The sequence below is a fragment of the Streptomyces sp. 3214.6 genome (assembly GCF_900129855.1).
Lineage (GTDB): Bacteria > Actinomycetota > Actinomycetes > Streptomycetales > Streptomycetaceae > Streptomyces > Streptomyces soliscabiei.
Map to the genome: position 1 here is coordinate 9,258,674 of NZ_LT670819.1, position 56,698 is coordinate 9,315,371.

Here is a 56,698-nt window from a genome sequence, read left to right on the forward strand (position 1 = left end):
CGACGGACCGGAATTGGGCGGACTGTCAGGTGGAGGTGGGGAAGTTGAAGCCGGTGGGGGTGTGGTGCTGGGCGGGGTGGGGCCAGCGGGTGGTGATGACCTTGGGACGGGTGTAGAAGCGGATGCCTTCGGGGCCGTGGATGGGGGAGTCGCCGAGGAGGGAGTCCTTCCAGCCGCCGAAGGAGTAGTCCGTCGCTCTGCTTCGGGCCGGAGGCCGGCGGTGTGGTCACCGTCGGCTCGGCATGCTGGGGTCATGCTCATCACCGGGTGCCCTTCGCGGCGAATTCGGCGACGGCGTCCGCGTTGTCCTTGGTGATGAAGGCGGGGCCGGTGAGGACGGGTGCGGTGCCGCCTCCGCTGACGTTGCCGTTGGTCTTGTAGAGCCAGAGGGAGTCGACGGCGAGGTAGCCCTGGAGGTAGGGCTGCTGGTCGACGGCGAATTCGACGGTGCCGTTCTGGACGGCCTTGACGAGGTCCTTGTTGAGGTCGAAGGTGGCGACCTTGGCCTTGGTGTCGGCGTCGGCGAGGGACTGTACGGCGGTCAGGGCGATGGGGGCGCCGAGGGTGACGACCTGGTCGATGGAGGAGTCGGCCTTGAGTTTGGCGGTGATGGTGGATTTGACGGAGGGCATGTCGGTGCCGTTGACGTAGAGGATGTCGGTCTTGCCGGTGAAGCCCTTCTTCAGGCCGGCACAGCGGGCTTCGAGGGCGACCTGGCCCTGTTCCTGGATGACGCAGAGGGCGTGTTCGGCGCCGAGGGAGTTGAGGCGTTCGCCGAAGGCCTGGCCGGCGATGTTCTCGTCCTGGCCGAAGTACTCGAGCATGCCGAGTTTCTTCCAGTCGTCGACGCCGGAGTTGAAGCCGACGACGGGGATGCCGGCGGTGGTGGCTTTGGCGATGACGTCTTTCATGGCTTCGGGCTTGGCAGCGGTGAGGGCGATGCCGTCGACTTTCTGGTCGATGGCGTTCTGGACGAGATTGGCCTGGTTGCCGGCGCTGGGGTCGCTGGAGTAGATGAGTTTGATGTTGTCCTTGGCGGCGGCGGCCTGGGCGCCCTTGCGGATGAGGTCCCAGAAGGTGTCGCCGGGGGAGGCGTGGGTGACCATGGCGACGGTCATGCGGGGGGTGGTGGCCTTGCCCGCGGAGGCGTCGGCGGTACCCTCTTCGGACTTCTTGCCGCCCGAGCTGCTGGAACAGCCCGCGGCGAACAGGACGCCCACCAGAGCGGTGGCGGTCAAAGTGGCGGCTCGGTGGTGTCTGTGCATGTCCCTTGCACCTCGCTGTGCGGTTGGGGTGGGAGAAGGGCAGAGAGCGCATCCGTGGTGGAGAGTGACACGCCGAGGGCGAGCTGTGTGGGAGCCCTGGACTTGTCGGAGCAAGCTGCCCCGGCCCGGGAAACGGGCGGGCGTCAGATGGATGCCCCTGCTGTCGATGAGGTGATGGCTGTAGCGGTCATGGAGGGAGCGGTCATGGATGTGGACCACGCGTTCCGGTCGCTGGAGCGCGTTAGTAGCGCGCTCTAGTGGCATGACTATGGAGCCGCCCACGAGGGATGTCAACAGGCATGTCAGGACGTTCCAACAAAAGCTCGCCCCGCGCGGATCCCCCGGGGTCAGGCCCCGGCTTCGACAGGCGGGTGGGTCACGCGTGCGGCCGGCGAAGGGCGCGGGCTGCCAGCGCCTCCAGCAGGAGATCGACCGCCTCCTCGAAGGAACTGCTCCCCATGGTGTGCAGTTCCTGGCGCACGGTGGTCAGTGCGGGATACGAAGCGGGGTCCAGCCCCTGGTAGACCTCGCGCCAGGCCCGGTGGTCGGCCTCGCGCTGCTGTCGCGGGAGCGCATGGAACGCGGCGTCCATGGCGGCATGGCTGAGCACGGTGTCTATGAACGTCAGGTACAGGCGCGTGGCCTCGGCCGGTTCGAAGCCCGCGGACAACAGCAGGCCGACCCCGGTCTCCACGGCGCGGATCTCGTTCTCACGCCGGGTCACCCGGTACGAGGCGAAGGCCGCCGCGCGCGGGTGTGCGAGGTATCCGGCGCGGACCCGCAGGGCCATCTCGCGCAGGTCGGCCACCCAGTCGCCCCTGGAGGCGAACCCTGCCATGGCGTCGCCGATGATGCGGTCGGCGATGGCGAGCACCAGATCGTCGGTGCCGTGGAAGTAGCGGTAGAGGGCGCTGGGGTCGCAGCCCAGGGCGGTGCCGAGCCGGCGCACGCTGAGCGCCTCCGGACCGTGCTCGCCGATCAGCCTGAGGGCGGTCTCCACGATCAGGTCCTCCGACAGCAGGACCCCCGAGCGGGTGGGCCGTCGGCGACTGCGCTCCTGCGGGACTCGGGTGGTCATGCCGGGGCTCCTGTCGCTTCGGACCGCTTCGGACTGCTTGGGGCTGCTTGGGGCTGCTTGGGATCGCCGGGACCGGGGGCACCGCAGGGGTCGTGGGGACCGCGGGGACCGTGGGGGCCGCGTACCCGCAGTGAAGAGGCCCCGGACGCCTTATGTCAACAGGATTGACGCAACGCGAAGGCCAGGTGTTCCATCACAGTCCCGCGCGGCTCTTCCCGCCTCCCCTCCCTGCGAGGAGCCTTCCATGTCATCCACACCACTGCGCCGCTCCCTCGGCGTCGTCGACGGTGTCGCCATCGCCGCCTCCAGCACCGCCGCCACCACCAGCATCGCCATCGGCATGGGCACGATCGCCACCATCGTGGGTCTGCAGGCCCCGGCGCTGCTGCTCCTCGCCTTCCTGCCCGTGCTGGGCATCGCCACCGCCTACGCCCGGCTCAACCGCTCGGAACCCAACTGCGGCAACGGCTACACCTGGGTCGGCAAGACGCTCGGTCCCTGGCCCGGCTTTCTGACCGGGTGGGTCACCATCGTCGGCTCGGTCATCTTCTGCGCCTACACCAGCGCGGTCATGGGCTCCGTCGTCCTGATCTTCGCCAACAAGGCCGGCCTGCACTCCCTGGCGGGCATCGCCCTCGATCCGTCGTCCACCGGCGTCAGCACGGCCGTCGGGCTGGTGCTTCTGCTCGGCCTCACCGCTCTCGCCGTCACCGGCACCCGCGCCACCACCCGCTTCCAGTTCGTGCTGCTGGTCTTCGAGTACGCCGTGCTGCTGGGCTTCTGCGGCTGGGCCCTGATCACCGGCAAGCAGTCCTTCTCCCTCTCCTGGTTCAACCCCTTCGAGATCACGGACGGCACCACCTTCGCCCAGGGCATGGTCCTCGCCGTGTTCTTCTTCTGGGGCTGGGACGCGGCGTTCAGCGTCAACGAGGAGACGAAGAGTCCGGGCGACGCGGCGCGCGGCGGCCTGATCGCCCTGTCCGCGATGCTGGGACTGTTCCTCTTCGCCTCGGTCGCCTTCCAGCGGGAGATGAGCCTGCCCGAACTCATCAAGAACGGCCCGCAGGCCCTGCCGTACCTCGGTGAGAAGCTGGCCGCCGAGCCCTGGGCCACCCTGCCCGTGGTCGCCCTGATGTGTTCGGCCGCCGCCTCGGTCCAGTCCACGCTGATCCCCACGGCGCGCGGGCTGCTCGCGATGGGCCGGGACCGCACCATGGGTCCGGTGTGGACCCGGGTGCATCGCCGGTACGGCACCCCCGCCGCCGGAACCGTCGTCGTGCTGTCGATCGCCTTCGTGATCGCCCTGCTGGCCGTCGCCATCCCGCGGCTGAGCGACATGCTGCTGGCCGCCGTCAACTCCATCGGCCTGCTCGTCGCCCTCTACTACGGCCTCACCGCTCTCGCGTGCGCCGTCCGCTTCTGGCCCGACCGCCGCGAAGGGTTCCGTACGGCGTTGCTCGCCGTGGGCGTGCCGGCCGTGTCCGGTCTGGTGCTGCTCGGTCTCGGCTGCTATCTCGGATACTCCTACCTGACCAAGAGCGACCACTTCGAACTGAGCCCCGACAACGGGTGGTTCATGTTCTCCCTGCCCGCCGTCATCGTCCTCGCCGGGCTCGGGATGGCCGCGGTGGCCAAGTACGTCCGCCGGTCGCCGTACTTCAGCACCGGACACGGCACCGACGCCGAGACGATCGCCCTCCCCATGGACCGTACGGCCGTCTGAGCGCCCGTCCGCCCCGACCCGTTCCCTGCCCCCCCCCGCACCCCCACCACGGAGTCAGCTCCCATGTCGCAGTCGCAGGCCACCGGCCCCGCCGATCTCGTCCTCACCGGAGGGCCCGTCCACACCGTCGATCCCGCCCGCAGCCGGGCCACCGCCGTGGCCGTGCACGGCGGGCGGATCACGGCCGTCGGTCACGACGAGGTGCACGCACTGATCGGGCCGGGCACGGAGGTCGTCGACCTCGCCGGGAAACTGCTGCTCCCCGGCTTCCAGGACGCCCACGTCCACCCGCAGGGCGCGGGTCTGGAACTCGGCCTGTGCCATCTCGCCGACACCGTCGACCCCGCCGAGTACCTGCGGCGGATCCGGGCGTACGCCGACGACCACCCGGATGCCGAATGGATCACCGGCGGCGGCTGGTCCCTGGAGGCGTTCCCCGGCGGCGCCCCCACCGCCGCGGCCCTGGACGCTATCGTCCCCGACCGGCCCGTCTTCCTGCCCAACCGCGACCACCACGGCGCCTGGGTCAACACCCGGGCGCTGGAACGAGCAGGCATCGACGCCCGCACCCCCGACCCCGCCGACGGCCGCATCGAACGCGACGCCGACGGCAACCCGACCGGCATGCTCCAGGAGGGCGCCGTCCATCTGGTGGGGCGGCTCGTCCCCACCCCCACGCCCGAGGACCAACTGGCCGCCCTGCTGCGCGCCCAGGCCGTGCTGCACTCCCACGGTGTCACCGCCTGGCAGGACGCCATCGTCGGCGCCTACGCCAACATGACCGACCCCGCGCCCTCCTACCGCGCGGCACTGGACCGGGGACTGCTCACCGCCCGCGTCGTCGGCGCGCTGTGGTGGGACCGCGAACGCGGCGCCGAGCAGATCCCCGAACTCGCCGCGCGACGCGAGGAGTTGAGCGGTGACCGGTTCCGCGCCGGCACGGTGAAGATCATGCAGGACGGCATCGCCGAGAACCACACCGCGGCGATGCTCGACCCGTATCTCACCGGCTGCGGCTGCTCCTCGGGAGGCAGCGGCATCAGCTTCGTCGAACCCGGCGAGCTGAGGAAGTACGTCACCGAACTCGACGCGCTCGGCTTCCAGGTCCACTTCCACGCCCTCGGCGACCGCGCGGTGCGCGAGGCGCTCGACGCCGTCGAGGCCGCCCGCACCGCCAACGGCCACCGCGACACCCGCCACCACCTGGCGCACCTCCAAGTCGTCCACCCTCACGACATACGACGCTTCCGGGCGCTCGGCGCCACCGCCAACCTGCAGATGCTGTGGGCCGCCCACGAACCCCAGATGGACGAACTCACCCTGCCGTTCCTGGGCCCCGAACGCGGCGCCCGGCAGTACCCCTTCGGCGACCTGCTGCGCGCGGGAGCGACCCTCGCCGCGGGCAGCGACTGGCCGGTCAGCAGCCCGGACCCGCTCCAGGCCATCCACGTCGCCGTCAACCGGGTCTCCCCGGACGCACCCGAGGGCACCCCCGAGTTCCTGCCCGGACAGCGCCTCGACCTCGGCGCCGCCCTCGCCGCGTACACGGCGGGCAGCGCCTACGTGAACCACCTCGACGCCGTCACCGGCAGCATCACCGTCGGCAAGGCCGCCGACCTGGTCGTCCTCGACCGGGACCCGTTCACGGGCCCGCCCGAGGAGATCGCCGCCACCCGGGTCCTGCAGACCTTCGTCGCGGGGGAACGCGTCCACGCGGCCCCCGACGCCTGATGGACCGTCCTCGGCGGGTGGACGCCACCGCGCGCACCCGCCGTCGTACGGACTACTCGCCCTTCGGTGCCGCCTGCTGGACGACCTCGAAGGACCACAGCGTGGCGGCGGAAGCCGCGGGCTTGGGGCGGTCCCCCTCCGCGCCGCCCCGGTGCGCCCCCTGCATCGGGCCGTCCCGCCACGCCTGGAACGACTCCTCGTCACGCCACCGCGTGTAGACGAGGTAGGTGTCCGTGCCCTCGACCGGACGGAGAAGCTCGAACCACTCGAAGCCGTCGGAGTTCTCCACGGCACCGGCGCGTGCGGCGAACCGCTTCTCGAGGGTCTCCCGCTGCTCCGCCGGGACGGACAGTACGTTGATCTTGACTACGCTCATGATCCCATCCTGCCTGCCACCACCTCCGCTCCCGCGCACCACCCCGCGCGGGAGAGAAGAACGAGAAGGAGCGGGAGCGAGAGGGAGAGGGGGGCCGGGGGCGCCTTATGGGTCATCAGGAACTGCGAGGTGGGCCACCACAGCAGATGCTTGTGGCGAGGGCGAGCCCCGGATCAGGAGGTGAGGGTGGGACGTCTCGACGGACGCGTGGCGATCGTCACCGGCGGAGCCCGTGGCATCGGCGCCGCCGTGGCACGGCTGCTCGCGGCGGAGGGCGCCCACGTGGTCGTCGCCGACATCCTCGAAGCCGAAGCCGCGCCCTGGTCGCGCAGCTCGGCAAGTGGGGGCTGCGCGGGCTGGCGAAGACCGCCGCGCTGGAACTGGCCCACGACGGGATCCGCGTCTGCTCCGCTCACCTCGGCGCCATCCGGACCGGCATGACCGTCGGCTTCGACGACTCCTACACCGCCGGACAGCCCCTGCCCCGGTTCGGCGAGCCCGCGGAAGTCGCCCGCATGGTGCTCTTCATCGTCGCCGACGCCACCTTCTCGACGGGGGTCGAGTTCGTCCTGGACGGCGGCATCCTCGCCGGTCCGCCCGCCGTCCTGACTTCCGCCGAACAGGTCCCGGCGTGAGGGGCCGGGTGCGGGAACCGCGGAAGCGGGCGCCGCTCGTGGGAGGTCGGACGCTCCGACGGGTGCGCGGTCCGCTGGCCGTCGCCGTCCTCGCCGCCGCCGTCGGCGCGTGCGGCACGCTGTCGGAGCGGCGCGACGCGGTACGGGACGTCACGGCGGCCTTCGAGAAGGCACTCGACGAGGGCGCCTACGGCCGCGTCTGCGCCGCCCTGGCGCCCGGCACCGTCGAGGAGCTCGCACAGTCGGCCGACGGCTCCTGCACGAAGGCCCTGAGCGCGCAGGCACCGCCTCGGGGCGGCGCCCTGCGGCTCGCCGACGTCTACGGAAACCAGGCGCGGGCGGTGCTCGCCAAGGACACCCTGTTCCTCTCCCGCTTCGACGACGGGTGGAAGGTCGTGGCCGCCGGATGCGTACGGCTACGGAAACAGCCGTACCAGTGCCGGATCAAGGGCGGGTGACACCATGCGCGTGATGTTCACCGCCATCCTGCTGATCATCGCCGTCGGCCTCGCCTACCTCGCCGCCCTGGGACTGATGCAACGATGACGCGGAACTCCTCCCGGCCCGAGGCCTCGGGGCGCGGACGCGTGCTGGGATTCGTGCGGGACAACGGGCTCGGGCTGTTCTTCACCGTCACGTTCCTGTTCGCCGTCGCCGGGCAGGCGATCGCAGGCCACGCCGACTTCAACAACCAGCTGGCCGTGGAACAGCTCCAGCAGATCAGCTTCGCCGAGTACCTGACGACGTCCGACTTCGCCGTCGACGTGGCGGAGAACTGGCAGTCGGAGTACCTGCAGTTCTTCCTCTACGTCGGCGCGACGGTCTGGCTGCTGCAGCGCGGCTCGCCCGAGTCGAAGAAGCTGGACAAGGCCGGCACCGAGTCCGACAAGGAACAACGGGTCGGCGAGCACGCCGAGGAGAACTCGCCGAAGTGGGCCGCGGCCCCGGGGTGGCGTCGCGCGGTGTACTCGCACTCGCTGCTGCTGGTCATGGGGACGATCTTCGTGCTGTGCTGGCTGGTTCACTCGATCACCGGTGCGGCCGCCTTCAACGAGCAGCGGCTGCGGCAGCTCCAGGCCCCCATGAGCTGGTCGCGGTACCTGGGCTCGGCCGACTTCTGGAACCGTACGCTGCAGAATTGGCAGTCCGAACTGCTGGCCGTGGCCTCGATGGCGGTGCTGTCGATCTACCTGCGGCAGCGGGGCTCACCGGAGTCGAAGCCGGTCGGAGCCGCCCACGACGCCACCGGCGTGGAGGGCTGACCCCCGCGGACGGTGTCGTGTCGACCCCTCGATGCGGGGCACTCGGGGCCTGGCGGGCCCGCTCCCGGGGCCGTCGCGCTGAGGCTGGAGGCGAAGGACATGGGTCATGGTGGAAACGTCATCGACGAGCTGGTGACCGATCACCGAGAGGTGGAGGAGCTCTTCGGACGGATCGAGGCGCTGCCGTCCGGCGCCAAGAACCGCAAACTGTACGCGGACCAGGCCACGATGGAGCTGGTCCGGCACTCGGTGGCCGAGGAGGAGTACCTCTACCCGGCCGTACGCGAGCACCTGCCCGGCGGCGCGGCCCTGGCCGACAAGGAACTCGCGGACCATGCGCGGGCCGAGCAGATCATGAAGGACCTGGAAGCCCGCGAGCCGGACGATCCCGAGTTCGACCGGCTCATCGGCATGCTGATGCGGGAGATCCGCGAGCACCTGGTCGACGAGGAGCAGAACCTGTTCCCCAGGCTGCTCGCGACATGCCCGGCGGACGCGCTCGACGACCTCGGCGACAAGGTCCGCAGGGCGAAGAAGACCGCCCCGACGCGTCCCCACCCGGTCGCCCCGGACAAGCCCCCGGCCAACAAGCTGCTGTCCCCGGGCGCGGGCCTGGTCGACCGGCTCCGCGACACCCTGACAGGCCGCGGCAAACACGCCTGACCCCGCCCCGCCCCGCCCCGCCCCGGCCAGGTCGGCGGTGTTGTCGGCCGGGTACCTGGCTGGATCGTCGGGGCGTCAGGCCATGAGGGCCTGGCCTCGGCCGAGGCGGGCGAGGAGCTGGGGGTGGTGGAGGGCGGCCACGGGGGCGACGAGGTCGGGATGACGCAGAAGTGCGGCGGCCTGGCGGTCCCGGTCGTCGGGGGAGACCAGGCGACGGAAGTCCGGCGACGCACCGTGCGTGTGGTCGCCTCCGGTGAGACCGGCCACCGCTCCCGCGGCGAGTCCGGCGTCGGTGAGCAGGCAGGCCGCCCAGCTCGCCACGACCTCGTCCACCCAGCTGCGCCAGGCCGAGTCGTCCCCGTCAGCGTCCGGGTCCGCCGGGCCGCTGGTCCAGTCCAGCCGGGCCGAGCCGCCGGGGCCCACCAAGCCGACCAGCGCGGCGTCCGTGGCGGTCGGATAGCGCAGCCAGGCCGCTACGGTCACCGCCTGGCGGGCCTGCGCCTCGCACAGGGCGTGGGCGAGCGCGCCGCCGCTGGCCGGATAGGCCCGGGTCAGCCATTCGGTGGTGGCGGCGATGAGCGGGGAGAGGTCTGCGAGCACGGGGCCGTCCGGGATCTTCGGCGAAGCGACGAGTGACGAGGCAACAAGGTGACGAAGCGACGAGGTGCGAGCCATCGTGCTTCGGGGTCTCCTGAACCGTAGCCTGCGGCTCCCCGGGAGGACACGGTCCCGGTCTCACCGTCGACGTGGTCTCAGCCACAGTTCCCGGCGACGGGCGACGGCGAGGGGTCGCGCCGGGGCGCCGGTGGTGATACTGGCGCGGTGCCGTCGACACCACAGCCACAAGAGGTGGCCACCCCGCACCCCATAACGCCTGACGCGCCGGACGCGATAGCGCGCCCGCTGCTCACCCAGTCCTGGCTCGACCTCGCCTTCCTCCACTGGGCCGCGGACCCGGCCGAGGTGGCGGGGCTGCTCCCGCCCGGCACGGTCCCGGACACCCTGGACGGCGTCACCTACGTCGGTCTGGTCGCGTTCCGGATGCACCGCGTGGGCTGGTTCCGTCTCCCGGGCGTCCCCTACCTGGGGTCCTTCCCCGAGACGAACGTGCGTCTCTACTCGGTGGACGCACACGGGCGGCGCGGCGTGGTCTTCCGGTCGCTGGACGCCTCCCGCCTGCTGCCGGTGGCCGTGGCGCGGATCGGTTTCCGGTTGCCGTATGTGTGGTCCCGTATGACGATCGACGCCGACGGCGACACCGTCACGTACGCCAGCCGCCGCCGCTGGCCCGGTCCTCGCGGCGCCCGCAGCCGGCTCACCGTGCGGGTGGGCGAGCGGATCTCTCAACCCACCGCGTTGGAGCACTTCCTGACCGCGCGCTGGGGTATGCACAGCGCCTTCTTCGGCCGTCCGATGTACCTGCCCAACGCCCATCCGCGCTGGCCGCTGCACCGGGCGGAACTCGTGGAGTGCCAGGAGGATCTGGTGGTGGCGGCCGGTCTGCCGAAGCCGGTGGGGGAGCCGGTGAGCGTCCTCTGCTCGCCTGGCGTCCCGGCCCGCTTCGACCGCCCCGCCCGGCCGAACCGCCCGGCCGGCATTCCGACCCCCTGACCGGCATTCCGCCTCCCTGACCGGTCCGCTCGCGGGCGGACGGATCGGGCGAACATCACCAACACACTGCCGATGCCGCCGAGCCGACGGGCACCGGCGGCCGTCCCCAAGAGGTCGGCTACTGGTCGGGGGCGGCCAGGCCCGGGCCCGGGTCCGGCTCGGGGTTGAACACCGGGTGGTAGCTCTCGGGCGGCGCGAGATAGGCGGCGGCCGGCAGCCCGCCGGTGTCGATCACGATCTGGTCCACGGCGATCGCCGGGTCGACCATGAGCACCCGCAGGACATGCTCGCCGGGTTCGCCGACGGTCACCGTAGTGGTGAGCTTCTCGATGCCCTCCTCCACGTTGCGCGCCCAGGCGTCACCGCGGTTGCCGGTGGCGACGGCCTGCCCCGACAGGACGACGGGCGGCTGGTCGTCGAGGCACGCGCGCTGGCCACCCCGGGGGCCGGACGCTCCACCACCTGGGTCACGGAGGCCTCCCAGCGCCCCCACGTCGGCCTGGAGGTCGCCGGCCGCGCGGACCACGGCCGGATCGTCGGCCGCGTCCACGAACACGTCGACCGCGACGCCGTCGCGCAGCAGGTCGAAGCCCCGACGGGCGCCGGACACGGCGTGGGCGTCCGCCGGAAGCACCGCGGGCAGCAGCGGGGCCAGTCCGACGGCCGTCATGCCCCGGAGAAACGCCTTGCGGGTCCATGAGGGCGAGGGATCCTGGGGTGCGGTGTGCGGCATCGACGCTCCCGACTAGGCAGTGGCATGACCATGCTAGAAAGCGCTTTCCCGCGCAACCTTAGGCCAGCGCCGACCGTGGCGTCCGTAACCGTGCACCGTGCACCGGCCTGCTCCGGCCCTACCGGCACAGCGCGTCGATGTCCTCCGCGAACGACGGGAACTCTCTCTGCGCCTCGGCGATGACGGTCCGGGCGGGCCGGCGCGGGGTGGTGGCGTGACGCGCGGCCAGCTCGGCGAGTCGGGGCTGGGGGCGTGCGTCGCGGTCCGGGATTTCCACCACCTCCATCGGGCCGAAGCCGTCGGCCAGCAGCCACAGGAAGTCGGACAGGTTGCCCGCCACCACGCCGACCTCGCCCTCGGAGCCCATGAACACCACCGGCTGCTCGGTCAGGGGTCTGCCCAGCCGCACACACCACAGGGCGGCGAGCCCACCGGTGCCGTCCTGCCCGAAGACGCGGAAGGCGTCCCCGTCGAGGTCGTGGTTGCCGGTCCAGTGGCGGATCCAGTCGGTGGTCTCCTCGGCGGAGTCGAAGTCGTCGTACGGCTCGAAGTCGAAGCCCTCGCCGTCCTCGTAGGGGAACTCCGCCGCGGCCACCTCGGCGAGGGCGGGCGGGAAACGGCGGTCGTCGGTGATCGTCTCGGTCATGAGCGCAGGCTAGTCGGGCCCACCGACATCGCCGGGGCGGGGTTGTTATGACCGCCGTCATGACGGAAGCTGCCTCTCGGAACGTCACACCACCACTAGTGGCACTGCCACCGACCGGCCGGAGGACTTCGGAGTGAGTGACATCGACGCACGGGCGATGTGGGAGCGGTTCGAGCCGGTCCACCAGCTGATCTACTTCGCCCCCGAAGTGCGCGCGGCCGCCGACGGCCTCGGGATGCGCGGCTACTGGATGGGCTACTTCGCCCTGCGCGCGGCCCCTCTCGGACCCGTTCCCGGCTCCGTCGTCACCAGCTGCTTCTACGTCTTCCACCCCGACCGGGTGGCACGTGCGCTGCCGGACGCCTGGGCCTTCGCGGCGCCCGACGACGTGCTGGCGGCCCGCGAACGGGCCGTGGACGCCGCCATGACCAGCCTGTACGGCCCGGATGTCCTCGGCTCAGCCGAGCTGGCCGAAGCCGCGGACCTCGCCTGGGAGGCGGCGCGGGCCGCGGACACGGCCGGGCGCGTGCTCGGCGCCGCCAACCAGGCCCTCCCGCGCCCCGCGCAGGCCCACGTCAGGCTCTGGCAGGCGGTGACCACCTTGCGGGAACACCGCGGCGACGGCCATGTCGCCGTGCTCGTCGGCCGCCGTCTGGGCCCGATCGGGGCCATGGTGCTGAAGTGTGCGGCGGGGGAGTCGGACGAGGAGTTCCAACGGCAGACCCGCAAGTGGGACATCGAGTCCTGGCGGTCGGCCCGGACGGAGCTGACCGAGCGCGGCTGGCTCGACGAGGACGGGCGCCTCACCAAGGCGGGAGCGGCCGCCCACGAGGAGGTGGAGGCGGACACGGACGCCGCGGCGGCCGCGCCGTGGACGGCCCTGGGCGCCGACGCCACCGCCCGCCTCGCCCACCTGCTCGAACCGCTCGCCCGGACCGTCCTGGGCTCCGGGATCCTCCCGGGCGCCAACCCGGTCGGGCTCACGGGCGGGGCGTGGGGGACCCCGGGGTGACCGCGTAGCCGTCGTCCTGAGCGCCAAGTAGGCTCCCCGACATGCGGATCTCCGTTTCCTCGGACATGGACGAACCAGTGGCGCGCGCCCTCGTCGCGGAGCTGCGCGGCCGCGGGCACGACGTGGTGCCGCACGGCGCGCTGCGCCCCGGCGACGACCCCCGCTGGGCGGTGTGCTCGGAGGCGGCGGCGCGGGACGTGGCCGACGGGACCTCGCAGCAGGCCGTGGTGTGCTGCTGGACCGGCACCGGCGCGTCGATCGCCGCGAACAAGGTGTCCGGGGTCCGGGCCGCCCTGTGCACCGACGCCTACACCGCCGACGGCGCCCGCCGCTGGAACGACGCGAACGTCCTGGCCCTCGGTCTGCGCCTGACCTCCGAGCCGCTCCTGAAGGAGATCCTGGACGCCTGGTTCGCCGCCGAGCCGAGCGAGAACGCCGAGGACCGCCAGAACGTGGCCCACATCGACGGGCTCGATTAGCTCGGCGGGCTCGGCGCCATCGGCGCCATCGGCGGCCTTGACGGCCTTGACGGCCTTGACGGCCTTGACGGCCTTGACGGCCTTGACGGCCTTGACGGCCTTGACGGCCTTGACGGCCTCGGCGGGCTTAGCGGGCTCGGCGGCCTTGACGGCCTCGATGGTCTTGGTGGGCTTGATTAGCGCGGCGGGCTCGATTGGCTCGGGGTTGGGAAGCCGGGGCGGGCGGGTGGTGCGCCCCCTTACGGACGGCTCTGTTGCTCCGTACGGGTCGCTCGGCCCTGTCGGGTACCCGGCGGGGGCGGAGGGCGGGGAGGTAGGGCACAGCAGCACGGACGGCACGCACCTCCGAGCGCCCCCGATCCGGAAGGGAACCCGAGATGTCCGTCGACCCGCAAGCGACGTCCGACCGGCTCACCGACGACGAGCTCAGGACGCTGCACGCCCACTGGCGCGCCGCGAACTACCTGGCCGTCGGCCAGATCTACCTCATGGCCAACCCGCTGCTCACCGAGCCGCTGCGGCCGGAGCACGTGAAGCCGAGGCTGCTGGGCCACTGGGGCACCTCGCCGGGGCTGAACCTGGTGTACACGCACCTCAACCGCGTCATCCGCGCCCGCGACCTGAACGCCCTGTGCGTCTGGGGGCCCGGGCACGGCGGTCCCGCGGTGGTCGCGAACTCCTGGCTGGAGGGCTCGTACACCGAGACGTACCCGGACGTCACGCGGGACGCGGCCGGCATGGCCAGGCTGTTCAAGCAGTTCTCCTTCCCCGGCGGCGTGCCCAGCCATGTCGCGCCGGAGACCCCCGGCTCGATCCACGAGGGCGGCGAGCTCGGCTACTCGCTCTCGCACGCCTACGGCGCCGCCTTCGACAACCCGGACCTCGTCGTGGCCTGCGTGATCGGCGACGGCGAGGCCGAGACCGGGCCGCTGGCCGCCTCCTGGCACTCCAACAAGTTCCTCGACCCCGTCCACGACGGCGCCGTCCTGCCGATCCTGCACCTCAACGGCTACAAGATCGCCAACCCGACGCTGCTGGCCCGGATCCCCGAACCCGAGCTCGACGAGCTGCTGCGCGGCTACGGCCACGACCCGATCCATGTCACCGGCGACGAGCCTCACGCCGTCCACCGCGCGATGGCGCAGGCCATGGACACCGCCCTGGACCGCATCGCCGCCCTCCAGCGCGCGGCCCGCGAGGACGGCTCCGGCGAACGCCCGCGCTGGCCGGTGATCGTGCTGCGCACCCCGAAGGGCTGGACCGGCCCCGCCCACGTCGACAGCCTGCCCGTCGAGGGCACCTGGCGCTCCCACCAGGTGCCGTTGTCCGCCGTCCGCGACAACCCCGAACACCTGCGCCAACTGGAGGCGTGGCTGCGCTCCTACCAGCCCGAGGAACTCTTCGACGAGCACGGCGGCCCCCGCCTCGACGTGCTCGCCTGGATCCCCGACGGCACACGCCGCCTCGGCGCCACCCCGCACGCCAACGGCGGGCTGCGCCTGCGTGAACTGCCCCTGCCCGACCTGGACGCGTACGCCGTCCCGCTCAACAAGCCGGGCAGCACCCTGCACGAACCCACCCGTGTGCTGGGCGGGTTGCTCGAGGACGTCATGCGCTCCACCGCCGACCGGCGCGACTTCCGCCTCGTCGGCCCCGACGAGACCGCCTCCAACCGGCTGCAGGCCGTCTACGACGCCACCGGCAAGGCCTGGCAGGCGCAGACCCTCCAGGTCGACGAACACCTCGACCGGCACGGCAGGGTGATGGAGATCCTCTCCGAACACACCTGTCAGGGCTGGCTGGAGGGCTATCTGCTGACGGGCCGACATGGACTGTTCTCCTGCTACGAGGCGTTCGTGCACATCGTCGACTCGATGGTCAACCAGCACGTCAAGTGGCTGCGGGTGACCCGGAAACTGCCCTGGCGCGCACCCGTCGCCTCCCTCAACTACCTGCTCACCTCACACGCCTGGCGGCAGGACCACAACGGCTTCTCCCACCAGGACCCCGGCTTCGTCGACCACATCCTCAACAAGAGCCCCGAAGCCGTACGCGTCTATCTCCCGCCGGACACCAACACCCTGCTGTCCGTGGCCGACCACGCCCTGCGCAGCCGCGACTACGTCAACGTGATCGTGGCGGGAAAGCAGCCCTGCTTCGACTGGCTGACCATGGACCAGGCCCGCGTCCACTGCGCGCGCGGCGTCGGCATCTGGGACTGGGCCGGCACCGAGAACGGCGCCCGCGAACCCGACGTGGTCCTCGCCTGCGCGGGCGACGTACCCACCCAGGAGGTGCTGGCCGCCGCCCAGTTGCTGCGCCGCACCCTGCCGGAGGTCGCCGTGCGCGTCGTCAACGTCGTCGACATCGCCCGCCTCATGCCGAGCGACGAACACCCGCACGGCATGGGCGACTTCGAGTACGACGGCCTGTTCACCGCCGACAAGCCCGTGATCTTCGCCTACCACGGCTACCCCTGGCTGATCCACCGGCTCGCCTACCGCCGCACCGGCCACGACCACCTGCATGTGCGCGGCTACCAGGAGATCGGCACCACGACCACACCGTTCGACATGGTCGTCCGCAACGACCTCGACCGCTACCGCCTCGTCATGGACGTCATCGACCGCGTCCCCGGTCTCGCCGTGCGCGCCGCCGTCGTGCGCCAGCGGATGGAGGACGCGCGACTGCGCCACCATGACTGGATCCGGGTCCACGGCACCGACCTCCCGGAGGTTGCGGAGTGGGCCTGGGACGCCTGAGACGGCAGCTCACCCGTGGCCGGGCAGGGCGCACGGAACGGGGCGGACGGCGCAGAAGGCGGGGCAGGAGACGGGGCGTCGTGCGCCCTGGTACGGCCTGCCGCCCGGTGCCTACAGTGGTCGGCCAGCCCTGCACGCGGATCCGGCGAGGCTGGGCCCCGTCCCACCCCCTGTGGTCACCAGTCGTCCTCGTCCCCGCCCGGCGCCCGTCCGGACCCGGGACGGCCCCGCGCACCGCGCGGCTCCCAGGGCGACGCATGCGAGGACCACCCGCGCGACAGGCACCATCCATGACACCGCTCGGGCCGCGCGAGGGCCGCCCGCGGTACGAGCGCGCGTCGAGAGCCACTGGAGGCCGCTGTGTCCCGACCGTGCATCGCCCTGATCGCCGACCCCACCTCGCCCGAAGGATGCCGTGAGTACCTCGCCGAGGCCGTCGAACTGCTCACCGGCGCACCGCCCGTCCGGATCGACTCCCGGCACTTCGCGAGCGGCGGCACCGGCCGCGGCATCCGCGACGGAGGCCGGTTACGGCTGCAAGTCCCCGAAGAGCGGCTGGACTTCGTGCCCGACGTCGTCCTGCTCTACGAGATCCCGCCGCATCACCGGCGGGCCCTCGCCGGCTTCCAGGAGCTCCTGGAGGGCCACGACGTGGTGACGCTCGCCGCCGGCCCCGACGCCTGGCGGACCGCGACCGAGAAGAACCTCACCGTCGAACGCTTCCACCGGGACGGCGTCGCCCAGATGGAGACCGTGGTGCTGTCCCGGCCCTCCCTGCCGGAGGCGGCCGGCACGTTCGACCGGCTCGGCCGCGACACCTGGGCCCGGCCCGTCGTCGGCACCGGCGGCAACGACACCTTCCATGTCACCACCCCAGCCCAGCTGGAGCACGCCGCCGCCTACTACGCCGAACGCGGCACCGACTGGCTCCTGTCCCGCGACGCGGGCAACATCACCGCCGACGGCCTGCGCCACCAGTTCCGCGTTTTCGTCCTCGGCGACCGCGTCGTACACGCCCGCGAGCACCTCCAGCCCGCGACCGATACCCCCTGCAACACCTGCCAGGGCGCCACCGCCGTCCACATCGCCCCGCCGGACCTCGATCCCCGGCTCGCCGAACTCGCCGTCGCCGCCACCGCGTCGGTCGGACTGCCCTTCGCCGGCGTCGACCTGGCGGTGGAGAACGGCGGGGTCGTCTTCGAGGTGAACGTCCAGCCCGCGTTCGTCGACGGCGAACTCGAACTGCACGCCGTGGCCGTGCCCTACGTCCAGGCACACCTGGACGCCCTCGCCCTGGCCTGCGGCCGTCCGCCCCGGGGGCTCACAGCTTCAGCGTGAACCACGTCGTCTTGCCCTCGTCCGTCGGCCGCACCCCCCAACTGGCGGCGAGGGCACGCACCAGCACCAGGCCGCGGCCCGACTCCTCGCCCTCGACCGCCAGGCGCGGCTGGGGGAGCTGCGGGCTGCGGTCGCTCACCTCGACCGTGAGATCGGTGGCCGTGCGGTGCAGATGCAGGCCGACCGGGCCCTGCGCGTGCTGGACGGCGTTCGTCAGCGTCTCCGACAGCAGCACCAGCGCGTCCTCGGCGCTGTCGGCGCAGTTCCACGAGGTCAGCGCCGTGCGCAGAAAGGCGCGCCCCTCCGGCACGGACGCCGGGACGGCCGGGAGATGGGTGGTGACGGCGGCCAGTGGCGCGGCCGGTAACTGCGCGAGCAGCAGGGTGACGTCGTCGTTGTGACCGTCGGCGTCCGGCAGCAGACCCGCGAGGACCTGGTCCGCCGCGGCCTCCAGACACGGCGTGCCGACGAACAACTCCTCCAGCAGCACGGTCAGTTCATCGATCCGTACCTCGATGTCGCTGCCCGGCGTCTCGATCAGGCCGTCCGTGTACAGCACCAGCGTGGCCCCCGGCGGTATCTCCGAACTGGACTGCTCGTACACGACGTCGCCGACGCCGAGCGGGGCGTTGACCGGACAGGGCAGGGCGCTCACGCCGTCGCCCGCCCCGGACACCAGCACCGGCAGATGCCCCGCCGAACAGACCGTCACCGTGCCCGCGTCCGGGGCGATCACCAGATAGCAGCAGGTGACGAGCTGGTCGGGCACGTCGAGGTCGGCGACACAGGTGTCCAGCGCCCGCATCAACTGCCGCGGCTGCATCCCGGTCTTCGCCAGCGCATGCGCGGCCGACCTCAACTGGCCCATCACCGCGGCGGCTTCGAGCCCGCGGCCCATCACATCGCCTATCAGCACGCCCACCCGGTCGGCGCCCAGCGGAATCAGGTCGAACCAGTCGCCGCCCACCCCCGCGCCCTGCGTGGCGGGCCGGTAGCGGCTGGCGGTGGCCAGACCTGGCAGGGCCGGCGGGGTGCCCATCAGACTGCGCTGCAGCGTCAGGGCGATATGCCGCTGCTGCTCGTACAGGGCCGTGAGCTCGGCCTCCGCGCGCTTGCGGTCGCTGATGTCCCGCACGATCGCGCACGCCCCGGCCACGGTGCCGTGCGTGTCCCGGGTCGGCCACAGCGTGACGTCCACGTCCAGCAGCGCCCCGGCCTTCGTCAGCCGCAGTGTCTCGTAGTGCTCGACCTTCTCGGCGTGCCGCAGCCGCTCGAGCAGCTCACGGACCTCGCCCCGCAGCTCCGGCGGGGCCAGCATCGAGACATGCCGGCCGATGGCCTCCTCGGCGGTGTAGCCGTACAGGCGCTGGGCGGCCGTGTTCCAGTACGTGATGTACCCGTCGAGGGTCTTGGCGAGGATCGCGTCCTGGGACGACTCCACGAGCGCGGCGAGCTCGTTGATGCGCGCCTCGGCCGCCTTGCGGTCGCTGACGTCGCGCACGGCGGCGGACACCAGCAGCCCGTCCCTGGTCTCCAGGGGGCTCAGGCTGATCTCGACGGGGAACTCCGTGCCGTCCTTGCGCAGGCCGTGCAGTTCGAGTCCGGCGCCCATCGGACGGACCTGGCGGTTGGCGGTGTACCCGCGCCGGTGCACGGTGTGCTGGCCGTGGAACCGGTGCGGGATCAGCAACTCGACCGGACGGCCGAGCAGTTCCTCGCGACCGTGCCCGAACAGGGCCTCGGTCTGGGCGTTGACGAGCTTGATGATGCCCGTGTCGTCGACGATGACCATGGCGTCCGGCGCCGCTTCCAGCAGCCCCCGGAACCGCTCCTCGGCCCCGCCCACGACACCCCCCGGCGCGGGCGCCCCACAGGCGCACCGTTTCTGCTCGGGCTTGTCCTTCACGCTCTGTCGAACGCCCTGCCGCGCGCCTTGCCTGCCGGCCTGCCTGACGCCCGGCTTCACGTTCTGCTTCACCTTCTGCTTGACGTCCTGCTTCAGGTTCTGCTGCGCGGCGCCCGCCCCCGACCCCGCGCGCCGCGCCGGTTCCGCCCGTATCACGTCGGCCATCTTCCACCTCATCCCGCACGACGAATCAGGCCATCTCAGCGCCTTCGGCCCGCCCCCGCCCCCCGTTGTCGTTTACTGTCCGCCCCCTGTCCGAACCTGAGCGGCACGGAACCGATCAGAATTCGAGAAGCGCCCGCCCGGGGGCCGCGGATAGCGTGGGTCGTCAGTTCGAGCAGGCGACGCCGACGGAGACCGCGCAGCCGGTCCCGCGGGACGGATGGGGAGACGATTGAGCATGGCCAACAGCACGGACACGCCGCCGCCTGCGCAGCACGTCGCCGACAGCCACGGTCTGATCCGGGTGCACGGCGCGCGCGAGAACAACCTCAAGGACGTCAGCATCGAGATCCCGAAGCGCCGCCTGACGGTGTTCACCGGGGTCTCCGGCTCGGGCAAGAGCTCGCTGGTCTTCGACACGATCGCCGCCGAGTCGCAGCGGCTGATCAACGAGACCTACAGCGCCTTCGTACAGGGCTTCATGCCGACGCTGGCACGGCCCGAGGTCGACGTGCTCGACGGGCTGACGACGGCGATCATCGTCGACCAGTCGCGGATCGGCGCCGACCCCCGCTCCACCGTCGGCACCGCCACCGACGCCAACGCGATGCTGCGCATCCTCTTCAGCCGGCTCGGACAGCCCCACATCGGCCCGCCCAGCGCCTACTCCTTCAACACCGCCTCGGTCCGGGCCAGCGGCGCGATCACCGTCGAGCGCGGCGCCAAGAAGGCGGTGAAGGCGACCTACTCCCGCACCGGCGGCATGTGCACCCGCTGCGAGGGCCGCGGCACCGTCTCCGACATCGACCTCACCCAGCTCTACGACGACTCCAAGTCGCTCAACGAGGGTGCGCTCACGATCCCCGGCTACAGCATGGACGGCTGGTACGGCCGCATCTTCACCGGCTGCGGTTTCTTCGACCCGGACAAGCCGATCCGCGGGTTCACCGAGAGGGAGCTGCACGACCTCCTGCACAAGGAGCCGACCAAGATCAAGGTCGAAGGCGTCAACCTGACGTACGAAGGCCTGATCCCGAAGATCCAGAAGTCGATGCTGTCCAAGGACCTCGACGCGCTGCAGCCGCACGTCCGCGCGTTCGTGGAACGGGCGATGACGTTCACCGTCTGTCCCGAGTGCGACGGCACCCGGCTCAGCGAGGGCGCCCGGTCCTCGAAGATCAAGGACGTCAGCATCGCCGACGCCTGCGCGATGCAGATCACCGACCTGGCCGAGTGGGTCCGCGGCCTCACGGATCCCTCGGTGGCGCCGCTGCTCACCGCGCTCCAGCACACACTGGACTCGTTCGCCGAGATCGGCCTCGGCTATCTCTCACTGGACCGGCCCTCGGGCACGCTCTCGGGCGGCGAGGCGCAGCGCGTCAAGATGATCCGTCATCTCGGCTCCTCCCTCACCGACGTCACCTACGTCTTCGACGAGCCCACCATCGGCCTGCACCCCCATGACATCCAGCGGATGAACGACCTGCTGCTGCGGCTGCGGGACAAGGGCAACACGGTCCTCGTCGTGGAGCACAAGCCGCAGACGATCGCGATCGCCGACCACGTCGTCGACCTCGGCCCCGGTGCCGGTACGGCGGGCGGCAGCGTCTGCTTCGAGGGCACTGTCGAGGGCCTGCGGTCCGCAGGCACCATCACCGGTCGCCACCTCGACGACCGGGCCTCCGTCAAGGAGACGGTGCGCAGGTCCACCGGCACGCTGGAGATCCGCGGCGCGACCGCGCACAACCTGCGGGACGTCGACGTGGACATCCCGCTGGGCGTGCTCTGCGTGGTCACCGGCGTGGCCGGATCCGGCAAGAGCTCGCTCGTGCACGGCTCGATCCCGGCCGGCGAGAACGTGGTGTCGGTCGACCAGGGGGCGATCCGTGGCTCCCGACGCAGCAACCCGGCGACGTACACCGGACTGCTCGACCCGATCCGCAAGGCGTTCGCGAAGGTCAACGGCGTGAAGCCGGCGCTGTTCAGCGCCAACTCCGAGGGCGCCTGCCCCACCTGCAATGGCAACGGCGTGATCTACACCGACCTGGCGATGATGGCGGGCGTCGCGACCATCTGCGAGGAGTGCGAGGGCAAACGATTCCAGGCGTCGGTCCTCAAGTACCACCTCGGCGGCCGCGACATCAGCGAGGTGCTCGCGATGTCGGTGACCGAGGCCGAGGAGTTCTTCGGCGCGGGCGAGGCGAGCACGCCGGCCGCGCACCGCATCCTGGGCCGACTCGCCGACGTCGGGCTCGGCTACCTCAGCCTCGGTCAGCCGCTCACCACGCTGTCCGGCGGCGAGCGGCAGCGACTCAAGCTGGCGACCCACATGGCGGACAAGGGCGGCGTCTACGTCCTCGACGAGCCGACCACCGGCCTTCACCTCGCCGACGTCGAGCAGCTGCTCGGTCTGCTCGACCGACTCGTCGACTCCGGCAAGTCGGTCGTCGTCGTCGAGCACCACCCGGCGGTGATGGCGCACGCCGACTGGATCATCGACCTCGGCCCGGGCGCCGGCCACGACGGCGGCCGGATCGTCTTCGAGGGCACTCCCGCCGACCTCGTCGCCGCCCGCTCCACCCTCACCGGCGACCACCTCGCGGCCTACGTCGGCGCCTGACGACCCCGCCGAGGCCGGGCACCTGACGCCGAAAGACCCCGCAGGCCGGCGGGGCCTGCGGGGCCGGCGGAGTGGGGGAGGGAGTGGACGAGGCAGGGAGAGGGAATCGCCGGCGCCGGTTCAGTGGGCGCCCAGACCGCCCCCGCCGAACGAGCCACTGCTGCCGCGGCTCCAACGCGGCCGTTTCTTGTCGGTGCTCGGCCGGGTCTGCATGTTGGTCAGCTCGTACGGCGTGAGGGGACGGCCGCCCTCCGGCATCCGAGGCACCTCGTCGGGTTCCCGGTTCTCGCGGACCTCGCCCACCGGCCCGCCCGGAGGCAGGTGCGGCTGTTCCTCGGGGCGCGGCCGGGCCGGCTCGCGCGACTTGATGCGCGCGCCCAGCCAGAAGCTGCCGGCCAGCACGGCCACGAGGGCCAGGCCGACCACGAACAGCCCAAGGCTGAGCAAACCGCTCGCGGCGGCCAGCTGCAGGCTTGCGTTGGTAGTCATATCAGGCGAATACCCCCGCAACGGGTCATGAACCCGCCACTCAACGCCAGTGACTCTCCGTCCGCGGAGCCTCGCGCTCGGCGTTCGGTGCAGTCGGCGGGACGGGACGGCGGGTTTGGCGCCGCCCCTACCGGCTACCCGCCAGACGTGACTTCGACGACATCCCAACAGGAACTCTTCCGGTTCCTGGAGGACCGCTTCGCCTGCGCCCAGGCGTGCACCGAGTGTGCGCGAGCCTGTGCGCTGCGCGCGAGCCTCGTGGATCCGGACGGGACCGAACAACAAGAACTTGTCCGACGCAAGGGCATCATGTGCGCGGAGGTGTGCGACGCGACCTGCCGCGTGCTGTCCGAGGACAGCAGCATGGACGAGGCCGGCATCCGCGCCCAGCTGGAGTGGTGCCGGACCGTCTGCCTGGAGTGCGCACACGTCTTCGACAAGCACCCGGGAACCGAGGAGAGCGCGGCCGCCTGCCGTGCCTGCGCCGAAACCTGCACGGACTTCATCGCGACGCTGGTCTGAGCCACCGTTGCGACCGGCCCGTCATACGACGCCCAGCTCGCGCATCTCGTGCGACATCCGGCGGACGAGAGGCACGGGCAGGCCCGGATGCCGGGCCGCCTGCTGCGCGGTCTCGGTGTCCCGCAGCAGTCCCATCAGCACCCGTGCGGGCAGTCCCGGGTGCCGGCCGGCCGCGCCCCGGACGGCGCTGTACGGCCGGCAGGCCCTCGCGCGCCCGGTCGGTGCACAGGTGCGCCGACGGCCGTTCGAACAGCGACTCCCAGGCCTGGGCCCGCTCGCTCGGAGTCTCCTGGACGGCCGCCCGCGCCTCGGCCTCGATCCGCTCGGCGATCCGGTCCACGACCGTGATCCGGACCTCGCCCCCACTGCAACGGGCCGTCGGCCCACCAGGGTTCCGCGATCTCGAGGCCCGCCCGCTGAAGCGGCGCCTTGAGTCCGTCAACCGTCATGGGAGGACACCCTGGTGGGAGGAGATCCGTCCCGCACCTCTTCCCGCCCCGCCATTCCCAATTTCTGAAACACGTTCTACGGTGTGCGCCGTCAGGACACCGGCCTTGGGAAGCCAGGAGGCGCCGTGCACCTCGACCACACGCCCGAGCAGCTACGGCTGCGCACCGAACTGCGCGCCTACTTCGCCGAGTTGGTGCCCGACAACGCCTACGCCCGGCACACCGACCCCGTCGCCGCCAAACGCTTCTACCGCAAGACGATCCGCCGCCTCGGCGACGACGGCTGGCTCGGCGTCGGCTGGCCCATGGAGTACGGCGGACGCGGCCTCACCCCGATCGAGCAGTTCATCTTCTTCGACGAAGCCGCCCAGGCCGGTGTCCCGCTGCCCCTGATGGCGCTGAACACGGTCGGACCGACGATCATGCGCTACGGCACCGACGACCAGAAGGCGTACTTCCTGCCGAAGATCCTCGCCGGTGAGATCGACTTCGCCATCGGCTACAGCGAGCCGGACGCGGGCACCGACCTGGCCGCCCTCAAGACCCGCGCGGTCCGGGAGGGCGACGCATACGTCGTCAACGGGCAGAAGATCTGGACGACCAACGGCGACACCGCGGACTGGGTGTGGCTCGCCGTGCGCACCGACCCCGAGGCCCCGCCGCACAAGGGCATCACCATGCTCCTCGTGCCGACCACCGACCCGGGCTACTCCTGCACGGTCATCCGCACCCTCGCCTCCCACGACACCACCGCCAGCTACTACGAGAACGTCCGCGTACCCGTCAGCCGGCGCGTCGGAGCCGAGAACCAGGGCTGGCGGCTGATCACCAACCAGCTCAACCACGAGCGCGTGACCCTCGCCGCGCACGGCACCATGGCCATCCGCGCCCTGCACGACGTACAGCGCTGGGCGACGGAGACCAAACTCGCCGACGGCCGCCGGGTCGTCGACCTGCCGTGGGTGCGCCGCCGGCTCGCCCAGACCCATGTGAAGCTCGACGCGCTCAAGCTCCTCAACTGGCAGATGGTGGGCGCCCTGCAGAACGGCACCCTCACCCCGCAGGACGCCTCCGCCGTCAAGGTCTACGGCTCCGAGGCCCGCCGGGACGCCTACGCCTGGCTGATGGAGATCGTCGCCGCCCCCGCCGCACTCCAGGAGGGCTCGGCCGGCGCCGTGCTCCACGGCGAACTCGAACGCGGCTACCGCTCCGCCGTGATCTTCACCTTCGGCGGCGGCAACAACGAGATCCAGCGGGAGATCATCTCGTGGATCGGACTGGGGATGCCGCGGGTACGGCGATAACCTCGTGTGACCACAGACGTTAGTTGTCACACACCGAGGATAGTTGGCACCGGGATTCCCTGGGATCGAGATGACGGCGCGACGCTGAGAATGAGAGCGACGTCCCCAGCGTCCTGACACTGCTGCCCGAGACGTCGGCGGTGAGCGTGGCGGGCCGTCGACGTCTGTCGGTTACGGGCGAGCCGCGCCTCCGCATCCACGCTCTCTGCGTTCTGTCAGTGCCCAGTGCAGATCTCCTGACGCTGAGTGCACGCTCCAGGAGCCGATGTGTCCAGGCGGTTCGCAGCGCCCAGTCCGCGGCAGCGAGCCGGTCAGGGCGGGCCGGGCACTGGGTGAAAAGCCCGACGTCGAGGAGTTGGATGACCACAGCGCCAGGGTAGGAGCGCGATGTGGGCAGGGTTGCGCATAGCCATCGTGCCCGGTGAAGCTCCTGCCAAGATTCCGTGGCCGGTTCCAAGCGAAGGCTGCCCAGTACCCCGAGCGGCAAGCGGACTTGAGCCGAGTCGTTCATGCGCAAGGCGCATTGCAGGGCGATGAGTCGGGCGGCAGGTCCGGTTTCAGTCGGCAGTGCGGAGGCGAGGTAGTTGAGCATCTCCCGCACCCGGGTCTGGCTGTCCGGGCCTGTGGGGCTTCGGCGCTTTCGACGGCCATCCGCATGCACTGGTGGCGCTGACGCAGTCAACATGGCCATGCCTGGCAGGATGGCCTGCGTGACGATCAGTACCACGATCCAGCGGGTCGCGTCCGCTGGAGTGGTGTATCGACGGCCACTGGGTGATCTCTTAATTGAGGCTATGCGGTGAGTTCGGTGGGCAGGACGGTCTCGGCGGTTTCTGACTCGATCGGGTGGAGGCAGGCTTTTGCGAGGAGTTCGCGGCTCATGTAGCGCCGGGCCTCGGTCCACTCGTCGTTCTGCTCGGCCAGGACCGCGCCGACCAGGCGGATCACGGCGGTGCGGTCGGGGAAGACGCCGACCACGTCGGTGCGGCGCCGGATCTCCTTGTTCAGCCGTTCCTGCGGATTGTTCGACCAGATCTGCCGCCAGATCTCACGCGGGAACGCGGTGAACGCCAGGAGATCGTGCTGGGCGGCGTCCAAGTGGGCTGCCGCCTTGGGGAACTTGGCCTCCAGCGCGTCCAGAACGTGCCGCATCTGAGCCCGGACGGCGTCAGTGTCGGGCTGCTCGAAGACCGTCCGCAGCAGGGTCGCCACCCACGGCTGAGCCGACTTCGGAACCTGGCTCAGCAGATTTCGGGCGTAATGGGTGCGGCATCGCTGCCACGATGCGCCCGGCAGGACCGCGCCAATCGCGTTCACCAGGCCGGTGTGAGCGTCGGAGACGACGAGTTGGAGGCCGGTCAGGCCGCGGGCGGTCAGCGAGCGCAGGAAGGCGAGCCAGCCGGCGCCGTCCTCGGCGGTGGCGACGTCGATGCCGAGGATCTCGCGGTGTCCGTCGGCGTTGACGCCGACCGCGATCAGTGCGTGGACGTTGATGATGCGGCCGCCCTCGCGGACCTTCTGGGTCAGTGCGTCGACCCGGACGAAGGCATACGGCCCCGCGTCCAGGGGCCGGTTACGGAAGGCGGCCACCTGCTCGTCCAGGTGCTTGGCCATCGCGCTGACCTGGGACTTCGACAGCTGGGTGACGCCGAGGGACTCGGCGAGCTTCTCGACCCTGCGCGTGCTGACGCCCAGCAGGTAGGCGGTGGCGACCACCGAGATGAGGGCCTGCTCGGCCCGCCGGCGCCGTTCGAGGAGCCAGTGCGGGAAGTGACTGCCCTGCCTCAGCTTGGGGACGGCGAGTTCGACCGTTCCCGCCCGGGCGTCCCACTCGCGTGGGCGGTAGCCGTTGCGGTGGTTGACGCGTTCGTCGCTGACCTGCCCGTATTCGGCGTTGCAGAGGGCGTCGGCCTCCGCGGACATGAGCGCGTCGGCGAATGTCTTGACCATCGCGCGCAGCAGATCGGGACTCGCCGTGGCGAGGTTGTCCTCGGCGAGGGCGTGCAGGGGCAGACTGTCGGGTGCGGTCATCGTGCTGATCTCCTTCGAGCTTCGACATCTCGAAGATCAGCCGGTGGCCGTTCATCTATGCGGGCACCACCCCGATGCCGGAGCAAACCCCGGATCAGGGCGAACCCGTACACCACTTCTCAGGACGCAACCCCGGGTTAAAGGCTCACATCTCGCCCTCTCACATCTAGGACCTGGGTACGGGACACTGTGAGAGCCATGTTCCGAATCACTCTTCCGGCACAGCTTGTCTACTCGCCAGTCCGGGCTGGAGCAATGCTCAAGACTTGTGGATCAGCCTCGGGTTGGCGCGTGAAGGGCGTACCTTCCCGAATGATCCTGTGATGGTCATCGAGTAGGCCGACGTTGGCGCGTCGGTCGGGAAGGCACGCCCGTGCTCACGGTAGTCAACGAAGACGGAACGACACCACACGGCTCCCTGATCGACGAGATCGTCCGGGAGGGCGCACGGCGGATGCTGGCCGCCGCGCTGGAAGCCGAAGTCAACACCTACATAGCCGAGTTGGCTGATCAGCGGGACGCGTCCGGGCGGCGTCTGGTGGTGCGCAACGGCTTCCACCAGCCGCGGAAGGTCACGACCGCGGCCGGGGCGATCGAGGTGAAGGCCCCGCGGGTCAATGACAAGCGCGTCGACGAGGCCACCGGGGAGCGCAAGCGGTTCTCCTCGGCGATCCTGCCGCCCTGGGCCCGCAAGTCCCCGAAGATCAGCGAGGTGCTCCCTCTGCTCTATCTGCACGGCCTGTCGTCGGGTGACTTCGTGCCCGCGCTGGAGCAGTTCCTCGGCTCCTCCGCCGGCCTCTCGCCCGCCACGGTCACCCGGCTGACCGGGCAGTGGCAGGCCGATCACACGGCATTCGGCGAGCGTGACCTGTCGGCGACGGACTACGTGTACGTGTGGGCCGACGGCATCCACCTGCGGATCCGCCTGGCCGAGGCGAAGTCCTGCGTGCTGGTCGTCATGGGGGTGCGCGCGGACGGCACGAAGGAGCTGATCGCGATGGCCGACGGCTACCGCGAGTCCGCCGAGTCCTGGGCCGACCTGCTGCGTGACTGCGCACGGCGCGGGATGCGCGCTCCGGTCCTCGCGGTCGGCGACGGAGCACTGGGCTTTTGGAAGGCCCTGGCAGAGGTGTTTCCCGAGGCCCGCCATCAGCGGTGCTGGGTTCATAAAACGGCCAATGTGCTCAACGCGATCCCGACGTCGGCCCAGCCCAGCGCGCGAAAGGCGCTGCAGGACATCTACAACGCCGAGGACCGCGACCATGCGGTGAAAGCCGTCGCCGCATTCGAGAAGACCTACGGCGCGAAGTGGCCCAAGGCCGTCAAGAAGATCACCGACGACGTTGACGAGCTGCTGGCGTTCTACGACTTCCCGGCCGAGCACTGGGTTCACCTGCGCACCACGAATCCGATCGAATCGACCTTCGCGACAGTGCGGCTGAGGACCAAGGTCACCAAGGGCGCCGGCAGCGCGGCCGCCGCACTTGCCATGGTCTTCAAGCTCGTCGAATCCGCCCAGGCGCGCTGGCGAGCGGTCAACGCGCCCCACCTCGTGGCACTCGTCCGTGCCGGAGCCCGCTTCGAACGCGGCCTCCTGGCCGAGCGGCCGAAGGCGGCGGCGTGATGAACCAAAGACGCCGACCGGGGCGATCTTGGCCGCGAAGCAACCGCGGCTACGCTCTACTCAAAGTGGACATCGTCGAGGACGACGCCTGGTCGTCCCAGCCAGAAGCCGCCCGCAGCCTGGGCATCACGCTCATCCGCGTCGGGATGCTCATCGCCAACCGCCGTCTGATACCGGCAGAGAACCCGGCTGGTCAGGCTGGAGTCACAACTGCCAGCGTCCAAGCCGAGGAAATCTGGCGAGCGAACGCGACAAAGCGAGCGAAGCTCGCCCGTCTCCTGAAGGACACGATCAACTGGTTCTGATCACTGATCCACAAGTCTTGACGATAGCTCTCCGGGCTGACCGGTTGATCCCTGCCACACGGTGGAGAGGGTCACCACCGAGACACTGTTTGTCAGCAGTCGGTGCACCGGGCAGCGGCCGGCCACTGCCAGTAGCCGTTCCGACTGGGAAGGTTCAAGTTCGCCGGAGAGATGGATCTCTTTGATGATCTCTGCGTCCGAACCGAACGTGAGGTCTACGTCGACCTGATGCAACGGCCAGCTGTGCCGGTCGGCATAGGCGCGTACGGCCATTGAGGTACAAGACCCAAGCGCCGCCAGGAGCAGCTCTCCTGGGGTGGGACCTGTGTCGGAACTGACGGGCTCCGGTTCATCGGATCTCAGAAGGTGGGTGCCGATCACAACGGTGCGGGCAAGGCGTCTGCCCTCGCTGACAGAAACGGTGCGCGTGGACATCAGTAAACCTCTCTGGGGAGGACAAACAATTTGCAACCTCCGCGCCCCTGGCACGGGCACGAACCTCGGCGCTACCAGTAAGACAACGCTCACCGTGCGGGTGTGACACAGGTCCCCGGCAACGGGGGATCTCCTTCGCAGCGGCCGCGTCCTGTCGGTGAAAGACAGAACCGGCGGGACGTGTGGGAGCGGTCGACACCCGCGCCCGCCGGTCGTCACCCGTCGGTACCGGGATGAGTGTGGGCGGTGAGCCGGGTCATGTCTCGTTCAGGAGTCGGGCGGTGGCGCTTTGCATGTCCAGATAGCGCGTCTCTTCTCCCAGAGGTACAACCGCCAAGGTGCGTTCAAGGAAGGCCTTGATCACTATCGCCGGTGCGGCGACCAGGTCTGTTGAGTCACCCGAGTGCAGAGAAATGAATACAAGCTCGGCACCTCGGATCCTGGAGGGCCAGATCTGCACGTCGCCGAAACCACTGAGCCGCCGCAGACCGGACACCAGGAGTTCGCGGCCGAATGTCCACTCGACGGACCTATCGGAGCCCACATTGAACTCCAGGCCCACTGAGAAAGGTTCGGCGCTGTCATACCGAAGATCTGTTGTCGCCTGCGGGTATTCTTGATCTTGAACTAGTCGTACGAGCGTGCGACAGGTCACCGTCTCGCATCCGACGCCCGTGCGCTCCGTGTGGACACCTTCGTGGCGGTGGCTTTCCGCATCAGCACACCCGCGATCGTCGTCGGCGTCGAAGGCGTTCCCGCTCATCAGTGTCATCCCTTCCCGTTCTTCCCGGACCGACGGGTGCTCAGCACACCCGCCCAGCGCGGCGAAGTGCGCGTCGAATGAATCGAAGAGTTCGCACCTCTGCACCGGGTCGATCGGGGTACTGCGAGTCTCGGTGCGGTCAAGCTCTGAGACATCAGTCATCCGACTATCGGAAGAGGGCGGGACGGTCGGACGCCGAAGCCTCTTGCGCCCGTGGTACCGAGCTCCGAGCCCGCAGTAGGGGCCCGCACGCCGCTGGGCCGGCCGAAGACGTGTCACAACGAGCAGTATCGGCTTGTCTTCATAGGCGAAACCGAGAGGAACAGGGGACACCGTGCGTGAGATCTTGATCATCGGCGGCGGTTACGCGGGCTTCTACACTGCGTGGGGCCCCTGGAAAAGAAGCTACGTCGGGGCGAAGCTCGCGTCACTGTCGTGGACCCGCGTCCGTACATGACGTACCAACCCTTTCTGCCGGAGGTCGTGGTCGGCTCGATCGAGGCCCGCCACGCGGCGGTGTCACTGCGGCGGCACCTGCACCGCATGCGACTGGTAGCCGGTGCGGTGACAGAAATCCGCAACAGTGACGGCACGGTCACCGTTCGGCCGGCGAGCGGAGCGGACTACCAGTTGACGTACGACATTCTCGTCGTCACCGCGGGAGCGGTCACTCGAACGTTTCCCATACCCGGACTCAGCAACCAGGCGTTCGGCCTGAAGCATGTCGAGGAAGCCGTCGCCATCCGTGACCGGCTACTGACCTCGTTCGACCGCGCAGCAACGCTGCCTCGTGGTTTCGAACGTCGCAAACTCCTCAAGGACGGACACGTCGTGCTGTCGAACGGCGCGGAGTTCGATTCGGGACTCATCGTGTGGGCTGCCGGCAACGCGTCGAACCCGACCGTGCACAATCACACGGACTTCCCCCTCGACGACCGGGGTCTCCTCCTCGTACGTCCCGACCTCCGCGTCGGCACAGAGGCGGACACAGTGTCAGACGTGTGGGCCGCGGGCGACGACGCGGCTGTCCCCGACCTGGCGGTAGGACGTTCGGGAGCGTACACCGTCCCGAACGCCCAGCACGCGGTAAGACAAGGAAAGCGCCTGGCGATGAACATTCTGGCTACGCTGCGGGGGAAGCCCACCACGAATTACGTCCACCACAGCCTCGGAGTGGTAGCGACCTTGGGATTGGGCCGCGGGGTCTTCCAGTATCGGCGTCTGGTCATCAAGGGCTTCCCGGCATGGCTGATGCACCGCGGCTATCACGTGCTCGCCGTACCGTCATGGGAGCGCAAGGTCCGCGTGCTGGCTGTCTGGATGACCGCCGCGCTCTACGGACGTGACATCGTCTCCCTGGCCTCGGTCCAGCATCCCCGGGAGGCCTTCGTGGCTCGGGGCAACCCACGCCGGAGTGAGCAGCCCGAGGCCGCCGCCCCGTGAGGAGCCGGGCTCCCTGGTGCGGTGACCGACGGGAGGGGGACGCGGTCTGCTCCTCCGAAACGGAGGCCGACAGCGCAAATCGACGATGCCCTCAGCCTGTCGGCCAACCAGTCCGACAACATCGCACGGTGTTAGTGGGTATACTGATCACAACGTTCGCGACATCATGTTCGACACGGTCATCGTGAAGATGTCGCACGTTGGCACCGAGGTCTCAGAGCCGACCTGGTGCCGTGCTCCGGGCGCCGTCCTCCCCCCGTGGACGGTGCCCGGAGTCACGCTGACCAGGTGAGCGGCAAGGCTTGGTCGCCGGCGGTCTCAGGCCAGCTTGGCGTAGAGGCCACGCCCCGTCCGCCGGATACGAGAAGTGCCTACCAGCCGGTCCAGGGTGCTGCGGACCGCGTTGATGCTCCCGCTGTCCTTGTCGCGGCCGAGAGCCGCCGCGACATCCCGGGCCCGCACGTCGGTGTCGCCGGCCCCCTCGAAATACTCCAAAATCTGTTCGGTGAGTTTGCCGTACTTCTTGTCATCGTCACCGTCATCGTTGGCGTGAGGCCTGGGGGCACGGCTGACCGCGTTGGCTCCGGCCGGGGAGGCGGAGTCCCGCGGACCCCGCCGACTCACCGCCGGCTGCTGTTTCTGGACACCACGTGTGATGGTGGCGTCGTCCGCAGATTCCGAGGAGGGGGCTCCCTCCTGCGGGGGCACGGGTGCTGAGGGGCGACGCCGTTTCGTGGACACCGCGGCCGCCGCGTCGGCTGCCTGCGGCTGGGCACCTCCGTGCATGAGGGCTTCGAGGGCTTCGAGAGCCCGCTGTACGGAGCCGAGATGAGCGACGACCGCAGCGAGCTCCCGCTCCAGCGCCTGCTTCTGAATCTCCAGGCGGGCCAGATCCTCTTGAAGGCTCTCGGCGGTGATCTCGATATTGTGCGCCGTGTGGCTTACGGAGACCATGTGTCCTCTTGTCCTCAATACTTTTGCGTGCTCGTCAGGCACACCTCTGGTGCCGCTCGCTCGCCCCATACGATGAGACGGGTGCCCCCCTGAACATCATAGGCGGATCGCGTACACAGCGTCACCACCATGTACGGGACAGCCCGCAGTGGTCACTCAAACGAAAGGCGGGAACGGGGGCCGACAGCACGGTCAGTCCGGGTGGGCCCGTCCGAGACAGTGGCAGTCGGTGACTGTCGGACGCCCAAGACCGTGCCTGCTCCCGGGCCGTGCGGCACTACCGAGCGGCACTGGACCGGTTCCATGAACGGAGCTTGTCCGGGTTCAGGGTGACCCAGACCTGTACGACGTGAGGTCCGGCGACGTCCAGGCTGATGACCCCGGCGACCTGGCGGTCGTAACGAACGACAAGACCGGTACGTCCATTGACGGGATGGGTGTCCAGGGTGGTGCGAGGGTGCCGGGCAAGCAGCGTCAGCAGGCTGCGGGCGACCTGCTGTCTGCCGTGGACGGGCCGGACCAGGGCCCGTATCTTGCCACCGCCGTCGAAGTAGACGGTCACGTCCGGTACCAGCAGGGACGCCAATAGCCCGACTTCCTCCGCCACGCAGGCGTCATGAACCGCGCCGGTCACCGCGTCGTGCTGCTGCGGCGTCGTGGGCCGTGCGCGCCGGTCCTGCAGACTGCGGCGTGCACGGTCGGTGAGCTGCCTGCATTCCGGCCGTGGCTGACCGCCGATGTCGGCTACCGTACTCCGCGCCGTCCCGAAAGCGTCGTTCAGTACGAGCGCCGCCTGCTCGGTCGGAGACAGGGACTTCAGCGTGTTCAGCATCACCTGATGAATTTCCTGTGACAGCATCTCGTACCGCTCCGACGCCAACTCGCCGACCGTAGGTGAATGCTCCTCGTCCGGTTGGGCAAGCCGGTCCACGCATATACCGCCGACGGTCTTCACGAGCCAAGCGCGCGGCTGCACGATCCGCGCCAGCTCATGATCGGACAGCCCGTACCACAGCCGATAGGCCTCATCGACGACGTTCTCAGGCCCTGGACCGTTGCCGAGCATCCAGTGCGCGACATCCAACAGGTGGTGCCGTTCCTCCGTCAGCTCCGCGATCGGCACCACCTGACCGACGGACTTCATGCGCATCCTTCCTCTCGGATACCACTTCAGCGGCTCCGCCGTCCCGTCGGCGGATACCTACTGTGACGAGTCCGCACCAGAGGAAGTTGAACGGCAAACAGACGACGAGGCCCCGGTACGCGACAGAGACAGGACAGCCACAGACATTGTGACATCGGCATAACAGGCAGTGGAAGTATTGTTCACGGTAAATAATGGCTACAGTGCGCCACCGAGCCGCTCCTATGCGGCTGTCGCGATCGGTGGCCGACAGGCCCCCGGTGTCACATATACGCCGACCGCTCGGTCTCATCTGTCAGAGACCTGACGGGCGTCTACGACCGCAGCGGGAAACGTCTTCCAAGTGCTCAGGGCGCTTCGGAACACTGCGGTCCCGACGCAGGACAAGGCATTCGGCTCCCTTGTCCGAGAGGCTCCCGCCGTACGACGAGTGAGCCGTTGAACCCTACGCATCTCGCACCGCAGGAGGTTCTTCGTGGACTGGCATGAATCGGCGATCTGCCAAGGCACTGATCCTGATCTGTTTTTCCCTGTCGGCAATGCGAGCAGTGGCCCCACGCTCATCCAGATCGCTGAGGCGAAGGCAGTGTGCCACCGATGCCCCGTGATCGACCAGTGCCTGAGCTGGGCCCTCGACGCCGATCCGGTGGAGGGAATCTGGGGCGGCACCACAGAAGCGGAACGCCGGGCCATGAGGCGGGGCAGTGCGTCACGTGCCGGCCGGGCCGCGGCGAAGCCCGCAGCGTAATCGCGCGCGAACCGAGACGCCGTACGAGCCTGCAGACAGTGTGATCGGGCTGTCGCTCCTGGTCACCACGTCGGTTTGGGCACGGGTGTGTCACACCATCACTGGCCAACCGGTCGTAATGAGGACAGAGCTCAAAATCCGGCCAGGGACAGCCGTGGGCGAGACCCGTGACCCGTTGCCTGGGACGAGGGTCGCTGCGGGTGATCAGGAATGAGTGATGAACGATGAGAAACGAGAGCAGGCAGGCCGTACCACAGCAATGGCGAAAAGGTGAGAGCATCGCCCGTTGGGTCGGCACCCGGCTGGGCACCCGTGGCGTGACCAGGGCTGCCGCACGAAGGGTTTTCCCTGACCACTGGTCCTTCATGTTGGGGGAAATCTGTCTCTACAGCTTCCTCGTCCTCATCGTCACAGGCGTCTACCTTTCCTTCTACTTCCATCCCTCATCAGCACCGGTCCAGTACCAGGGAAGTTACGTCCCCCTCCAGGGTCAACTGGTGTCGGATGCGTTCAACTCGACCATGCACATCTCCTTCGATGTCCGTGGCGGGCTGCTGATCCGGCAGGCCCACCACTGGGCGGCGCTGGTGTTCGTCGCCAGCATGTTCGTGCACATGATGCGGGTCTTCTTCACCGGGGCGTTTCGCAAGCCGCGCGAGCTCAACTGGGTGTTCGGCTTTCTGCTCCTGATCCTGGGCATGTTCGGTGGCCTGACAGGCTACGACCTACCAGACGACCTCCTCTCCGGCACCGGGCTGGCAGTCGTGAACGGCACCCTCCTCTCCGTACCGATCATCGGCACCTACCTGTCGTGGTTCCTCTTCGGCGGTGAGTTCCCCGGCGATGACCTGGTGGCTCGCTTCAACACGATCCACGTCCTGGTGATCCCGGCCGCCATGCTGCTGCTGATCGTCGCCCACGTGGTCCTGACGCTGCGCCACAAGCACACCCAGTACCCCGGGCCAGGGCGTACGGAAAAGAACGTCGTCGGCCTGCCGTTCAAGGTGCACGCCGTGAAGACGGCGGCATTCGGCCTCATGGTGTGCGGATTCATCTTCGTCATCGCGGCGATCGCGCAGATCAACCCCATCTGGCAGTACGGCCCCTACCGGGCCGACCAGGTGTCGGCAGGATCGCAGCCAGATTGGTACATGGGCGTGGCCGACGGGTTGCTGCGCGTTATGCCTGGCTGGGAGATCGACGCCTGGGGCCACACCCTGGCCCTCGACAACGTCATCCCGCTGGGCGTGGGTGTCGGCCTCTTCCTCGCGCTCGGTGCCTATCCCTTCATCGAGTCGTGGGTTACCGGCGACGAGCGAGAGCATCACCTCCTCGACCGCCCGCGGAACCGGCCTGTGCGTACGGCACTTGGTGCCGCGTGGCTGAGTGTTTATACCGTGGCCCTTCTCGGCGCCGCGAACGATCTGATTGCCACGCGCTTCCACGTCTCTGTCAACGCGGTGACGTGGGCCGTCCGTATCGGCCTCTTCGCCGTGCCCCTCGTCGTCTTCGCCGTGACGAAACGCTGGGCCCTCACCCTCCAGTGGCGCGACCGGGAGAAGGTGCTGCACGGTCGCGAGACCGGCGTCATCAAACGGCTTCCGCACGGCGAGTTCGTCGAGGTGCATGAACCGCTCAGCCAGGAACAGCTGCACATCCTCACGGCGCATGAGCAGGACGAACCTCTTACTGCCGCCCAGGCGGGAAGCGTGAACGGCAGCCCCACCAGGGCGCAACGGCTGCGGGTCAGGCTCAGCCGGAGCTTCTACGGGGACGGAGCCCAGATACCTAAACCCACGGTGCAGGAATACAAGGAGATCACCAGCGGTCACCGGAGCTGACATATGGAGTGCCGGCTCACCCACAGGGTCCACGGTCAGCTCGCGATCAACGCGTCTCCACCGACAGCCCCAGCCGCCAATGCGAAGACGCCGTATGCCGCCAACGGCGGCCTACGGCGTCGGCATGGACACCCCCGGCGCGGCACGGTTCACAGTCCGCGCTGGTCCACTACGGGGCCAGTGTGATGGTGGTCGGGGTTCCCTGCCACGCCATCCTTGCGTAGGGGCACAACGAGTCGGCTGTCTCGAGCAGGGGAGCCGCAATCTCGCGGTCGATGCCAGGCCACTTCACCACCAGATCAACCTGGAGCAGGTAGCCACCGTCTGCCGGATCCCGCCCGAAGGCGACGGTTGCTTCCACGGAGATCGTGGAGGGGTCGAGTTCCTCCTGCCGGGCCACCAGGCTCAGGGCTCCGTGGTAACAGGCCGCGAAGCCGGCCGCGAACAACTGCTCAGGGTTCGTGCCCTGTCCGTCCCCTCCGAGTTCGGCCGGCATGCGCAGATCGAGGTCCAAGGCTCCGTCCGACGAACGCGCCTTGCCCGAGGCCCGACCGTGTGAAACCACGCCGCCGTGGACAGTCACGGTCGTGGTGTAAATGGGAGAGAAGGACGCTCCGTCGTAGTCCTTCTCGATGGACAGATCGGGCAATCGGATCCGCTCGGTCACAGCATGACTCCGGCATCGTCGCGGTACGCGCCTACCGGTGGAATGTACTTGCGGCGGGCCGGGCTATGCGCCCAGCCGCAGGCACGGGCCGCCGTGCCGCTCATAACCATCGTCACGTTGTCACTTCCTCACGCTTCGTAGGATCCCGGATCCCGGACGACCTGTAGACCGATGAGTAACGACGCTTGTGACACGTGCCCAGCGACGATCGCCCGACTACGCGGAAGCGGTCAATCGTTCAGCGACGCCACGTAGGAAGACAGCTTGGCCGGGTTCATCACCCACATGATCCGGTCGATGCCTTCCACCGACACATCTACGGACAGCAGGGCCACAGCTGCTCCGCCGGCGAAGATGAGGACGGCCGGCCGACTGTTGGCCTCGACCCACCTGATCTCCGACTGGGGCCAGAACCGTGGCGCGAACGCGGCGAGGTACTTGGAAACGTGCACGCGTCCGAACACTGGGATCTTCGAGGCGCCTCGAGTGCCTCCACCATCGGAGTAGCTGACGACGTCTGCGGTGAGCACATCCTCGAGCACCGCGAGATCACCTGTCTGCGCAGCGGTGAGAAACACTCGCAGCAGGCGGCGGTGCTCGCTCGGGCTCACACGTTCCCGGCGCTCAGCGGCCAGGTGCTTGCGCGCACGGCTTACCAGCTGACGGGCGTTGGCCTCACTGATCTCCAAGATGCCCGCGATCTGCGGATAGGGGTAGCCGAAGGCCTCCCGCAGGACGTACGCGCCCCGCTCCACCGGGTTCAGCTTCTCCAGGAGGAACAGCACCGCCAGTTCGAGCGCCTCAGCGCGTTCCGCGCCCAGCTGAGGGTCCTGAACGGTATCGACCGGCTCGGGAAGCCACGGTCCGACGTAGGACTCCCGCCGTACCCTCGCGGACTGAGCGAGGTTGATGGCCAGACGTGTGGTGATCGTGGTGAGGAAGGCCGTCGGCTCCACCACCTTCGTGCGGTCCGTGTTCTGCCACCGCAACCACGTCTCTTGAAGAATGTCCTCCGCCTCCACTGTGCTGCCAAGCAGGCGGTAGGCGATACCGAAGAGCTGCGGACGTGCCGCGAGGAAGTTTTGTGTCGCCTGTTCGAGGGAGTTGGCGTCGTCCTCGGCGTGCATGGGTGTCCCTTCGGCTGCAACGCCACCATGTTACAAGTCGCAGAAGCCGAGTGTGTCCGCGGCTCGGGCGCACGCTTCCCGTCTTGCCGAGCGTAACGGAGTCATTGCGGGCGGGGACCGAGAGTCATCGCCAGCACGGCCGGATCCTCCCACGTCGGTTGCGGCACGAATCCGTGAGCTTCCAGATCCTTGATCATCTCCGTGCGAGATGTCGGCCACATCCAGAAGGTCTCAGTGTGCTCGCGCAGCAGGAGCCCATTCTCCCGTACCCAGTAATCGAAGCGTGTGCGGATTCGGTCCCCCTCCGCCGACAGCACCATGCGGCCTCCGTACTCGTGCCGCCCGATTCGTTGCTCCGGGAAGCGACGCTCAGTCACCTCGTCGGGAAACAGACCCGACGGCGGAAGCTGAAGGAGCAGTGAGCCACCCGGAACCAGGGCCTCGGCGAGATCCGGCCACAGAACATGTCGGGCGGAGGGTGACAAACAGGCGATCATGTTGTGACAGATCGCGAGGTCCGCCACTTTTCGGAGCCCCGCCTCGCCGAGAGTCGTGGGATGGACGGTGACCCGAGCCCTCAGATCGGCGGGCAGCGAGGCCAGGCGCGTCATCAGCGGTGTCCGCATGGCGTGTGCGGGTTCGATGGCGTGTACGTCTACCTGAGAGGCGACAAGGCTCATCAAGGTCACACGTCCCGTGCCGGCTCCGACATCCAGTACACCGAGTCGGGCGTTTTCCACAGCGCGGCCGTAGAGACGACGCACCTGTACCGCGTCGTGCTCGGCCTGAAGGACGTCGTAGAACTCGGCGCTGACCGCGTAGTCGTCCTGGCGAACCCGGACCGGCCGTGAACTGTGTACAAGGGTGCGCATATCCAGCAAGACCAATCGTGTGCTGTACCTGTGACACTCTGCTGGAGCAGGCCAGAACCGCGTTGGGGTTTCCGGTGCAGGGGGGCACGCATGGGATCCCATGGACGTCGTGCGTCGACACGGGGTGGATCAGCACTGGCGCGACATGCACGCCGTCCGCATGGTCGGTCGGGCGCGACACGACGTCCACGGACTCGAAGAACGGCGCGGCACGCACGAGCGAATGGGGGATGGGGGAGCGCCGTGCCAACTCCTCCTGAGCCGCTTTCGCACGCAAGTAGCCCCCGTGCACGGCCGGCCCCCACGACGAAGAGCGCCACGTAGTGACTTTTCCGCATGGGAAAGACGCATCGGTGAGGTCGACGACCATCTCGGCGCTGCCGTGATACGGGCACGACGTCCACCCCGCGGTCCCGGAGGCGGGCAGCAGTTCTGGAACCGGCCAGGCCGGTGGCCCCGGCAACAACTCAGCGCGCAGGGAGCACGGTGGAAGGAGAACGGGTGGCCACTCATGTCACAGATCCACGGCCTGCCCGGTCATCACTTGCACAGCGTTCATGAGCCGGGCAATGCCCCCTCTGCGACACCAGCACGACGACGCGTTGACGTGGGCGCAATCCGCTCGGTGGGGACGATCACGCGCACGCCCCGCCTGCAGTCGTCATCGCTCGCACACGCCGGTTCCTGAAGAACCGGTCGGTTCCCTAGGAGAGTGCGCCAAGGCATGAGTCCCTCCGACGTCGTGTACTGCTTGCTGACAGCGCTTTTCGTGGCCGCGGCTGTCCACGGACTGCGCCGCGGCCTGCTGTCCGGCAGAACGGCATGGCGCGCCCGTGTCGATCACCTGCTGCATGCCGCGATGGCCCTTGTCATGGCGACGATGCCGTGGAGCTTGGCCCAAGCGGTGCCGGCGGCGGCACAGATGGGTTTCTTCGCCGCCGCCGCGTTGTGGTTTCCGCTGACCGCTGTCCGCCGCCAGGAATCCGTACTCCGCGCACAGGTCAGGAGGCTGCCCCAGGCGGCGGGGATGGCGGCAATGGGCTGGATGGCATGGACGTCCCGCTCCATGGCGGGTCCGTCGCACGAGAACCTGGCCGACGGTCCTGCCCCGGCACGGCATCTCGCCCATTCCGCAGGGGATTCGGCCGTCGGTGACGTGGTCGTCACGATGCTGGTGCTGTACCTCCTGGGCTGTGCGCTGCAGTCGCTGACCCGCGAGATGCCCGCGCTGCGCTCCACCGCCGACAGGAGAGACGCCGGAACCGAGACGGATCCCTACGGCCGCTTCTGGGACGGGTCGATGGCCCTGGGGACGGTCATCATGCTGCTCATGCACCACTGAACGGACACGACGGCCGCCCCTGTCTCACCACGCGTCGAAGACGGCTTTGCTGCGCATCAGGAAATCCGAGAGGTAGCTGTCGTGGGGGACTCCCGGAGCCATCCAGTAGGTCGGCTGATCGCCGATGTACAGGTTGGCGATGGTCGGCTCCGAGAGCAGGGCGTCCAGCAGTTCCCCGTCGCGCGTCAGAGCCGACAGCACGAGCGTGTCTCTCAGCGGAACAATGCCGTCCGACCGGCTCCAGGGTGCGACCCACACGCAGGGGAAGGGCAGTTCGCTGCGCAGCTGGACGGCGTCGGCGCTCGCGGTCTGGTGGACGGCGGGGCGCAGTACGGCGCTGCCGTCGCCGAGATCGTCGGCGATCCCGTCTCCGCCGAGCCAGGCGCGCGTCTCCGCGGCCACGGTTCCCAGGTATGCGCTGAGGGCGTGCGCCCGCTCCCGCGCACAGACCGGCAGAACCGCCCTCTCGTCCTGCGGAGGGAGGCTGGGCAGTGCCGACAGGCGCGCCGCGATGGCCTGGGCGAGAGGTGCTGGATCGCCTTCGAGGAGGACTGCGGTGGCGTTGACACACGCGGTTCCGCCTTCGTCGGCGACAGACGCCACGATCGTGTCCAAGTGGTCACGCCAGTCCGTGTCCGCGGTGATGAGGATCTTCGACCGGCCGGGACCTTGCGGCAGGACTCCGGGATCGTTCGCGTACTTGGCGACCACGTCGTCACCGCCGTACACCAGGGCCCGGTCGGCGTCGCGGACCACCGTGTCGGCGGTCCGGTGGTCGGTGGGCAGCAACACGAGCTGGTCGTCTCGTACCCCGGCCTGACGCAGCGCCCCGACCAACCGGTACGGGGTGAACGGCTCACGCCTCGACGGGCGGACGGCGACGCGGTAACCCAGCGCCAGCGCCTCCAGCCACAGACGGTGAACGCCGGGGTGGTTACCGGAGGCGTTGACGGCGAACACGTCGCCCTGACGCACCCAGACCGCGTGTCCCTCGCGGACGGCAGAGTCACGCAGACCGCCGGCCGCGCCCACCGGCCTGCCCCGCCAGGCGGACGAGCGGGCCTGCCGTACGAAGCGAGCCGTGCCATCGGTCGCGGCGTGTACCACCGACAGGGGGGTGCCCGACGTCCGGCTCACGAGTCGCTCGTACTCCCGCACGCTCAGACCGCCTATCGTGCCGGAGGCGAACGCGTCGGCCGCCGCCGCGAGCAGGCCGTCGAGGTCGGCCGCGGGTATCGGCCCGGCCTGCCGCAAGGCGGCCATCGCCCGCGTCACGAAGAGCGGCGGTACCAGGCTCAGCCGCGCGACCTCGGTGCCGGTCACGTCCGTCACCGAGGTCGGAACTCGCGTCCGGTAAGCACCCCGAGGGCCCAAGGCGTCCAGGTGGATGGGGTCGGCCACGTTCACGGTCGTCATCAGTAGACGCCTTCGATCACCGTCTGGCCCTTGATCGTGGGTACGGGCGCGACGTCCGCTACGGCGTCGCCCACGTGGCCTTCGTCCGGACGGACCCGCAGCGCGGTGTCCCGCTCCATGTTGTTCGGGATCAGCATGGACTTGCTGACGTGGCTGACCACCACTTGACCGCGTTCGCCGACCTCCACCCGTTCCCCGGTGCCGGGATCCACCACTGACAGGAAGACGTACGGCGACACCGGGTCGAACACGCACGGCTCCGAGGTCGTGAGACCGACCCTCTCCATCAGCGCGGTGAGCATCAGGGTGTTGCCGTACATGCCGATGACCGGCACATCGGGGAAGACCTCGGTACTCAACAGCTCCCGCGTGTCGGGGTCCATGTGCGTACCGCCCCAGATGATCGCCTTGGCACTGCCGTTGATCATCTCGACGAGACCGTCCTCCCGGGCGAACCGCTCCAGGAGCGGGGTGGTGGCCGCGATGACGCCGATGTCCTGGCTGAGCAGGATGCGCCGGCACTGATCAACGAGATGGTCGGTGTAGGCGTCGACCTCGTCGGCCCGGCCCGCGGCGACCAACTTCCTCACCCACCGGGGGTCCATGTCGACGCTCAGGCCCACGCTGCCGAGACCCGCCGCCGCCCGCTGCAGCACGTCTCCCACGAGGTGCGGCCCCGTCGGCGCCACAGTCAGCCACAGACCGCCGTCGGGCAGCCCATGGGCCCTGAGACGTCGGTTCACCTGCTCACTGCTGTGCCGCATCCAGTCGTCCAGCTGGATGACGCGCTTGGGCGCTCCGGTCGTCCCGCCGCTGTCGAACACGTTCAGCAGCCTGGCCCCGGATCCGTAGCCCCTGGGGATGAGATCCGCCACCCGCACCCCCCGCAGTTCGTCCGCCAGGTCGGGAAACAGGACCAGGTCCGCCACGCCCTTGACGTCGTGCCGGGGGTCGAAGTCGAGCCGTTCGGCCCGGTCGAGCCAGTACCGGGAACCGGTCGCGGGGTCGAAGTGCCACCGCATGGCCGCCCGGACGAATTCGTCCGGGTCCACGCGGTCGAAGGGACCGGCGTCCAGAATGGTCAACTCGTCCGTCATCGCAACGTCCTTTCTCGAAGCCTGTAAGGCCGGTGCCGGGTGCGGGACAGGACCGGCGCGGCCGGCACCCACGGGACAGACTCGTGTCTGTGCCACCCCGCTGCGGTGACGCGCGGGCGCACCACCCGGATTGGTGCAACAGGCCTGACGGCCACGTCCCCCCATACAAGACCGAGGTCCTCCGGTTTGTGTGACACCCGTCGCACGGGGCGAGGAAAGGCGCGAACTCAGCGCGGACCGGGCTGGCTTACGGTCCGTCAGGCAGGTTTCCGTGTCCCGGGCTGGTCGGTGTGAAAACCGACGCAGTCGCGCTGCCCCCTGGTCCGTCGGATGCCTTCAGACCGCCGCGAAGGTGACTCCGGTGAGACGCTCGGACAGCTGCCAGAGCCGGGACGCGTCCGCCTCGCTCCCGGCCGATTTGTAGATCGCCAGTTCCGTGGGACTGCCCGTGAACTGGCCCAAGCCGTCGGGGCCGTACAGACGCCCGCCCTTGGCTTCCGGGCTCGTCGCCGCGTACAGCAGCGGACGCAGGCCGGCGTCGACGGACTGCACGAAGACACCCCAGCGTGCGAGCCGCCTCATGATCGCCGCGTGGGGCGCGGGACGAGCGCGGCCGAGGTTGGGCCCGGCTGCGTAGAGATTGGTCAGAGTCGTACCGGGATGGGCCGCGTTGCTGACGATGCCCCAGCCGCCCGATGCGCTGCGCCGCTCCAGTTCGAGAGCGAACAGCAGGTTGGCCAGCTTGGACTGTCCGTACGCGCGCACCGGGGAGTACCGCTTCACACCCTGCGGGTCGTCCCAGTCGATCCGGCTGTTACGCGCGGCGCTGCTGGTCACCGTGGTCACACGAGCCTGCCCCGCCCGCAGTGACGGCATCAGCCGCCCGGTGAGGGCCACATGACCCAGGTAGTTGGTTCCGAACTGCAGCTCGTATCCGTCCTCGGTCGTGTGCCGCAGGGGCGGCGTCATCACGCCCGCGTTGTTGACGAGCAGGTGGATCGGCCTGCCTTCCGCGTTGAGCGTGTCGGCGAGGTCCTCCACCGACGCCAAGGAAGCCAGGTCGAGGGCGCGAAGGGAGATCTGCGCACCCGGCACGCTCGTCCGGATCTGTTCGAGGGCGGTGGTTCCTTTAACCAAGTTGCGTACCGGCAGGATCAGCTCGGCGCCGGCATGAGCGAGGCGTGTGGCCAGCCCAAGGCCGACGCCGTCGCTCGCCCCGGTGACCACGGCCAGCTTTCCTCGCAGGTCGGGCTCCGTCATTTCGTTCATCACACACTCCTGGTCGGGCGGTACTTCCGGGTCACCAGCGTCCCTGCGGCGCGCGGCCCGATCCATGTGCTGATTGACCATGGATCAATCGGACATGACATGAATCACCAGGCACCATCTGAAGAATCGACCCGAAGTTGATGAGGGCGACAACACCGTGTGACACGATGTTGTTCCCCGGGCAATATGGTTGCCGGGCACCTCACGCGAGGTCCGGCTGCTCGTTCCACGGCAGTCGACCAATCTCCGATCGACGAAGGGCACTCCCCATGCCTGCCATCCTGATCCACGGCGTTCCCGATACCCACCACGTGTGGGACGACGTACGTCGGCACCTCTCCCGGACCGACGTGGAAGCCTGGGACCTGCCCGGGTTCGCCGCCGCGCGGCCGGACGACTTCGGATCCACCAAGGAGGAGTACGTCAGTTGGCTCATCGACCGCCTGGAGCGGATCGGTGAGCCGGTCGACCTGGTCGGTCACGACTGGGGCTGCATATTCACTGCCCGTGTCGCATCCCTCCGGCCCGATCTCGTGCGTACCTGGGCCGGGGGCAACGGTCCGGTCAGCTCCGACTACGTCTGGCATCCGCTTGCCGTGACATGGCAGGACCCGGTCGAAGGCGACCGCTTCATGAACGAGCTGCAAGCGGAGTCCTTCGCCGACGACTTGGTCAAGGGCTTCGACGTCCCCCTCGAATCGGCCAGGGAGATGGTCAGCCGCGTGGACGGGGTGATGAAGGACAGCATCCTCAAGCTCTACCGCTCCGCCGTGACCATGGGGGCGGAATGGGAACCGGCACTGGCGAACGTGTCCGCGCCGTCTCTCGTCTTCTGGGGAGCGCTCGACCCCGCCTGCCAGATCGAGTTCGGTGAGAGGCTCGGCGCGTCCCTGCGCGCCTCCAAGGTCGCCAAGCTCGATTGCAACCACTGGCCGGTGCTCGAGCGGCCGGCAGAGGTCGCCGCACTCCTGGAGGCTCATTGGGCGGCCTTCCCCAACGGCTGACGCGTACGGGGAGGGGGACCGCCCATGGGCGCCTGGAGCGGAGGGAGCAGGCTCATCCCCCTCGACGCTGCACGGGGATCTTCTACTGGACCTGACCCGCGCCCGAGCACAGCGTTCAACGTGAGTGTCGTGCCCGGCGAGGACGCCCTGTCTGACGCGTTCGGCCAGTCGGGCGCGGGTCGCTTCTCAGCCGCTTCGCGAGCAGAGTGCCAGGATCGTCAAGGGCGACATGTCGTAGAGCCGTCGAGCCACGTGAGACACACGTCGTCGGAGTCGGCGACGCTGTGCCGGAGGCCGTCGCCCGGGTCAGCCCGCTTCTGAGCCTCGGCCGAGGCCGCCGAACGGTGTAGGTGTCGTAAGGCCGCGGAGACGGCCTCGATACGCGCGTCCACCGCATCAATGGCCTCTCGGAGCACACGCTCGTGGGCTTCCAGCAGGGCGGCTTCTGCCGCCAGCGTGGCGCCGACCGCGGCATGGTCCGAGCCCGGGTCGGGGTTTCGCGGCATCTTCTGTCTTCCTCGTGCTGGAGCCGGGAGTCCGGCAAGTCCCAAGTGATGCGGGGGCCGTGGAGACTGCGGGGCGCGGCTGCGCCGGTTGGCGCGCCGACATGGATCTGGGTCGCCGGCCACACTCGCTCCCTTCCTCGCTGAGAGGCTTCCCAGGCCGCTGGCGCAGGCCCTCACAGCTCATGACCGAGAAGCTGGGAAGGCTGTGACGGGTACCTCAGCTGCCGGGTGCCGACCCCTGATTCAGCGGAGCCGGGTGGGGGCATGGCCAAGAAGCCCGTAATGGCGGAAGCCGGCTGTTCCTCGCGGTTCCGCTTCCGGCCACAGGCAGTCCAGGACCGAGGCGGACGGTGGGAAGAGCGCGGAAGGGACCGCCGCACGGGCGAACCAGTCCCAGCGCACGATCTTGTTCGGCTCGGTCACCCGAGGCGTACCCGTTGCGCTCTCAGTAACCGCTGCGGCAGTCACGCGGGTCAGACCGTTGAGGCCGTCGACGAGAACCGCCAGTGTCCGTACGGCAGTCGCGGGCACCACGAGTCCGGTCTCCTCTGCCAGCTCCCGGGCGGCGGCCGTCTCGAAATCCTCCCCGGCATCGACCTTGCCGCCAGGGAGCTCCCAGCGGCCGTCATGGCCGAGCCCGAGCAGGACGCGACCCGCGGAGTCGAGGACCGCGAGGCCGACACCGGTGAGGCTGTTCGGGGTAGGTCGGGCGCGTTCGGGGCGTTCGGTACGGTGTTCAGGAGAGTTCACCGGACCATTCCACCCTGCGGAGCTGCTGAAAGCATTGGCGAGCCGACTGCAACGGCCCCCATGCCCGGGTGACGTCTGCGCTGTTGCTGTTGCCCCCTGCCCGCGGCCTTTCCGCATGCCCGGCTGTCACATCGCCCCGCATGGCCCGGTCTCATGCCCGGGCCCACGCACGCAGGCCGGTGGGTGAACGGGACCGCCGACGAATGTCGCTCTCCTGCCTGCGGAAAGGAGAAGAGGGGGGGGCGCTGCTGTCCCGCCGAGGGTCCGTGCACCTGGCGGTCCGGGGCCCGTCCGGACGTCTCGTCGCGGTGGGCCATCTGATGCCGGACAACGGCAACGCCGAGGCAGCACTCCTGGTCGAAGACGCCTGGCAGAGCCAGGGGATGGGGACCCGACTCCTGGACGGTCTCGGCCGCAGCGCCGTCACACAGGGCTGGGGAGAGGTCTACGGCCTCATTCTCCCCGGGACGAGCGCATGACGGCCATGCTGCGCCGTACCGGTGTTCCGATCCGCCATGTCCGAGAGGGGGGCGCGACGACAGTTCGGGCGCAGACCTCGTTTCGGCACGCGCATGCGATCAACCCGGCGGGCAGTCTGGCGCCGATCTGGCCGCCGGGGAAGCGGTCGGCGATCCTGTGGGCCCAGTGCCCCGCCAACGTTGTCTTACCCACTCCGGGCATGCCGCAGAGGACCGCGGTCGTGCCGTACGAGCGGCCCTGCGCGGGCGTGGGCAGAAGTTCCATGCACCGTTCGACAGCTTGGCCTCGTCCGGTGAACGGAGCGCAGTCTCCTGGTAGTTGGGTCGGCCTTGCGAGGCCGTCGCTCCGGAAATGCGGGACCGTCGGCGCCCGGCTGGATGCCGGGACCAGAGCCGGGCCGGTCGTCCCGTCGGACGGCATGAGCCGGAGAGGCGCTCCCGGGCGGCGCGCAGGTCGGGTCCGGGTTCTGCTCCCGGGTCCTCGGCCAGAGTGCGCCGGATGATCTCGCACTGCCGAAGTGCCTCGCCCTGCCGACCGGTGGCGGCCAGCGCGGCGATGATCCGTGAGTGCAGTGCCTCATCGAAGGGGTGGTGGTCCACCGCACGGCGCAGTGCGGTGAGCACTTCCTCCGTCGCCCTCGGCGCCGCTGTCAGGACCACGTCGGCGGCCTCCTTCGCTGTCGCCACGAACTCGTGCCCCACCGAGGTGAACAGCGGATGCCGCGCCACTGTCGTGCCGGCCGCCACCACCGGATCACGTCACAGAGGCACCGCCTCCAGGAAATACCGCGCCGCCCGTGCGGGCTCGCCTGCTCTCACCGCCTGCTGCGCCTGTGTGCGCAGGCCACGAAAGCGCAGCAGATCGGATGTGGAGGCGTCGACCAGCAGCCGGTACCCGCCGGCGGTGCGCCCCAGATGCTCGGCCTGCGTCCGGCTGGGCAGCCCCGGTTCCAGTGTCCGCCGCAGACCACCGACGTGCCGGTGCACCACGTTGACCGCGCTCGACCTGACGCGTTCATCTCGCCGTTGCTCTTGCCTTCCCTGCGTCGTCCACGGGGGAGCGTGACTGCCCTGAAGAACTGCCGCTTCACTCTTGCCTGTGACGTATGGCTGACGCATCGGTCACGTGACCATGGCCGACGGGGCAGTCATACGCGACTCGCCCCGGTGCGGCGCGGAGGGGGCACCCCTACGTGCTCTCGCACGTAGGGCTCTGCGTCGTGGTTCGGCGCCCGTCCATGTCCGCACCGAGCCCCGCCTGGTCGGCACAGGGACGCCCGGTGCTCTGCGGAGGGGGCAATGCGGGCGCGGGGAGTTGCCGCGGATCTACAACAGACGGCACATTCGGTGGTGGGAAATGCCGTGGTGGGAACGGCAGTTCCCGAGTGCGCTCGCCACCTCATGTGGTGTCTCCGGAGACGGAAGAGAGGAACTCGACCACTGCGGTGGTGAATGCTTCGGGGCTCTCGATATGGCCCAGATGCCCTGTCCGACGAAGGAGGGCGAGCTGTGACCCGGGTACGGTCTCGTGGATCATCCTGGCCCAGTGCGGCCCACAGATGAAGTCGTCGTCTCCGACCAGTACCAACGTGGGGGCGGTGAGGGCGGACAGTTCTTCTCGTACGTCGAACGCGGGGCCCTCGCCCCAGGCCGGTGCCGCGTACATGCGCAGGGCTTGGCGCCCCGGGGCGAAATCTCCTCGCGGCCCCAGTGGTCGTGGAAGTAGGCCGGAGCGATCATGCGCAGCACCTCCGTCGCGCCTTCGTCGTCGAACCGGTCGGGTCGGCTGGTCAGCCCGGCGACGTAGCCGGCCACCTCGGGGTGCTCGGAGACGTGGTGACGGGCGACGTGCTCCAAGTTGGCAACCGCGGTCCGCCAGAAGTCGTCACCGGTCACCGGAGAGGTGTCGTACAGGATCAGCGAGGCCACGCGGTCCGGATGATCAAGAGCGTAGCGTTGGCCACGAACCCACCGTGGGAATGGCCGAGCAGCATGATTTTCGGCAGCGCCAGATGCTCGATCACCGCGTGCAGAAAGTGTGTGTACGCGGACAGGTTGTAGTCACAGGGACCGGACAGCCGACCGGACACAGTTTCTCGACCATCGCTACGGCATGATCGAATACGGCCTCCCGCTGCGCCGCGACATCGCTGCGGCCTTGCGCCGCTACCGGCCCGAACTGGTCATCACGCTCAACCATCACACGACCTGGAGTGCCGACGCCTGGAACACCCCGGACCACGTGGCCGTGGCGCACGCCGCTCTCGACGCGGCAGCGGATGCCGGTAATCGCTGGATCTTCCCCGAACTGACCGAGGCGGGTCTCCAGCCATGGAACGGGGTCCGATGGGTGGCCGTCGCCAATTCCCCGAACCCCACGCACGCGGTGCGTGCTGATCACGGCTTGGAGCGTGCGGTGCTCTCGCTTCGCGAGCACCGCACATACCTCGAGGCATTGACCGACGAGGACCCCATCGTATGCACGACGATTCCTGACCGAGAGCACCAGCGCCCCGAGCCCACGTTTCGGTGGGGTGCCGGCTGTTGTCTTCGAACTGTTCAGCCGGTGAGGCGTGGGCTGCCGGGTCACCGATCTCTGCCGCGTGCTTGGGACTGGTTGACACATGCCATGCAGTGATAGTGTGGAAACCACTGTTGTGTACCGAGCGGATCGTGTGACTGCACCCGTCCGAGACCTCGAGAAGAGACCCTTGAGACCGGCATGGAAGGGAATCGGCAATGACGACACTGCACCTCACTCTGCTCGGCGCGGTCCGCGAACTCACGGCCGCAGAGCTGCCTGCCGTCGTTTCCGTCCACAATGGCCGTTCCCTGCGCCGCTTCGCGCTGGAGCTCCATGTGCCGGACGAACGGCACGAAGAATTGGACGCCGAGCTCCAGGCGGCCTCCACGGCCGATGGACCGCACATTCAGGGGACTGACGCGACCTGGCGCGTGTCGGAGGGCTGGACCGCCGTCTCCCAAGGACGCAGACCGGAGATCTACATCTACAAGGCGGAGATCCAGGAGGTGGAGGAACTCCGCGTCTCCGCTCTCGAGATCGAAGGACTCAGTCTCGTTCCGACCAGGTACAGAGAGGACGTCAGCGAGGAGACGATCACGGCGACGTTCGTCACCGAGGTGTCCGACGAGGACGATGAGCGGCTGGAGGAGCTTCTCAGGAAGCCGCATGAGTTCTTCGACGTCATCCGCCGCGCTATCAGTGACGAACCTCTGCGTATGCGCTTCGGGCGCCGCGTGTGGCAGCGGGCCGGGGAAGGAGCCCGTCGTCACAACCTGGTGCTGATCGCCGATGAGGACACATCACAAGCGGCGCCAGACCCTCTTGCTCTGGTGAACCAACCGCAACTCGACCGGACCATGGAGAAGGCGTGCGCGAACACCAATGCGCTGGCCCTGCTACTGGAAGAGCTGCGATCCAAAGGCGTCCTGGACAAGGAGGCCTTCCACGCGATCAAGCATGCCGCTACCGCGCATCCGTTGACACACGAGGAGAAGCGTGAGTTGTCCCGGACTGATCGTCTGGACGACTACTGGCGTTGATGACACATCTGCCGCTGCCGGAGGGTGGAAGGGAAACGCTCATGACCGGAGACGTCGCGGAACCGGTGCCTCAGATGGTTCTGTCCCCGCTGACCAGTGCGGCGATCTTTCTCGTCGTGACGATCGACAGCGGCGGCGAGGCCACCGTCCGTGAGCTGCTGTCGGACATCGGCTCGCTGGAACGGGCCGTGGGATTCCGTGCCCAGCCCGACGGCAGATTGAGTTGCGTCACCGGCATCGGTTCGCACGCCTGGGACCGCCTGTTCTCCGGGACGCGTCCTGCCCGACTCCATCCCTTCCGGGAAGTGAACGGCCCGGTGCACCGAGCCGTCGCCACCCCGGGCGACCTGCTCTTCCACATCCGCGCCTCCCGTCTGGACCTGTGCTTCGCGCTTGCCACGGAGATCATGAGCCGACTGCGCCAGGCAGTGACAGTCCAGGACGAGGTGCACGGCTTCAAGTACTTCGACGAACGCGACCTGCTCGGCTTCGTCGACGGAACGGAGAATCCGACGGGTCCCGCGGCGCACGCGGCGGTAGTCGTCGGCGACGAGGATCCGTCCTTCTCGGGCGGGAGTTACGTCGTCGTGCAGAAGTACCTGCACGATCTCGACGCGTGGGAGGAACTGTCCGTCGAGGCGCAGGAGAGAGCAATTGGCCGGCGAAAGCTGTCCGACGTGGAGCTCGCCGACAACGTCAAACCTGCGGATTCACACGTCGCCCTCACCAGCCTCACCGACGCGGACGGCAAAGAACTCGAGATCCTGCGCGACAACATGCCCTTCGGCGCCGTGGGCCGTGCGGAGTTCGGCACGTATTTCATCGGTTACGCCCGCACCCCCGAGGTGACGGAGACGATGCTGGAGCGAATGTTCCTGGGCACGGAGTCGGCGCCGCACGACCGCATCCTGGACTTCTCCGTCCCGGTGACAGGCTCCATGTTCTTCGCGCCGGCTGCGGACTTCCTGGAGGACCTTCCCGAGCCGCCGACTGCTGGGACTTCCTCCGTCATTCCATCGGAGTGAGCCGTCCGACACCGTTTCTCCGTCCGTGAAAGTGATGACGACAGTGGATTTCAAGCTGGAAGTTGTGGTTCTGCCCGTCTCCGACGTCGACCGGGCCAGAGCGTTCTACGAGGCGGTGGGGTTCCGCCTGGATGCCGATCACGTCACCGATGACACCTACCGGGTGGTGCACATGACTCCCCCCGGCTCGCCTTGCTCGATTCTCTTCGGCGTCGGGGTCACCACTGCCGTACCCGGTTCGGCGCAGGGGCTCCACCTCGTCGTCTCCGACATCGTGAAGGCCCACGAAGAGCTCCTCGGCAGGGGTGTGGAGATGGGCGGGATCTTCCACGACACGAGCGAGATATTTCACCGCTGCACGGATGAAAGGCGGATCAGCGGCCCTGATCCGCAACGTCGCAGCTATTGCTCGTATGCGGCATTCAGCGACCCGGACGGCAACGGATGGGTGCTTCAGGAGGCAACGAACTGAATCCAGCCGTTCTGTTCGTGGGGCCGGCTGTCCGAGACCGAGCAGGCGGGTTTCGACCCGCGCCTGCTCAGGTGCTCGGCGATCCAGTTCGGCTCGGCAACGTCCGGGTGCGCATCCCCTCATGGGCGCCGGTCGGTAACGAAAGCGGGCGGACCCGTCAGCTCGCATGCCGTGCCACGACGATCCGGGACGGCACGGCTCCGTCTGTCTGCTCGGTCCGTCAGTGGTGGCGCGTCGCCGAGTGACCGGGGCCGGCGTCGTCTGTGTCGCCCGAGCGAGGCGCGCGGTCATCGGACCCGGACGTCGTGTGGCGCAGCCGCCGGAGGGTCTCGGAGATCGACTCTATGCGTGCGTCCACCGTGTGGATGGCCTCTCGGAGCTGGCTCAGCCGCCCCTCGAGCAGGGCGGCCTCCGCCGCCAGTGACGCGGTGGCGGCGGCGGGATCGGCTTGCCGGTCGGTCCCTCGGAGCATCTTCCCGTCCTCCCTCGGTTCGTGCTGGAGCTCTGTCGGCGGGCTTACAGCGATCGCCCGAGTGCGTCGACTGACCTGGGTCCCTGCCATGTTGCCTCCTCCTCGCTGCGGGGCTCGCGTGGATGCCACCGCAAGCTGCTGACACCCGATTGACCGGGCAGCGGGAGGAGCTGTGACAGCTGTCAGCCATCGGCCGCGTCCCTACGAAGGACGCGGCCGTAGTGCGGCGCGTTGGGCTACTGGAACGTGCAGCCGGGGTTGGGGGCGTCCTCGGCGAACGGGGCGCCGTGCGGCAGCACGTAGAGGACTTCGAGGACGACCTCCGTAGTGCCGCGGTTCTGGCCCAGGTGCACATGGTCCGCGCCCGACGGTTCCTTCAGGGAGCTGCCCTTGTCGTATACGCCGTCGGATGCGCACGTGGCATCGAAGTGACTCAGCGTTCCCTGCTTGACATACGCGTACAGGGTGCCGTCGTGGTAGTGCCAGCCCGTTCCCTGGCCGGGCGGAATGGTGACCTGGCGAAGGATGTAGTCCCGATCTCCGATGGTCTTCTGGGCAAGGACCTTGCCGGTTACGCCGGGACCTCCGGGAGTCGCCTGGGCGACCGCGGAGGTGAGGGAAAGCGCGGTGCACGCTGCACCGACAGCTGCTGCACGCAGCATATTGCGCATGATGATGCCTTTCGGGGCGCGAGGATGTGGTGACCGCCCAGGGGGGAGGTCACTTGGGAGTGTGTTGGACAGAACACACTGTGATGCCACTAAGTGTGAAGTCGTGCGGCGGCACAGTTCAGGGCGCGTGGGCTTCGCGATGGGCTACGACGAGGGACGCACCGATCAGAAGCGACGCGATGACGCCGGTGCACAGTACGGCGATCGTCGTGAAGGTGGTGGCGAGGACGGCGAGTGCCGCGACCGGGGGAAGGACGTTGGCCTTGGTGGGCAGTTGCACGGTCCGCCGGTGCAGCAGCCACACGCAGGCGATGAAGACGGCGACGGGCACCGTGTACGTGGCCGCGGCCTGGACGTCGGTGAGAGTGCCATGGTCGGTGAGATGGGCGACGTTGACGGCTAGTCCTGCCCCTACGGCCGCTGCTGCGGCGAACACCGCGTAGTGCCCGTAGCCCCACAGCATGGCCGTGGTCTGGGTTTTGAGGCGACGCGGTGCGTCCTGGGCGAAGTACAGCCACCACAGGGCGAAGACGGTCAGGATGCCACCCAGTGCGATGAGCAGGACGGAGCCGACTTCCGCATGGGTGCCCAGGGCGGTGCGGACGGCAAGGGCAGCCGCGGTGATGGACTCTCCGAGCACAATCAGGGTGAACAGACCGTAGCGCTCGGCTATGTGGTGCGGGTGCCATGTGGTGCCCACGGCACGTTCGGCCCAGACCGGCACCGCGAGTTCACCGGCTGCGAGGACGGCGAACGAGGCGATACCGCCGTCGTGGGGCAGGGCCAGGCGGACCAGCCAGCCGATCTCCAGGACTGAGATGCCCAGGGCGTACCGCAGTGCCGACCGCCGGCGTTCCTGGTCCGTGTACGCGGCGCGCAGCCACTGGCTGACCATGGCGAGCCGCATGAGGACATAGCCCCACGTGATGATCCGGAAGTCCTCGTGCTCCAGGGCCTTCGTGGCCCCTGCGGCCATGACCAGGGCTCCGGTGATCTGGACCAGGGTGAGGAGGCGATACGGCACGTCGTCCGTGTCGTAGGCGGAGGCGAACCAGGTGAAGTTCATCCAGGCCCACCAGATCGCGAAGAACACGAGTGCGTAACCGAGGAGGCCGTGACCAGCACGGCCCGAAGTGATCTCGTGCTCGAACGCCGAGGCCGCCTGGGCGACGGCGGCGACGAAACACAGGTCGAAGAACAACTCCAGCGCGGTGGCGGTGCGGTGTTCCTCACCGGCATGGCGGGCGAGCATCGGCCGGTGCCAGGCACTGGAGGGCGGCGAGGACACAGGAACTGTCACCCTCGACGACCTCACCGCCTTCACGCCGCCGCGTCCTGATCGATCCGTACCGCCGAGATGTCCAGGGCCAGAGTCACCTTGTCACTGACGAGCACGCCTCCTGCCTGCAGAGTCGTGTTCCAGGTGAGCCCCCAGTCCGAACGTCGCAGGGTGGCCGTACCCTCGAAGCCGACCCGGTGCTGTCCGTCGACGCCGACGCCGACGCCGCCGTAGACGAGATCGATGTCCAGCGGCAGCTCGACGTCCTTGATGCGCAAGCCGCCGGTGAGACGGAACTCGTCGTCGCCGCGCTGGACGATTCCCGTGGAGCGGAAGGCCATCAGGGGAAACGTCGCGGAGTCGAAGAACTCGGGTCCTCTCAGGTGCGCGTCGCGTTCCTGGATCCCCGTGTCGATGCTGTCGGTCTGGACACTCATGTACGCCGTCGACCGGGAGGGGTCGGAGCCGTTCAGCAGGAGGAGGCCCTCGAAACGGTCGAACCTGCCGCGAATGTTGGAGATCATGGCGTGCCGGACGGAGAATCCGACCGTCGTGTGGGCCGGATCGATGGTGTAGGCACCGGTGACTGCCGCGTAAGTGCCGGATCCGGGAGAAGTGGTTCGGTCGCGTCCTGTGAGCATGGTGAATGGCTTTCTTTACGGTTACTGCGGTGACAAGGCGCGCGCGTCTGGGGCGGAAGCCGCGTGGTCTCCCGCTGTGCGTTACTCGACGAGCTTTCCGTCGGTGGAGACGTCCTCCATGAGTGAGGTGATCTCCTTCGGGATGGAGGGGATGCTTTCGTGGGTGATTCCCGTGGTCGGGGACCACACGAGGTTGACGCGGAGAGCGGGATCCATGCCGGGGTAGTCGCTGCGGTTGTGGCAGCCGCGGGTCTCCCGGCGTTCAAGTGCCGCTTCGAGGGTGGCGCGGGCAGCCAGAGCGGCCGATTTGAGGTCGAAGGCATGCGCGAGGTCCTGGAACCCGGCGATGTCGGGGTGGACGCCGACGTTCTCCATACGCTTCTCGATGGTGTCCAGTTCCGCCAGACCGGTGCGCAGGCCCTCCTCGTCGCGGACGACGCCCGCGTGTTCGGTCATGGTGTTGCGGATGGCGCGCTGCAGGGCGCGGACGTTCTCGGGTCCGTCGGCGGCGAGGAGTTCGTCGACCTCGCCACGGGCCTGGGCGATGGCTGCCGCGGACCGGGGCTGGGCGGTGAGTGACTCGGAGTAGGCGGCAGCGGCCTGGCCCGTGATGCGGCCGTAGACGAGGAGCTCGATGAGGCTGTTGCCGCCGAGGCGGTTGGCACCGTGCAGGCCGCTCGACGCCTCGCCGATGGCGTACAGGCCGCGGACGTCCGTGCTGTGGTCCTCGGGACGGACCCAGACGCCGCCCATCGAGTAGTGAGCCGTGGGGGCGACCTCGATGGGGTCGCGAGTGATGTCGAGCATCTGGAGGTCCAGAAGCGTCTGGTAGACCCGGGGCAGTCGATTCATGATCGTCTGCCGAGGCAGGTGGGAGACGTCGAGCCACACGCCGCCGTTGGGGGTGCCACGCCCCTCCTTGATCTCGGTGTAGGAGGCGAGGGCCACGCGGTCGCGCGTGGACAGTTCCATGCGCTGCGGGTCGTAGCGGGTCATGAATCGCTCGCCGAGGGCGTTGCGCAGGATGCCGCCCTCACCGCGGGCGGCCTCGCTGACGAGGGTGCCCGCGGCGTTCTCCGGCTCGATGATTCCGGACGGGTGGAACTGGACCAACTCGGGGTCGCGCAGCCGGGCACCGGCCTCGACGGCCAGGCGGAAGGAGTCGCCGGTGTTTTCGTCACGGCGCGAAGAGGTGCGTCGCCAGATGCGGGTGTGGCCACCGGCCGCAAGGATCACGGCGTCGGCGTGGATGAGGTGACGCTGTCCGTTGGTGAGGTCGAAGCCGTAAGCACCGAAGACTGCACCGTCGTGCACGAGGAGGCGGGTGATGTAGACGCTGTCGAGCATGGGTATGTTCAACTGGCTCGCGCGCCGGACGAGGGTGCGCTGGATCTCCAGGCCCGTGTAGTCGCCGGCGAAGGCGGTGCGCCGGAACTTGTGCGCGCCGAAGAAGCGCTGCGAGATACGGCCGTCCTCCTCCCTGGCGAAGGCCATGCCGTAGCGCTCCAGGTCGTCGATGCCCAGGGCGGCGCCCTGGGTGACGATCTCGGCGGTGCGGGGATCGCCGAGCAGGTAGCTCTCCTTGAGAGTGTCGGCGGCGTGCTGCTGCCAGCTGTCCTCGGGGTCCATCGTGGCCAGGGCCGCGTTGATCCCACCGGCGGCCAGGGATGTGTGGGTGTCCTCTTTGGGGCGTTTGCCGACGGCCATGACATCGACACCGGCCTCGGCCAGCTCGATCGACGCCCTGAGGCCGGCCCCGCCGGTACCGATCACCAGCACCATGGTGGAAAGACGTTGTTCGGTGATAGCCACGATTGCTCCCATCGCTCCGGGTGGTCACTGACTAGGACCAGGTCCGGCGGTGGTTTGTGACACCGCGAACGCAGCCTCAGCGCTCGACACGCGGTTACTCAGGCGTGCGAAAGGCGTGCGAGGACGGTGAGCGCACGTTGGGGAAGCAGAGGGCTGAGCGACGCCTCGTTGGTCATCGT

The 56,698-nt window shown here is 69.0% G+C and carries 54 protein-coding genes and 3 pseudogenes; 27 read left to right on the forward strand and 30 right to left on the reverse strand.

Annotated features, from left to right (window positions below; translation table 11 throughout):
• Positions 1-25: 25 nt before the first annotated feature.
• The 3 genes and pseudogenes from B5557_RS45560 to B5557_RS41875 all read right to left on the reverse strand — a co-directional run.
• Positions 26-187 (reverse strand): annotated as a pseudogene (locus B5557_RS45560) (methylmalonate-semialdehyde dehydrogenase (CoA acylating)); the annotation flags it as partial.
• A gap of 73 nt (positions 188-260) precedes the next feature.
• The gene (locus tag B5557_RS41870; RefSeq protein ID WP_079664421.1) at positions 261-1,265 is read right to left on the reverse strand and encodes a sugar ABC transporter substrate-binding protein; all 1,005 of its coding nucleotides are present in this window, start codon (positions 1,263-1,265) and stop codon (positions 261-263) included.
• A 376-nt stretch (positions 1,266-1,641) separates the two neighbouring features.
• Positions 1,642-2,343 (reverse strand): TetR/AcrR family transcriptional regulator, encoded by a 702-nt coding sequence (locus B5557_RS41875; protein WP_079664422.1) that lies wholly within the window; start codon positions 2,341-2,343, stop codon positions 1,642-1,644.
• Positions 2,344-2,587: 244 nt separating this feature from the next.
• Between B5557_RS41875 and B5557_RS41880 the strand changes: the two genes are divergently transcribed.
• Both B5557_RS41880 and B5557_RS41885 read left to right on the forward strand, forming a co-directional pair.
• Positions 2,588-4,066 carry an APC family permease gene (locus B5557_RS41880; protein ID WP_079664423.1) on the forward strand — a complete coding sequence of 493 codons (1,479 nt, stop codon included), beginning with the start codon at positions 2,588-2,590 and terminating at the stop codon, positions 4,064-4,066.
• A 63-nt stretch (positions 4,067-4,129) separates the two neighbouring features.
• Positions 4,130-5,797, forward strand: coding sequence for an amidohydrolase (locus B5557_RS41885; protein ID WP_079664424.1), 1,668 nt, complete (start codon positions 4,130-4,132; stop codon positions 5,795-5,797).
• Between the two features lie 52 nt (positions 5,798-5,849).
• Here the strand turns inward: B5557_RS41885 and B5557_RS41890 are convergent, their stop codons facing one another.
• Positions 5,850-6,173 (reverse strand): antibiotic biosynthesis monooxygenase family protein, encoded by a 324-nt coding sequence (locus B5557_RS41890; RefSeq protein WP_079664425.1) that lies wholly within the window; start codon positions 6,171-6,173, stop codon positions 5,850-5,852.
• Positions 6,174-6,359: 186 nt separating this feature from the next.
• Here B5557_RS41890 and B5557_RS46020 point away from each other — a divergent pair, with 186 nt between their 5' ends.
• The 5 genes from B5557_RS46020 (at position 6,360) to B5557_RS41915 (ending at position 8,733) form a co-directional block, all read left to right on the forward strand.
• Entirely contained in the window at positions 6,360-6,614 is a 255-nt protein-coding gene (locus B5557_RS46020) for an SDR family NAD(P)-dependent oxidoreductase (RefSeq protein ID WP_079664426.1), read from the forward strand.
• Complete coding sequence (locus B5557_RS46025) at positions 6,554-6,808, forward strand: SDR family oxidoreductase (RefSeq protein ID WP_331716849.1); 255 nt, start codon at positions 6,554-6,556, stop codon at positions 6,806-6,808. Before B5557_RS46020 ends, B5557_RS46025 begins: the two co-directional genes overlap by 61 nt.
• A gap of 62 nt (positions 6,809-6,870) precedes the next feature.
• Positions 6,871-7,266, forward strand: a complete 396-nt coding sequence (locus B5557_RS41905) for a hypothetical protein (RefSeq protein ID WP_231976167.1) — start codon at positions 6,871-6,873, stop codon at positions 7,264-7,266.
• 84 nt (positions 7,267-7,350) lie between these two features.
• The gene (locus B5557_RS41910) at positions 7,351-8,070 is read left to right on the forward strand and encodes a DUF6766 family protein (protein ID WP_079664428.1); all 720 of its coding nucleotides are present in this window, start codon (positions 7,351-7,353) and stop codon (positions 8,068-8,070) included.
• Positions 8,071-8,169: 99 nt separating this feature from the next.
• Positions 8,170-8,733 carry a hemerythrin domain-containing protein gene (locus B5557_RS41915; protein ID WP_079664429.1) on the forward strand — a complete coding sequence of 188 codons (564 nt, stop codon included), beginning with the start codon at positions 8,170-8,172 and terminating at the stop codon, positions 8,731-8,733.
• Between the two features lie 75 nt (positions 8,734-8,808).
• Here the strand turns inward: B5557_RS41915 and B5557_RS41920 are convergent, their stop codons facing one another.
• Positions 8,809-9,333 carry a hypothetical protein gene (locus B5557_RS41920; protein WP_079664430.1) on the reverse strand — a complete coding sequence of 175 codons (525 nt, stop codon included), beginning with the start codon at positions 9,331-9,333 and terminating at the stop codon, positions 8,809-8,811.
• A gap of 222 nt (positions 9,334-9,555) precedes the next feature.
• On the opposite strand from B5557_RS41920, the gene B5557_RS41925 reads away from it, so the two are divergent.
• Positions 9,556-10,344, forward strand: coding sequence for a YqjF family protein (locus tag B5557_RS41925; RefSeq protein WP_079664431.1), 789 nt, complete (start codon positions 9,556-9,558; stop codon positions 10,342-10,344).
• A 118-nt stretch (positions 10,345-10,462) separates the two neighbouring features.
• Here the strand turns inward: B5557_RS41925 and B5557_RS46415 are convergent, their stop codons facing one another.
• Both B5557_RS46415 and B5557_RS41935 read right to left on the reverse strand, forming a co-directional pair.
• A complete protein-coding gene (locus B5557_RS46415; RefSeq protein WP_443031322.1) occupies positions 10,463-11,077 on the reverse strand; it encodes a hypothetical protein in 615 nt (204 codons plus the stop codon).
• A gap of 118 nt (positions 11,078-11,195) precedes the next feature.
• Positions 11,196-11,723 carry an SMI1/KNR4 family protein gene (locus B5557_RS41935; protein ID WP_079664433.1) on the reverse strand — a complete coding sequence of 176 codons (528 nt, stop codon included), beginning with the start codon at positions 11,721-11,723 and terminating at the stop codon, positions 11,196-11,198.
• Positions 11,724-11,856: 133 nt separating this feature from the next.
• On the opposite strand from B5557_RS41935, the gene B5557_RS41940 reads away from it, so the two are divergent.
• The 4 genes from B5557_RS41940 (at position 11,857) to B5557_RS41955 (ending at position 17,314) form a co-directional block, all read left to right on the forward strand.
• Positions 11,857-12,735, forward strand: coding sequence for an SCO6745 family protein (locus B5557_RS41940; protein ID WP_079664434.1), 879 nt, complete (start codon positions 11,857-11,859; stop codon positions 12,733-12,735).
• 41 nt (positions 12,736-12,776) lie between these two features.
• Positions 12,777-13,214 (forward strand): RpiB/LacA/LacB family sugar-phosphate isomerase, encoded by a 438-nt coding sequence (locus B5557_RS41945; protein WP_079664435.1) that lies wholly within the window; start codon positions 12,777-12,779, stop codon positions 13,212-13,214.
• A 377-nt stretch (positions 13,215-13,591) separates the two neighbouring features.
• Positions 13,592-15,976, forward strand: a complete 2,385-nt coding sequence (locus B5557_RS41950) for a phosphoketolase family protein (protein ID WP_079664436.1) — start codon at positions 13,592-13,594, stop codon at positions 15,974-15,976.
• 360 nt (positions 15,977-16,336) lie between these two features.
• A complete protein-coding gene (locus B5557_RS41955; RefSeq protein ID WP_079664437.1) occupies positions 16,337-17,314 on the forward strand; it encodes an ATP-grasp domain-containing protein in 978 nt (325 codons plus the stop codon).
• Here B5557_RS41955 and B5557_RS41960 read toward each other — a convergent pair.
• A complete protein-coding gene (locus B5557_RS41960) occupies positions 17,298-19,385 on the reverse strand; it encodes a PAS domain S-box protein (RefSeq protein ID WP_231976168.1) in 2,088 nt (695 codons plus the stop codon). The genes B5557_RS41955 and B5557_RS41960 overlap by 17 nt on opposite strands.
• Before the next feature lie 235 nt (positions 19,386-19,620).
• Between B5557_RS41960 and B5557_RS41965 the strand changes: the two genes are divergently transcribed.
• Complete coding sequence (locus B5557_RS41965; protein ID WP_107472689.1) at positions 19,621-22,002, forward strand: ATP-binding cassette domain-containing protein; 2,382 nt, start codon at positions 19,621-19,623, stop codon at positions 22,000-22,002.
• 120 nt (positions 22,003-22,122) lie between these two features.
• On the opposite strand, the gene B5557_RS41970 is transcribed toward B5557_RS41965, so the two are convergent.
• On the reverse strand, positions 22,123-22,491 hold the full coding sequence (locus B5557_RS41970; RefSeq protein WP_173877793.1) for a DUF6479 family protein: 369 nt from the start codon (positions 22,489-22,491) through the stop codon (positions 22,123-22,125).
• A gap of 147 nt (positions 22,492-22,638) precedes the next feature.
• Here B5557_RS41970 and B5557_RS41975 point away from each other — a divergent pair, with 147 nt between their 5' ends.
• A complete protein-coding gene (locus tag B5557_RS41975; RefSeq protein ID WP_079665274.1) occupies positions 22,639-23,013 on the forward strand; it encodes a ferredoxin in 375 nt (124 codons plus the stop codon).
• A 574-nt stretch (positions 23,014-23,587) separates the two neighbouring features.
• Positions 23,588-24,766 (forward strand): acyl-CoA dehydrogenase family protein, encoded by a 1,179-nt coding sequence (locus B5557_RS41980; protein WP_079664439.1) that lies wholly within the window; start codon positions 23,588-23,590, stop codon positions 24,764-24,766.
• 792 nt (positions 24,767-25,558) lie between these two features.
• Here the strand turns inward: B5557_RS41980 and B5557_RS41985 are convergent.
• On the reverse strand, positions 25,559-26,797 hold the full coding sequence (locus B5557_RS41985) for an IS256 family transposase (protein WP_079664440.1): 1,239 nt from the start codon (positions 26,795-26,797) through the stop codon (positions 25,559-25,561).
• A gap of 373 nt (positions 26,798-27,170) precedes the next feature.
• Between B5557_RS41985 and B5557_RS41990 the strand changes: the two genes are divergently transcribed.
• Together B5557_RS41990 and B5557_RS41995 are read left to right on the forward strand one after the other, a co-directional pair.
• The gene (locus B5557_RS41990; protein WP_079657373.1) at positions 27,171-28,421 is read left to right on the forward strand and encodes an IS256 family transposase; all 1,251 of its coding nucleotides are present in this window, start codon (positions 27,171-27,173) and stop codon (positions 28,419-28,421) included.
• A gap of 65 nt (positions 28,422-28,486) precedes the next feature.
• Positions 28,487-28,726, forward strand: coding sequence for a DNA-binding protein (locus tag B5557_RS41995; protein ID WP_231976169.1), 240 nt, complete (start codon positions 28,487-28,489; stop codon positions 28,724-28,726).
• On the opposite strand, the gene B5557_RS42000 is transcribed toward B5557_RS41995, so the two are convergent.
• Together B5557_RS42000 and B5557_RS42005 are read right to left on the reverse strand one after the other, a co-directional pair.
• Positions 28,727-29,161 (reverse strand): OsmC family protein, encoded by a 435-nt coding sequence (locus B5557_RS42000; protein ID WP_079664441.1) that lies wholly within the window; start codon positions 29,159-29,161, stop codon positions 28,727-28,729. It abuts the gene before it with no gap.
• A 256-nt stretch (positions 29,162-29,417) separates the two neighbouring features.
• On the reverse strand, positions 29,418-30,086 hold the full coding sequence (locus B5557_RS42005; protein ID WP_159424503.1) for an SsgA family sporulation/cell division regulator: 669 nt from the start codon (positions 30,084-30,086) through the stop codon (positions 29,418-29,420).
• 172 nt (positions 30,087-30,258) lie between these two features.
• On the opposite strand from B5557_RS42005, the pseudogene B5557_RS42010 reads away from it, so the two are divergent.
• Positions 30,259-31,367: pseudogene (locus B5557_RS42010) on the forward strand (NAD(P)/FAD-dependent oxidoreductase).
• Between the two features lie 318 nt (positions 31,368-31,685).
• Here the strand turns inward: B5557_RS42010 and B5557_RS42015 are convergent.
• Positions 31,686-32,321, reverse strand: a complete 636-nt coding sequence (locus B5557_RS42015) for a hypothetical protein (protein ID WP_079664442.1) — start codon at positions 32,319-32,321, stop codon at positions 31,686-31,688.
• A gap of 277 nt (positions 32,322-32,598) precedes the next feature.
• A complete protein-coding gene (locus tag B5557_RS42020) occupies positions 32,599-33,465 on the reverse strand; it encodes an RNA polymerase subunit sigma (RefSeq protein ID WP_079664443.1) in 867 nt (288 codons plus the stop codon).
• 475 nt (positions 33,466-33,940) lie between these two features.
• Between B5557_RS42020 and B5557_RS42025 the strand changes: the two genes are divergently transcribed.
• Complete coding sequence (locus B5557_RS42025; RefSeq protein ID WP_079664444.1) at positions 33,941-34,213, forward strand: WhiB family transcriptional regulator; 273 nt, start codon at positions 33,941-33,943, stop codon at positions 34,211-34,213.
• Positions 34,214-34,437: 224 nt separating this feature from the next.
• Complete coding sequence (gene qcrB / locus B5557_RS42030; RefSeq protein ID WP_079664445.1) at positions 34,438-36,054, forward strand: cytochrome bc1 complex cytochrome b subunit; 1,617 nt, start codon at positions 34,438-34,440, stop codon at positions 36,052-36,054.
• Positions 36,055-36,223: 169 nt separating this feature from the next.
• On the opposite strand, the gene B5557_RS42035 is transcribed toward qcrB, so the two are convergent.
• The 3 genes from B5557_RS42035 to B5557_RS42045 all read right to left on the reverse strand — a co-directional run bounded on the left by B5557_RS42035 (position 36,224) and on the right by B5557_RS42045 (position 38,720).
• Positions 36,224-36,721, reverse strand: a complete 498-nt coding sequence (locus B5557_RS42035; RefSeq protein ID WP_079664446.1) for an Ohr family peroxiredoxin — start codon at positions 36,719-36,721, stop codon at positions 36,224-36,226.
• Positions 36,722-36,951: 230 nt separating this feature from the next.
• A complete protein-coding gene (locus tag B5557_RS42040) occupies positions 36,952-37,848 on the reverse strand; it encodes an RNA polymerase sigma-70 factor (RefSeq protein ID WP_079664447.1) in 897 nt (298 codons plus the stop codon).
• Positions 37,849-37,949: 101 nt separating this feature from the next.
• A complete protein-coding gene (locus tag B5557_RS42045) occupies positions 37,950-38,720 on the reverse strand; it encodes a class I SAM-dependent methyltransferase (protein WP_079665276.1) in 771 nt (256 codons plus the stop codon).
• Positions 38,721-39,444: 724 nt separating this feature from the next.
• On the opposite strand from B5557_RS42045, the gene B5557_RS42050 reads away from it, so the two are divergent.
• Entirely contained in the window at positions 39,445-40,062 is a 618-nt protein-coding gene (locus tag B5557_RS42050; RefSeq protein WP_079664448.1) for a DUF5134 domain-containing protein, read from the forward strand.
• 24 nt (positions 40,063-40,086) lie between these two features.
• On the opposite strand, the gene B5557_RS42055 is transcribed toward B5557_RS42050, so the two are convergent.
• From B5557_RS42055 to B5557_RS42065, 3 genes are all read right to left on the reverse strand, one after another.
• Positions 40,087-41,478: an aldehyde dehydrogenase family protein gene (locus tag B5557_RS42055; protein WP_079664449.1), complete on the reverse strand. Its 1,392-nt coding sequence runs from the start codon at positions 41,476-41,478 to the stop codon at positions 40,087-40,089.
• Positions 41,478-42,575 (reverse strand): phenazine antibiotic biosynthesis protein, encoded by a 1,098-nt coding sequence (locus B5557_RS42060; protein WP_079664450.1) that lies wholly within the window; start codon positions 42,573-42,575, stop codon positions 41,478-41,480. Before B5557_RS42060 ends, B5557_RS42055 begins: the two co-directional genes overlap by 1 nt.
• A 336-nt stretch (positions 42,576-42,911) precedes the next feature.
• Positions 42,912-43,844 (reverse strand): SDR family oxidoreductase, encoded by a 933-nt coding sequence (locus B5557_RS42065; RefSeq protein ID WP_079664451.1) that lies wholly within the window; start codon positions 43,842-43,844, stop codon positions 42,912-42,914.
• Between the two features lie 269 nt (positions 43,845-44,113).
• On the opposite strand from B5557_RS42065, the gene B5557_RS42070 reads away from it, so the two are divergent.
• A complete protein-coding gene (locus B5557_RS42070) occupies positions 44,114-44,848 on the forward strand; it encodes an alpha/beta fold hydrolase (protein WP_079664452.1) in 735 nt (244 codons plus the stop codon).
• Between the two features lie 749 nt (positions 44,849-45,597).
• On the opposite strand, the gene B5557_RS42080 is transcribed toward B5557_RS42070, so the two are convergent.
• A complete protein-coding gene (locus tag B5557_RS42080; protein ID WP_173877795.1) occupies positions 45,598-46,104 on the reverse strand; it encodes a nucleotide triphosphate diphosphatase NUDT15 in 507 nt (168 codons plus the stop codon).
• 266 nt (positions 46,105-46,370) lie between these two features.
• Between B5557_RS42080 and B5557_RS42085 the strand changes: the two genes are divergently transcribed.
• Positions 46,371-46,583, forward strand: a complete 213-nt coding sequence (locus B5557_RS42085) for a hypothetical protein (RefSeq protein ID WP_079664455.1) — start codon at positions 46,371-46,373, stop codon at positions 46,581-46,583.
• Between the two features lie 99 nt (positions 46,584-46,682).
• Here the strand turns inward: B5557_RS42085 and B5557_RS45570 are convergent, their stop codons facing one another.
• From B5557_RS45570 to B5557_RS44585, 4 genes are all read right to left on the reverse strand, one after another.
• Complete coding sequence (locus B5557_RS45570; RefSeq protein ID WP_331716811.1) at positions 46,683-47,333, reverse strand: AfsR/SARP family transcriptional regulator; 651 nt, start codon at positions 47,331-47,333, stop codon at positions 46,683-46,685.
• Between the two features lie 9 nt (positions 47,334-47,342).
• A complete protein-coding gene (locus tag B5557_RS45575; protein WP_231976170.1) occupies positions 47,343-47,573 on the reverse strand; it encodes a hypothetical protein in 231 nt (76 codons plus the stop codon).
• Between the two features lie 409 nt (positions 47,574-47,982).
• On the reverse strand, positions 47,983-48,171 hold the full coding sequence (locus tag B5557_RS46420; RefSeq protein ID WP_443031378.1) for an alpha/beta fold hydrolase: 189 nt from the start codon (positions 48,169-48,171) through the stop codon (positions 47,983-47,985).
• A complete protein-coding gene (locus B5557_RS44585; RefSeq protein WP_180291712.1) occupies positions 48,117-48,512 on the reverse strand; it encodes a hypothetical protein in 396 nt (131 codons plus the stop codon). Before B5557_RS44585 ends, B5557_RS46420 begins: the two co-directional genes overlap by 55 nt.
• A gap of 160 nt (positions 48,513-48,672) precedes the next feature.
• Between B5557_RS44585 and B5557_RS42100 the strand changes: the two are divergent.
• The 4 genes and pseudogenes from B5557_RS42100 to B5557_RS42115 form a co-directional block, all read left to right on the forward strand.
• Positions 48,673-49,153 (forward strand): annotated as a pseudogene (locus tag B5557_RS42100) (PIG-L family deacetylase); the annotation flags it as partial.
• A gap of 169 nt (positions 49,154-49,322) precedes the next feature.
• Entirely contained in the window at positions 49,323-50,147 is an 825-nt protein-coding gene (locus B5557_RS42105) for a hypothetical protein (RefSeq protein ID WP_079664456.1), read from the forward strand.
• A gap of 41 nt (positions 50,148-50,188) precedes the next feature.
• Complete coding sequence (locus B5557_RS42110) at positions 50,189-51,172, forward strand: Dyp-type peroxidase (RefSeq protein ID WP_079664457.1); 984 nt, start codon at positions 50,189-50,191, stop codon at positions 51,170-51,172.
• Between the two features lie 43 nt (positions 51,173-51,215).
• Positions 51,216-51,644 carry a VOC family protein gene (locus tag B5557_RS42115; RefSeq protein WP_079665277.1) on the forward strand — a complete coding sequence of 143 codons (429 nt, stop codon included), beginning with the start codon at positions 51,216-51,218 and terminating at the stop codon, positions 51,642-51,644.
• A 220-nt stretch (positions 51,645-51,864) separates the two neighbouring features.
• Here the strand turns inward: B5557_RS42115 and B5557_RS42120 are convergent, their stop codons facing one another.
• The 5 genes from B5557_RS42120 to B5557_RS42140 form a co-directional block, all read right to left on the reverse strand.
• Entirely contained in the window at positions 51,865-52,116 is a 252-nt protein-coding gene (locus tag B5557_RS42120) for a hypothetical protein (RefSeq protein WP_079665278.1), read from the reverse strand.
• Between the two features lie 236 nt (positions 52,117-52,352).
• Complete coding sequence (locus B5557_RS42125; RefSeq protein ID WP_079664458.1) at positions 52,353-52,787, reverse strand: cupin domain-containing protein; 435 nt, start codon at positions 52,785-52,787, stop codon at positions 52,353-52,355.
• Between the two features lie 118 nt (positions 52,788-52,905).
• Positions 52,906-54,039 (reverse strand): low temperature requirement protein A, encoded by a 1,134-nt coding sequence (locus tag B5557_RS42130; protein ID WP_079664459.1) that lies wholly within the window; start codon positions 54,037-54,039, stop codon positions 52,906-52,908.
• Positions 54,040-54,107: 68 nt separating this feature from the next.
• Positions 54,108-54,707: a YceI family protein gene (locus B5557_RS42135; RefSeq protein WP_079664460.1), complete on the reverse strand. Its 600-nt coding sequence runs from the start codon at positions 54,705-54,707 to the stop codon at positions 54,108-54,110.
• Between the two features lie 81 nt (positions 54,708-54,788).
• Complete coding sequence (locus tag B5557_RS42140) at positions 54,789-56,489, reverse strand: L-aspartate oxidase (RefSeq protein ID WP_079664461.1); 1,701 nt, start codon at positions 56,487-56,489, stop codon at positions 54,789-54,791.
• Between the last annotated feature and the right edge of the window lie 209 nt (positions 56,490-56,698).

Excerpts from the sequence above, each read along its gene's own strand:
- B5557_RS41870 (WP_079664421.1), bottom strand. The coding sequence starts at position 1,265 with ATGCACAGACACCACCGAGCCGCCACTTTGACCGCCACCGCTCTGGTG.
- B5557_RS41875 (WP_079664422.1), bottom strand. The coding sequence starts at position 2,343 with ATGACCACCCGAGTCCCGCAGGAGCGCAGTCGCCGACGGCCCACCCGC.
- B5557_RS41880 (WP_079664423.1), top strand. The coding sequence starts at position 2,588 with ATGTCATCCACACCACTGCGCCGCTCCCTCGGCGTCGTCGACGGTGTC.
- B5557_RS41885 (WP_079664424.1), top strand. The coding sequence starts at position 4,130 with ATGTCGCAGTCGCAGGCCACCGGCCCCGCCGATCTCGTCCTCACCGGA.
- B5557_RS41890 (WP_079664425.1), bottom strand. The coding sequence starts at position 6,173 with ATGAGCGTAGTCAAGATCAACGTACTGTCCGTCCCGGCGGAGCAGCGG.
- B5557_RS41910 (WP_079664428.1), top strand. The coding sequence starts at position 7,351 with ATGACGCGGAACTCCTCCCGGCCCGAGGCCTCGGGGCGCGGACGCGTG.
- B5557_RS41915 (WP_079664429.1), top strand. The coding sequence starts at position 8,170 with ATGGGTCATGGTGGAAACGTCATCGACGAGCTGGTGACCGATCACCGA.
- B5557_RS46415 (WP_443031322.1), bottom strand. The coding sequence starts at position 11,077 with ATGCCGCACACCGCACCCCAGGATCCCTCGCCCTCATGGACCCGCAAG.
- B5557_RS41935 (WP_079664433.1), bottom strand. The coding sequence starts at position 11,723 with ATGACCGAGACGATCACCGACGACCGCCGTTTCCCGCCCGCCCTCGCC.
- B5557_RS41945 (WP_079664435.1), top strand. The coding sequence starts at position 12,777 with ATGCGGATCTCCGTTTCCTCGGACATGGACGAACCAGTGGCGCGCGCC.
- B5557_RS41950 (WP_079664436.1), top strand. The coding sequence starts at position 13,592 with ATGTCCGTCGACCCGCAAGCGACGTCCGACCGGCTCACCGACGACGAG.
- B5557_RS41960 (WP_231976168.1), bottom strand. The coding sequence starts at position 19,385 with ATGGCCGACGTGATACGGGCGGAACCGGCGCGGCGCGCGGGGTCGGGG.
- B5557_RS41965 (WP_107472689.1), top strand. The coding sequence starts at position 19,621 with ATGGCCAACAGCACGGACACGCCGCCGCCTGCGCAGCACGTCGCCGAC.
- B5557_RS41970 (WP_173877793.1), bottom strand. The coding sequence starts at position 22,491 with ATGACTACCAACGCAAGCCTGCAGCTGGCCGCCGCGAGCGGTTTGCTC.
- B5557_RS41985 (WP_079664440.1), bottom strand. The coding sequence starts at position 26,797 with ATGACCGCACCCGACAGTCTGCCCCTGCACGCCCTCGCCGAGGACAAC.
- B5557_RS42000 (WP_079664441.1), bottom strand. The coding sequence starts at position 29,161 with ATGTCCACGCGCACCGTTTCTGTCAGCGAGGGCAGACGCCTTGCCCGC.
- B5557_RS42005 (WP_159424503.1), bottom strand. The coding sequence starts at position 30,086 with ATGACTGATGTCTCAGAGCTTGACCGCACCGAGACTCGCAGTACCCCG.
- B5557_RS42015 (WP_079664442.1), bottom strand. The coding sequence starts at position 32,321 with ATGGTCTCCGTAAGCCACACGGCGCACAATATCGAGATCACCGCCGAG.
- B5557_RS42020 (WP_079664443.1), bottom strand. The coding sequence starts at position 33,465 with ATGAAGTCCGTCGGTCAGGTGGTGCCGATCGCGGAGCTGACGGAGGAA.
- qcrB (WP_079664445.1), top strand. The coding sequence starts at position 34,438 with ATGAGAAACGAGAGCAGGCAGGCCGTACCACAGCAATGGCGAAAAGGT.
- B5557_RS42040 (WP_079664447.1), bottom strand. The coding sequence starts at position 37,848 with ATGCACGCCGAGGACGACGCCAACTCCCTCGAACAGGCGACACAAAAC.
- B5557_RS42045 (WP_079665276.1), bottom strand. The coding sequence starts at position 38,720 with ATGCGCACCCTTGTACACAGTTCACGGCCGGTCCGGGTTCGCCAGGAC.
- B5557_RS42050 (WP_079664448.1), top strand. The coding sequence starts at position 39,445 with ATGAGTCCCTCCGACGTCGTGTACTGCTTGCTGACAGCGCTTTTCGTG.
- B5557_RS42055 (WP_079664449.1), bottom strand. The coding sequence starts at position 41,478 with ATGACGACCGTGAACGTGGCCGACCCCATCCACCTGGACGCCTTGGGC.
- B5557_RS42060 (WP_079664450.1), bottom strand. The coding sequence starts at position 42,575 with ATGACGGACGAGTTGACCATTCTGGACGCCGGTCCCTTCGACCGCGTG.
- B5557_RS42065 (WP_079664451.1), bottom strand. The coding sequence starts at position 43,844 with ATGAACGAAATGACGGAGCCCGACCTGCGAGGAAAGCTGGCCGTGGTC.
- B5557_RS42070 (WP_079664452.1), top strand. The coding sequence starts at position 44,114 with ATGCCTGCCATCCTGATCCACGGCGTTCCCGATACCCACCACGTGTGG.
- B5557_RS42105 (WP_079664456.1), top strand. The coding sequence starts at position 49,323 with ATGACGACACTGCACCTCACTCTGCTCGGCGCGGTCCGCGAACTCACG.
- B5557_RS42110 (WP_079664457.1), top strand. The coding sequence starts at position 50,189 with ATGACCGGAGACGTCGCGGAACCGGTGCCTCAGATGGTTCTGTCCCCG.
- B5557_RS42120 (WP_079665278.1), bottom strand. The coding sequence starts at position 52,116 with ATGCTCCGAGGGACCGACCGGCAAGCCGATCCCGCCGCCGCCACCGCG.
- B5557_RS42125 (WP_079664458.1), bottom strand. The coding sequence starts at position 52,787 with ATGCGCAATATGCTGCGTGCAGCAGCTGTCGGTGCAGCGTGCACCGCG.
- B5557_RS42130 (WP_079664459.1), bottom strand. The coding sequence starts at position 54,039 with ATGCTCGCCCGCCATGCCGGTGAGGAACACCGCACCGCCACCGCGCTG.
- B5557_RS42135 (WP_079664460.1), bottom strand. The coding sequence starts at position 54,707 with ATGCTCACAGGACGCGACCGAACCACTTCTCCCGGATCCGGCACTTAC.
- B5557_RS42140 (WP_079664461.1), bottom strand. The coding sequence starts at position 56,489 with ATGGTGCTGGTGATCGGTACCGGCGGGGCCGGCCTCAGGGCGTCGATC.